At 45.1% G+C, this 52,592-nt stretch carries 42 protein-coding genes and 1 other RNA gene (1 of these 43 only partly in view); 28 read left to right on the plus strand and 15 right to left on the minus strand.

What is annotated here, in order from left to right; genetic code table 11:
- From ACYVGR_RS09815 to ACYVGR_RS09840, 6 genes are all read left to right on the plus strand, one after another.
- Positions 1–679, plus strand: partial view of a Gfo/Idh/MocA family protein gene (locus ACYVGR_RS09815; RefSeq protein ID WP_460955986.1) — the 3' portion only. 395 nt of this gene lie to the left of the window's left edge; only the last 679 of its 1,074 coding nucleotides appear in the window; its start codon lies beyond the left edge, outside the window; the stop codon is at positions 677–679.
- A 44-nt stretch (positions 680–723) separates the two neighbouring features.
- On the plus strand, positions 724–1,260 hold the full coding sequence (locus tag ACYVGR_RS09820) for a phage tail protein (RefSeq protein ID WP_460955987.1): 537 nt from the start codon (positions 724–726) through the stop codon (positions 1,258–1,260).
- Between the two features lie 13 nt (positions 1,261–1,273).
- A complete protein-coding gene (locus tag ACYVGR_RS09825) occupies positions 1,274–1,804 on the plus strand; it encodes a phage tail protein (RefSeq protein WP_460955989.1) in 531 nt (176 codons plus the stop codon).
- A gap of 28 nt (positions 1,805–1,832) precedes the next feature.
- Positions 1,833–2,366 carry a phage tail protein gene (locus ACYVGR_RS09830; RefSeq protein ID WP_460955991.1) on the plus strand — a complete coding sequence of 178 codons (534 nt, stop codon included), beginning with the start codon at positions 1,833–1,835 and terminating at the stop codon, positions 2,364–2,366.
- A 6-nt stretch (positions 2,367–2,372) separates the two neighbouring features.
- Positions 2,373–3,509 carry an ABC transporter substrate-binding protein gene (locus ACYVGR_RS09835; RefSeq protein WP_460955993.1) on the plus strand — a complete coding sequence of 379 codons (1,137 nt, stop codon included), beginning with the start codon at positions 2,373–2,375 and terminating at the stop codon, positions 3,507–3,509.
- A 90-nt stretch (positions 3,510–3,599) separates the two neighbouring features.
- Complete coding sequence (locus ACYVGR_RS09840) at positions 3,600–6,581, plus strand: beta strand repeat-containing protein (protein WP_460955995.1); 2,982 nt, start codon at positions 3,600–3,602, stop codon at positions 6,579–6,581.
- A 54-nt stretch (positions 6,582–6,635) separates the two neighbouring features.
- On the opposite strand, the gene ACYVGR_RS09845 is transcribed toward ACYVGR_RS09840, so the two are convergent.
- From ACYVGR_RS09845 to ACYVGR_RS09870, 6 genes are all read right to left on the minus strand, one after another.
- Positions 6,636–7,439: a helix-turn-helix domain-containing protein gene (locus ACYVGR_RS09845; RefSeq protein WP_460955997.1), complete on the minus strand. Its 804-nt coding sequence runs from the start codon at positions 7,437–7,439 to the stop codon at positions 6,636–6,638.
- Positions 7,436–8,092, minus strand: a complete 657-nt coding sequence (locus ACYVGR_RS09850) for an NAD-dependent epimerase/dehydratase family protein (protein ID WP_460955999.1) — start codon at positions 8,090–8,092, stop codon at positions 7,436–7,438. The genes ACYVGR_RS09845 and ACYVGR_RS09850 overlap by 4 nt, the downstream gene beginning before the upstream one ends.
- A gap of 2 nt (positions 8,093–8,094) precedes the next feature.
- Entirely contained in the window at positions 8,095–9,129 is a 1,035-nt protein-coding gene (locus tag ACYVGR_RS09855) for an SDR family oxidoreductase (protein WP_460956001.1), read from the minus strand.
- Positions 9,130–9,262: 133 nt separating this feature from the next.
- A complete protein-coding gene (locus tag ACYVGR_RS09860; protein WP_460956003.1) occupies positions 9,263–10,867 on the minus strand; it encodes a glycoside hydrolase family 28 protein in 1,605 nt (534 codons plus the stop codon).
- A gap of 189 nt (positions 10,868–11,056) precedes the next feature.
- On the minus strand, positions 11,057–12,634 hold the full coding sequence (locus ACYVGR_RS09865) for a hypothetical protein (protein ID WP_460956005.1): 1,578 nt from the start codon (positions 12,632–12,634) through the stop codon (positions 11,057–11,059).
- Positions 12,635–12,832: 198 nt separating this feature from the next.
- Positions 12,833–14,173: a hypothetical protein gene (locus tag ACYVGR_RS09870; RefSeq protein WP_460956007.1), complete on the minus strand. Its 1,341-nt coding sequence runs from the start codon at positions 14,171–14,173 to the stop codon at positions 12,833–12,835.
- Between the two features lie 374 nt (positions 14,174–14,547).
- On the opposite strand from ACYVGR_RS09870, the gene proS reads away from it, so the two are divergent.
- From proS to ACYVGR_RS09890, 4 genes are all read left to right on the plus strand, one after another.
- Positions 14,548–16,020, plus strand: a complete 1,473-nt coding sequence (gene proS / locus ACYVGR_RS09875; RefSeq protein ID WP_460956009.1) for a proline--tRNA ligase — start codon at positions 14,548–14,550, stop codon at positions 16,018–16,020.
- A gap of 257 nt (positions 16,021–16,277) precedes the next feature.
- Positions 16,278–17,237 (plus strand): sugar phosphate isomerase/epimerase family protein, encoded by a 960-nt coding sequence (locus ACYVGR_RS09880; protein ID WP_460956011.1) that lies wholly within the window; start codon positions 16,278–16,280, stop codon positions 17,235–17,237.
- 10 nt (positions 17,238–17,247) lie between these two features.
- Positions 17,248–20,112 carry a PQQ-dependent sugar dehydrogenase gene (locus ACYVGR_RS09885; protein ID WP_460956013.1) on the plus strand — a complete coding sequence of 955 codons (2,865 nt, stop codon included), beginning with the start codon at positions 17,248–17,250 and terminating at the stop codon, positions 20,110–20,112.
- Positions 20,113–20,288: 176 nt separating this feature from the next.
- Positions 20,289–20,741 (plus strand): FKBP-type peptidyl-prolyl cis-trans isomerase, encoded by a 453-nt coding sequence (locus ACYVGR_RS09890; RefSeq protein ID WP_182463062.1) that lies wholly within the window; start codon positions 20,289–20,291, stop codon positions 20,739–20,741.
- Positions 20,742–20,792: 51 nt separating this feature from the next.
- Here ACYVGR_RS09890 and ACYVGR_RS09895 read toward each other — a convergent pair whose 3' ends face one another.
- Complete coding sequence (locus ACYVGR_RS09895) at positions 20,793–21,146, minus strand: hypothetical protein (protein WP_460956016.1); 354 nt, start codon at positions 21,144–21,146, stop codon at positions 20,793–20,795.
- A 1,045-nt stretch (positions 21,147–22,191) separates the two neighbouring features.
- Entirely contained in the window at positions 22,192–22,797 is a 606-nt protein-coding gene (locus ACYVGR_RS09900; protein WP_460956018.1) for a T9SS C-terminal target domain-containing protein, read from the minus strand.
- Positions 22,798–23,236: 439 nt separating this feature from the next.
- On the opposite strand from ACYVGR_RS09900, the gene ACYVGR_RS09905 reads away from it, so the two are divergent.
- From ACYVGR_RS09905 to ACYVGR_RS09915, 3 genes are all read left to right on the plus strand, one after another.
- The gene (locus ACYVGR_RS09905) at positions 23,237–24,499 is read left to right on the plus strand and encodes a lactate 2-monooxygenase (RefSeq protein ID WP_460956020.1); all 1,263 of its coding nucleotides are present in this window, start codon (positions 23,237–23,239) and stop codon (positions 24,497–24,499) included.
- 267 nt (positions 24,500–24,766) lie between these two features.
- Complete coding sequence (locus tag ACYVGR_RS09910; RefSeq protein WP_460956022.1) at positions 24,767–25,576, plus strand: glucose 1-dehydrogenase; 810 nt, start codon at positions 24,767–24,769, stop codon at positions 25,574–25,576.
- 116 nt (positions 25,577–25,692) lie between these two features.
- Positions 25,693–28,341, plus strand: coding sequence for an MGH1-like glycoside hydrolase domain-containing protein (locus ACYVGR_RS09915; protein ID WP_460956024.1), 2,649 nt, complete (start codon positions 25,693–25,695; stop codon positions 28,339–28,341).
- Between the two features lie 206 nt (positions 28,342–28,547).
- On the opposite strand, the gene ACYVGR_RS09920 is transcribed toward ACYVGR_RS09915, so the two are convergent.
- Positions 28,548–29,090, minus strand: a complete 543-nt coding sequence (locus tag ACYVGR_RS09920; protein ID WP_460956026.1) for a DUF6580 family putative transport protein — start codon at positions 29,088–29,090, stop codon at positions 28,548–28,550.
- A gap of 217 nt (positions 29,091–29,307) precedes the next feature.
- Between ACYVGR_RS09920 and ACYVGR_RS09925 the strand changes: the two genes are divergently transcribed.
- The 4 genes from ACYVGR_RS09925 to ACYVGR_RS09940 all read left to right on the plus strand — a co-directional run bounded on the left by ACYVGR_RS09925 (position 29,308) and on the right by ACYVGR_RS09940 (position 31,899).
- Positions 29,308–29,805: a DUF421 domain-containing protein gene (locus tag ACYVGR_RS09925; RefSeq protein WP_460956028.1), complete on the plus strand. Its 498-nt coding sequence runs from the start codon at positions 29,308–29,310 to the stop codon at positions 29,803–29,805.
- 115 nt (positions 29,806–29,920) lie between these two features.
- Positions 29,921–30,217, plus strand: coding sequence for an autorepressor SdpR family transcription factor (locus ACYVGR_RS09930; protein WP_460956030.1), 297 nt, complete (start codon positions 29,921–29,923; stop codon positions 30,215–30,217).
- Positions 30,218–30,228: 11 nt separating this feature from the next.
- Positions 30,229–30,891 (plus strand): SdpI family protein, encoded by a 663-nt coding sequence (locus tag ACYVGR_RS09935; RefSeq protein WP_460956032.1) that lies wholly within the window; start codon positions 30,229–30,231, stop codon positions 30,889–30,891.
- 39 nt (positions 30,892–30,930) lie between these two features.
- Complete coding sequence (locus ACYVGR_RS09940; RefSeq protein ID WP_460956034.1) at positions 30,931–31,899, plus strand: alpha/beta hydrolase family protein; 969 nt, start codon at positions 30,931–30,933, stop codon at positions 31,897–31,899.
- 16 nt (positions 31,900–31,915) lie between these two features.
- Here ACYVGR_RS09940 and ACYVGR_RS09945 read toward each other — a convergent pair whose 3' ends face one another.
- Positions 31,916–32,557 carry a hypothetical protein gene (locus ACYVGR_RS09945; protein WP_460956036.1) on the minus strand — a complete coding sequence of 214 codons (642 nt, stop codon included), beginning with the start codon at positions 32,555–32,557 and terminating at the stop codon, positions 31,916–31,918.
- Between the two features lie 223 nt (positions 32,558–32,780).
- Between ACYVGR_RS09945 and ssrA the strand changes: the two genes are divergently transcribed.
- The 3 genes from ssrA to ACYVGR_RS09960 all read left to right on the plus strand — a co-directional run bounded on the left by ssrA (position 32,781) and on the right by ACYVGR_RS09960 (position 36,517).
- Positions 32,781–33,153, plus strand: a transfer-messenger RNA (tmRNA) gene (gene ssrA, locus ACYVGR_RS09950).
- A 253-nt stretch (positions 33,154–33,406) separates the two neighbouring features.
- Entirely contained in the window at positions 33,407–34,279 is an 873-nt protein-coding gene (locus ACYVGR_RS09955) for a DUF4393 domain-containing protein (protein WP_460956038.1), read from the plus strand.
- Positions 34,280–34,432: 153 nt separating this feature from the next.
- Positions 34,433–36,517 carry a leucine-rich repeat domain-containing protein gene (locus tag ACYVGR_RS09960; protein WP_460956040.1) on the plus strand — a complete coding sequence of 695 codons (2,085 nt, stop codon included), beginning with the start codon at positions 34,433–34,435 and terminating at the stop codon, positions 36,515–36,517.
- 431 nt (positions 36,518–36,948) lie between these two features.
- On the opposite strand, the gene ACYVGR_RS09965 is transcribed toward ACYVGR_RS09960, so the two are convergent.
- A complete protein-coding gene (locus ACYVGR_RS09965; protein ID WP_460956042.1) occupies positions 36,949–38,142 on the minus strand; it encodes a DUF4249 domain-containing protein in 1,194 nt (397 codons plus the stop codon).
- Positions 38,143–38,418: 276 nt separating this feature from the next.
- Here ACYVGR_RS09965 and ACYVGR_RS09970 point away from each other — a divergent pair, with 276 nt between their 5' ends.
- The 3 genes from ACYVGR_RS09970 to ACYVGR_RS09980 are packed head-to-tail and all read left to right on the plus strand — an operon-like array spanning position 38,419 to position 42,379.
- Complete coding sequence (locus ACYVGR_RS09970; RefSeq protein ID WP_460956044.1) at positions 38,419–39,204, plus strand: 2Fe-2S iron-sulfur cluster-binding protein; 786 nt, start codon at positions 38,419–38,421, stop codon at positions 39,202–39,204.
- A gap of 20 nt (positions 39,205–39,224) precedes the next feature.
- A complete protein-coding gene (locus tag ACYVGR_RS09975) occupies positions 39,225–40,238 on the plus strand; it encodes an FAD binding domain-containing protein (protein ID WP_460956046.1) in 1,014 nt (337 codons plus the stop codon).
- A 14-nt stretch (positions 40,239–40,252) separates the two neighbouring features.
- Positions 40,253–42,379: a xanthine dehydrogenase family protein molybdopterin-binding subunit gene (locus ACYVGR_RS09980; RefSeq protein ID WP_460956048.1), complete on the plus strand. Its 2,127-nt coding sequence runs from the start codon at positions 40,253–40,255 to the stop codon at positions 42,377–42,379.
- Positions 42,380–42,453: 74 nt separating this feature from the next.
- Here ACYVGR_RS09980 and ACYVGR_RS09985 read toward each other — a convergent pair whose 3' ends face one another.
- Entirely contained in the window at positions 42,454–42,615 is a 162-nt protein-coding gene (locus tag ACYVGR_RS09985; protein WP_460956050.1) for a hypothetical protein, read from the minus strand.
- 521 nt (positions 42,616–43,136) lie between these two features.
- Between ACYVGR_RS09985 and ACYVGR_RS09990 the strand changes: the two genes are divergently transcribed.
- From ACYVGR_RS09990 to ACYVGR_RS10010, 5 genes are all read left to right on the plus strand, one after another.
- Complete coding sequence (locus ACYVGR_RS09990) at positions 43,137–43,619, plus strand: hypothetical protein (protein ID WP_460956052.1); 483 nt, start codon at positions 43,137–43,139, stop codon at positions 43,617–43,619.
- A 230-nt stretch (positions 43,620–43,849) separates the two neighbouring features.
- Complete coding sequence (locus ACYVGR_RS09995) at positions 43,850–44,476, plus strand: AlbA family DNA-binding domain-containing protein (RefSeq protein WP_460956054.1); 627 nt, start codon at positions 43,850–43,852, stop codon at positions 44,474–44,476.
- Positions 44,477–44,500: 24 nt separating this feature from the next.
- Entirely contained in the window at positions 44,501–45,412 is a 912-nt protein-coding gene (hemF, locus tag ACYVGR_RS10000) for an oxygen-dependent coproporphyrinogen oxidase (protein ID WP_460956092.1), read from the plus strand.
- A gap of 196 nt (positions 45,413–45,608) precedes the next feature.
- Entirely contained in the window at positions 45,609–45,893 is a 285-nt protein-coding gene (locus ACYVGR_RS10005) for an osmoprotectant transporter permease (protein ID WP_460956056.1), read from the plus strand.
- A gap of 1,362 nt (positions 45,894–47,255) precedes the next feature.
- Positions 47,256–47,732 carry an FKBP-type peptidyl-prolyl cis-trans isomerase gene (locus ACYVGR_RS10010; protein ID WP_460956058.1) on the plus strand — a complete coding sequence of 159 codons (477 nt, stop codon included), beginning with the start codon at positions 47,256–47,258 and terminating at the stop codon, positions 47,730–47,732.
- Positions 47,733–48,156: 424 nt separating this feature from the next.
- Here the strand turns inward: ACYVGR_RS10010 and ACYVGR_RS10015 are convergent, their stop codons facing one another.
- The 3 genes from ACYVGR_RS10015 to ACYVGR_RS10025 all read right to left on the minus strand — a co-directional run bounded on the left by ACYVGR_RS10015 (position 48,157) and on the right by ACYVGR_RS10025 (position 51,823).
- Positions 48,157–48,408: a hypothetical protein gene (locus ACYVGR_RS10015; protein WP_460956060.1), complete on the minus strand. Its 252-nt coding sequence runs from the start codon at positions 48,406–48,408 to the stop codon at positions 48,157–48,159.
- Between the two features lie 576 nt (positions 48,409–48,984).
- Positions 48,985–49,386 (minus strand): LytR/AlgR family response regulator transcription factor, encoded by a 402-nt coding sequence (locus tag ACYVGR_RS10020; protein ID WP_460956061.1) that lies wholly within the window; start codon positions 49,384–49,386, stop codon positions 48,985–48,987.
- A gap of 2,260 nt (positions 49,387–51,646) precedes the next feature.
- Positions 51,647–51,823 (minus strand): hypothetical protein, encoded by a 177-nt coding sequence (locus ACYVGR_RS10025; RefSeq protein ID WP_460956063.1) that lies wholly within the window; start codon positions 51,821–51,823, stop codon positions 51,647–51,649.
- Positions 51,824–52,592: the final 769 nt, after the last annotated feature.

Raw genomic sequence — 52,592 nt, forward strand, 5'->3', positions numbered from 1 at the left:
GGGCTATTCCCATCGGTCACTTCCCTCGTTTCAACAGGCAGCCGCAGCGGTTCAGGAAGGTATCATCGGTACCGTTACTAGCACTAGTGCGTGGCGTTGTACGAATGGAGAGCCAGATCACGCTTATGCTCCTATCGAACTCGACTGCTGCCGATGGTTTATGGGAGTTGATTACCCAACCCATGTAAAAGCATTCGGGAATATAGCGGAAGGGATAGCACCTGCTCTGGCTGCTCGATTCGCATTTGGTGACAAAATCAGTACATGGCAATCCTTACCGACTACGAACACTACGACCGAACAGAAGTGGGGTTTTACAATCTATGGCGATAAAGGCGTGCTGTCATTCAATAGTAAGGAACCGTCCAGCTTTCGGGTACATGACCTTAGTGGGAAACGAATACCTGCGGCCTGGGCAAGCGGAGCCATAACAGATTCTCAGGCTGCTGCTACTTACCATATTACCAATTTCATTGAAGCTATACGGGGTACAACCCTGATCAATGCGGATGCCGAATCGATGCATAAATCTCAGCTACTCCTGCAACTCGCAGCTATTGCCTATCGAGTTAACGAGCCCTTGTTGACCGACTCAGGCAATGGGCGAATTTTGGGAAACTCGGTAGCCATGAACTATTGGGACAAGTCGACTCGCCTTGATAGCGAGCGACTTGGGTAACGGTCAATTACAATTTATTCCTCATGTGTTAACCTTGTCCGCTTATGAATGAATACATAGCGCTTATCAAAATCTTTGCTGGCAACTTTGCCCCCAGAGGAACGATCTTTTGTCGGGGGCAACTGTTACCTATTGCCGAATACACAGCTGTCTTTTCCATCGTTGGCACTACGTTTGGGGGCGACGGCATAACTACCTTTGGTGTTCCTAATTTGCAGGGCAGATCGCCCATCCATATCGGACAAGCTCCGGGTGGGTCAAATTTCATTATTGGAGAGATGAGCGGCCAGGAAAATGTAACGCTAACGGCCAATAATTTACCAACACATACCCATTCGCTTACTTTAACAGGAGCTAGTAGTGGTGCAGGTACATCAGGAAACCCTGAAGGCAAGTATCCGGCTCAAACGGGTACTGAAAATGACTACAGTCCTACGGGAAATGGCAGTATGGCGCCCTATCAGGGGAGTATTACACTTGCTTCAACAGGGGGGAATCAGTCATCGATCTCCCTTATTCAGCCCTATTTAGCCGTTAACTACATTTTCGTTTTAGAAGGCATTTTTCCATCTCGGAATTAAACTAAATTATACCATGACTGAATATCTGGCAATAATCCAGCTTTTTGGTGGGAATTTCGCCCCAAGGAATTTTCTGATGTGCAATGGGCAACTATTAAATATTTCGACAAACACAGCCCTGTTCGCCTTACTTGGAACTACGTACGGGGGCAATGGGACAACCACCTTTGCGTTGCCCGATTTACGAGGTAAAGTATGTATCGGCACCGGACAGGGGCCAGGGCTTGCCAATTATGTGCAGGGGCAGCAAAACGTTGCACAAACGCAAACATTGATAAGCAGTAACCTTCCTAGTCACACGCACGTAGTGACTGGGACGCTAAATCCAGGCTCTTCATCCGACACGGGCGATTCAGCCAATCCTATAGGGAATGTGTCTTCGAGTACAGGTAGTCGAAAAAATTACGGTACTACGAACGATTCACCTCGATTTACAGGAGTCACCGGTACCGCAGGAAACAGTCAACCGTTCAGTGTTATGCAACCTTACCAGGCGGTCAATTTTATTATTTGTGTATCTGGTCTATTTCCTTCCCGCAATTAAACCTTAATCTGAATAACCTTTTAGTCGTATGGAAGAATACATAGCTGTCATCAAGATTTTTGCCGGCAACTTCGCCATGAGGGGGACTGCTTTTTGTCAGGGGCAAATTTTGAGTATTGCCTCAAATACGGCCTTATTCTCTTTAATCGGGACTTACTATGGAGGCAATGGGCAGACCACCTTTGCTTTGCCCGACCTGCGTGGTCGTATTCCTGTTGGGGTTGGAAATGGGCCTGGTTTATCGACCTATGAGATTGGGCAAACTGATGGCTCTATAACGCGTACCCTCACCATCAATCAAATGCCTGCTCATACTCACGCACTCGGTAATATTAATCCAGGGGCATCGTCGGCAGCTGGAACCGTCAATACAGCGCCTAATAACGTGTATGCGAATTCGGGTACAAAACGTAATTATAACTCCGTCGACGATAGCCTGATGGGCCCACTTACAGTAACCGTAGGTCAAGCAGGTGGTGGTCTGCCGTTTAGTGTTGAGCAATCGTACTTGTCGATGAATTATATCATTTTTTTGCAGGGAGTTTACCCGGCTCGTAACTAGAAGCTGATGAGTAAATTTGGATTTCTGGTGCCACGCTCAACGTTATATCCTGGGTTGAGTTTTGATTTGCTGGAGGGTATCAAGACGGGGATGGCTCATCGGGGGCTGACAGACGTTTCGTTTACTGTGGAGAACATCGGTTTTGGTACTGAGCCGACAGAGGTACACGAAAAGGCCGAGAAGTTATTATTGCAGGGCGTCGATGTTGTTATTGCCTTTATGGAGCGACGGTTGGGCGATGAAGTAGCACCTCTATTTGTGGCTGCAAACCGATTGCTTTTTGTGCTCGATGTATTGGGCGATGTTGATCCGTTCACAAACCGTTCGACAACCGGTCAACCCGTATTTTATCATTCACTACAAACCAGTTTGGGGTGTTGGTTGACGGCTCGGGCAGCGGCTGATGAACAAAAGGGGAGTGCCATTATGGCAACCTCGTTCTATGATGCGGGGTATCCGGCGTGCCAGGTAGCGGCCCAGCAGGGACTGCATGCGGAGGGCGGACAAACGGCTCAGTATTTTATTAGTTCGCACCGCCCGGAGCTATTCAGTCTGGACAACATACAAACTACGCTGAATAATGCAACTGTCAATGCAATAACTGCGCTTTTTTGTGGCGATCTGGGTGCCCTGTTTCTAAAACATTACCAATCAATACAAAATCAGGTACCCGTATATGCGTCTCCATTTTTGCTGGAAGAACAATGGCTATCGACCGTGGAGGGGACTGTTAACGGAATCACGGGGTTCGTGGCCTGGTCGGAGCATCTGGATTTGCCAGCTAACCGTGCGTTTATAGAGGCTATTCGTCGGGTTGGTCGTCAACCAACCATTTTTTCGATGCTGGCCTGGGAGGGTGGCCTGATTCTGGCCGATTGGCTGGCAACCAGTTCGCCAACGGATTTTTCGCGTTTAACCACGATTCGACTGGACGGGCCTCGTGGGCCAATTGCTTTTGATGCAGCTACTCACTTTTCGTTTGGCCCATTTTACCGGACCACCATTGTGACCGATGAAACGGGTAAATGCCGACTGGGTGAATTAGCACAAGTTGATGACCTTGAGACTGAACGCCAGCGTTGGCTATCGACAATACCCCAGGGTGAAACGACAGGCTGGAGAAATCAGTACTTATGCATTTAATGAATTTACATACCCTAAAAAGGACACAGTTTGCCGACGTGGGCCTTCCTGACTAATTGGCTATCCAAACCCATTAAACGTCCCTCTTGTATGAAAAACAATTACTTTTTTCTACTTCGCTTTCTTTTTGTGGTAGCACTGACCGCCAGCTCAGCGAAGCCCTTGTTCGCTCAAACAACCCTGGCCGCTGGCGATATTGCCTTTGTGCGCTACATAAGCGCCGATGATGGTTCTGGCGGTACTCAAAATGATGAATTCACCTTCGTCCTGCTAAAAGATATTGCCAGTGGTACGGTCATTAATTTTACCGATTATGGCTGGACATCAGCGGGTAAGTTTCAGGAAACATTTGGGTCGGCAACATGTGGCGCTGGTAATCATGGTTCCAGAGTTGATGGTATTGTAAGCTGGTCAGCTACAGCGGCTTACACGGCTGGGCGACAGATAACTGTTAAATGTAAATACAATCCCTCGGCTAATGTTGGTACCGCCACTGGGGTGCAAACCTCTGCTGGACAAACCTATTATATGTCGTTACCGACTGGTGGTGATCAAATTTTCGCTTACCAGGGTACATTCGCTTCACCTGCATTGATTGCTGGTATCAGTATCAACAAAAACTGGGATGCATCGCTGCAACCTTGTGATTACACGGCCACTCAATCTGTTTTGCCAGCTGCGTTGAGTAATAGTAATGTTGCTATTTATAATGCAGGGGATGATGCTTTCTCGGCTTATTATAATTGCTCAACGTCATCGACTGGGGCAGCTTCGTTACGCACAGCAATTAATACAGCATCGAACTGGATCACAAATAATAACGACAACTCCGACTCATCCATCCCGATTCCTCCTGCGTTCCTATCTACTCAATGCACGCTCAGCGTTGTTACAACCCAAATTACAGGGCAGCCTGCCAGTAAAACAGCCTGTGCTGGTTCGGGTACTACGTTTACGGTTGCAGCAAGCAATGATGCAACAGGTTACCAGTGGCAACTATTCAGTGGTGGCAATTGGGGAAATTTAAGTAATACGGCACCTTATTCAGGCGTAACATCGGCTACTTTGGTTATATCGAATGTAGCTGGCCTGAATGGAAATCAGTACCGTGCTATTGTAACCGGAGCTACATCGGCAACATCTGCCAGTGCTACGCTTACGGTTGGGAGTTCTCCGCAAAATATAAGTTTAACACCAAGCGGCACGCTGAGCTGTAATACCACAACAGTTACCCTCACCGCAACCAGTACGGGTGGAACGAGTTACGTTTTCAGTGGCGTGGGCATAACAGGCCAGAACAGTAATACGGCTACCGTTAACCAGACAGGATCATTCACCGTCGTAGTAACGAGTGCGGATGGTTGTTCGGCGAGTGCTACAACTACAGTTACTGGCAGTACAGCACCTCCTCAGAATGTAAACCTGACCGCTAGTGGTCCGTTAAGCTGTACGACCACGACCGTTACACTAACGGGTAGTAGTACCGGCGGGACCAATTATGTATTTAGTGGGCCGGGTGTAACAGCACAGGGTAGCACGACGGCCACGGTCAATCAGGCAGGTACGTATACGGTTGTTGTAACGGGGGCCAACGGATGTTCAGCCTCGGCAACCACAACTGTCACGAGCAATACGGCTACAGTTGTGGTCAGTAATCCTGCCACCAATGTGGCTACAGTAGGTACAGCGTTCAGTCAAACAGTGACGGCTTCTAGTGGAACAGGGCCGTATAGCTTCAGTATTAATAGCGGTAGCTTACCCGATGGTTTGAGTCTGGCTACCAATGGTACCATTTCAGGGTCGCCCACAGCGACAGGGAGCTTTACCATAACGGTACGGGCAACCGATGCTAACGGTTGTTCAGGGGTTGGTGGGTCGTATGTGATAACCGTAACCAACGCCGTTCCAACCGTAACAGGTTTAACGGCCAACCCTGACCCATCTTGTGTAGGCAATCGGCTAACCTTTACGGCAACAGTAGGCAACGTAACAGGCAGTTATAACTTCACACTTACGAATGGTTCTATCAACATACCTGGTACCAGCAGTAGCTCGGCATTTTCACAGACATTGATTTCAACAATGTCGGGCTTTCAAACCTTCACCCTAACGGTAAGTAGTAATGGTCAATCCGCTTCGGATACGTATGAAATGGTTATCACTGCGCCACCTGCGTTCACGCTGACAGCTAGCAATGGTGGAACACTTACTTGCGGACAAACAAGCTTGACGCTAAGTGTTGGGGAGACTGATTTTGCTGTCTTTAGTGGCCCTGGTATTGTGAGTCAAGATGGTGGAATGGGCATTGCTGTGGTGAATGCCGCCGGTGTTTATTCGGTAACGGTTACGGATAGCGAAGTAGGTTGTTCCAGTGTTGCAAGTACAACCGTGAGTAGCAATACGGCAACTCCATCGCTCAGCATTAACCCGAGTTCGTACACGCTAAGTCAAGCGAACCCAACGGTTAGTCTAACTGCTGTAGGGACAGGGACGTATAAATGGTCTACTGGGGCTACTTCGCAAGTGATCTCGGTTACGTCCAGCGGAACGTATTCGGTTACACTCACCAGCCCTGGTAGTTGTACGGCTACGGCCAGCGTTCCGGTAGCGGGAGCTGATTTGACCGTAACGTTGGATTTGCCAGAAGCTAACTTTACCAGTTCGGGTACGGCTTCTGTAGGTAATTTCGTTGTGAACGTGTACGAAGTGGGTGGCTTGCCTACCTCATCAGGGAATGTTCGGATTACCGTGACGGTACCTGTGGGCTATACACTTTCTTTTGCCCCCGGCCAGACAAGTATTAATGTAACGGGGGGCACAACCACAACGGTGAACAACTCGCAATGGACAGTATCGAATACGCTGGCGGGGCGTCAGATGACTTTGACGATGAATTCGGGGGCCTTTATTAGTGCAGGAGGTACCTCCCGCTTAGGGTTTAGTATCACTCGGACAACCGCCAGCTCCGGCAGTACCTCCAACATCACTGTAAACGTAGCGGATGACCTAACGATGAGTTATGACGCGAATTTGGCCAACAATGGCTACGCCCGGATAATTAGTGGGTTATAGAGGTTTCACTGAATCCTCCACAATAGCAAAAGGCGACCAAGTGGTCGCCTTTTGCTATTGTGGAGGATTGCCAGATTCAGAAAGTTCTGTTGCTGTTGCGCCAAACTCCTTTTTAAAGGCAAATGAAAAATGCGATAAATCTTCGAATCCTAGATCCTGATAAATATCTGTGGATTTTTGCCCTTTTTCTTCAATCAGGAAACGGGCTTCCTGTAACCGTCGTTTCACCAGCCAGCGATTGGGTGTTTCATCAAAAATGGTTTTGAAGTCTCTTTTGAAGGCCGACAAACTTCGCCCGGTAAGGAAGGCAAAGCGCTTCACGTTTACGTTGAACTTATAATTCTTTTGCATAAACGCTTCCAGATCTACTCGGCCGGGAACGCCATAATCAAATAACACGTCTGATAATTCGGGCTGTAATGCCAGGAGGATCAGCAATAATTCCTCTCGTTTTAAGTCAGAAAAAGTAGTGCTGATAATGCCGGAACCATTATAGTAAGGTTCCAGCGAAAGCAGAAAGCTGTTGATTAATTTATCTTTTTTGATCCGAATGAACGCATCTTTTGACGGGTGCTTTTTTAACGTTATGGTATGTTTTTGCTGGAAATTTTTCAAAAATGGTTCATCAAAAAAGATAATTACTTTTTCGAACTCGTTGTTCGTTTTTATTTTGTTGTAGCGTGCCAGTCTGTTTTTACGAACCAGGCAGCTTTCGCCGGGGCTGAGTATATAGTGTTTGTTACCGTCATAACCGTTCATGGTTCCTTTTGCCAAAAACAAAAAGAAATGTTCGGTAATGAATTGCTCCGGCGAAATAGCCGGGCCTACGAAACACGATTTTATTTCCGTTATCTTCATTGCTTCGCCTGCAATTTTATATCCTGTACTTCCAAAATAGATTTGCTATATCCTTTGGCTACGCAGTTAATCATGGCCAACCCAACTTCCCGCATGGTGCAGGTCCAGTTAGGAAGAATGGATAGCCACAACGGATAAAAAGCTTCGAAAACACGGTAAATCAGTCGCACATTCTGTTGTCCTTTTACCGGTTTCATAAATCCAGGCCGAAAAGCATATACAGCTTTAAAAGGTAATTTCAGTAACGCATTTTCGGTTCGCCCTTTTACTCTTGCCCACATAACTTTACCCTGTTCAGTACTGTCGGTACGATTTCCTGAGACATAGATGAAGGTCATTGCTGGGTTAATTTCTGAGAGCGTTTTGGCAAATGGAACGACAAAATCATACGTCTTTTTGGTAAACGATGCTTCATTTTCGCCGATAGAACTGGCACCAGCGCAAAAGAAGCAGGCGTCATATTTTTTCAGTTGCGTACTGTACTTGTTGATGTCTGAAAAATCGTTTACAATCAACTCGCTTAGCTTTTCGTGTTTGCGGGCCAGTGACCGTCTATTAATGATAAGTACCTCTGTTACTACAGGGTTTTCCAGGCAAACCAGCAAAACACCTTCGCCTACTAATCCTGTTGCACCGGTGATGATCAGTTTCATGGCTATTTAGTTTTTACAATACCTAAGTTGATCAAACTAGTGGCAGTCGCTAAAATTGCCTCTTCGGTAGAACGTGGTTTCCAGCCTAGTTTTGAGATGGCTTTTTCACTACTTGCTCTTTTTACCATGCCTAAATACGGCTCAACCGCTTTGAGTTTCGGATTGAATAGGGCCAGTAATTTAATGAGCCAATTCGGTAATTCTCTGGTTGGGACAGTCGTGGCTTTTTCGCCCAGATTTTTCCGGAGCACTTGGGCTATATCCAATAGCGAAAAACCGTCTCCGGCAACGGCAATAAAGCGTTGTCCGTTTGCCTGAGGCATTGTCATCGCTTTCAAATGCAAGTCGGCAACGTCACGAACATCCACGTACCCCGAAATTAGTTTAGGGCAGGCTTTCATACCACCATTCAGCATCAGTTTAATATTTTGAATGGAGTGTGAAAAGTCGTCCGATAAAACGGGACCTAGCACACCTGTAGGATTTACTACGGCAAGTTCCATCCCGGCACCTTCCGTTTCTATAAAATTCCAGGCTGCTTTTTCCGAAATGGTTTTCGATTTTTGATAAGGAGCCACGGTTTCGTTCAGCACTGTCCAGTCTTCTTCCGTGTACGGAGTAGTTTTTACGGTACCCATACCCACTGCACCAAACGCCGACGTAAGTACCACTCGTTTTACGCCTGCTTTCCTGGCTGCCCGAAGCACAAACAGTACCCCGTTTTGGGCCGGGATAACGAAATCATCTTCTGTTTTTGCGTCCGTATGAGGTGTGGGCGACGCTACGTGAATAACATACTGGCAACCTTCCGTTGCGTTTTCCCAACTCGCTTCATTTTCTAAATCAGCTTCTGCAAAAGATAACCCCTCAACTGAACGCAAGCCGCCTTCTTTCAGCATTTGTTTTACCAGCTCAGATTTGTTGAGTGAGCGAAGGCTAGCTTTTACTTTATACCCACTCTTGAGTAACGCAATGATGCAATAAGATGCAATAAATCCTGAACCTCCAGTTACTAATACGGTTTGTTGAGTTTCCATGTCATGATTGAACGTTTGATACTGCAAAGTTCAGCCATGTTATGAAATTGTGATTTGTTGAAAAGTCCAAACTAGTTTGCTGGAAAGTCCAGATTTTTCTAAAGAAGTTCTATCAGATGGTGGGTTATCACAGCTACTGGCCGATATTGCCAACCCAAACGGCGTATTTCTTAGTCAATTTAGTTGGTTTCTGAAAGCCTCGGAGATCATTTCCTATTAATACAAGGTCGGTCTGTGGGATTGTTTCCAGTTGCAGAAACATAGAACCTGTCGACTGGAGCCTGGGCTGACAATTCGCAATGCGTACTTTCTTGCTGGCTGTTACGCGGATATAAGCTTCACTTTGGGCCGAATGCATCGCTGTAACGCCATCCACTATTGCCTGATCCACATCGTTAAGCACAATGGCTGGCCGATCATCCGATTTTTGATAGGACAAGTGTAGGTTACGCAGCGAAAAGTTGCGGACATGGCGTACCTGAAAACCATAGGCATTGTTTACGCCAAATTGCTCCGCATCTGGATATTTCTTCTCATTCTCCGGCAGAGCTCGCTGAGCATCCGCCAAGGTGCCACCTCCAGCAAACGAAATGGAAATATTCGACAAATGCACATTATCGAGTTCATGATTAGGTAAACCAGCCACTAAACACCCCAGCTTAGATGCTCCAGTAGCCACGATATTCGATAACTGCACATTCCGGAATGTACCTATCGGAACCTCACCCTGATCTTTCTTATACGGCCTTGCCCGGTTGCCAAGTCGCAGAAAAATGGGTACCTGAGGCCCATCGATTCGGATATTGTCGATGACGATGCCATCCAGTTGACCGCCATCTACACTGGCCAGTGTTATACCACTATTGCCCTGAGGATTACCGTAAATAGCCTTGTCTGAAATGGCAGAAGGCCGGACTACACAATTGGTAATGGCAATATTCCGAAACCCACCCGACGACTCGGTGCCGCATTTAATGGCATTGCAGTGGCTACTGAGCATACAATTGCTGATCACGACATTCTCGACGGGCTTTTCATTCATGCTCTTCAAGGTAATGCCATCGTCGTCGCTATCGCCAAGGCAATTCACAATCCGTACGTTTTTACAACCGTCGATGTCCATCATATCATTGTTTTTATTGCTATGATTAAACACCTCAATGCCATCGATTAGCAGATCTTCGCAGTTTAAGTAATGTTGCATCCAAAACCCTGAATTTCGCAGATGCAGGCCGCTGATCGTTAACCCTTTTACGTTAACAAACCAAAGTAGAAATGGTCGGCAGTTGTAATTTTTTGGGAAGAACGGCGAGCTATCAGTAAATGCGCTTCCTTGCCCATCAATCGTACCTTGCCCTTTCAGGGTAATATTTTTTTGACCTTCGGCATAAAAAAGTGCAAAGTGAATATGCTCACTGCCGTAGTAGGAAATGGTTGGTGTAATGACCGGATACTGGCGTATATCGGGAGCGCCAACTAGGGTGGTACTGGCAGGAATCTCCAGCGTTACGTTGTCTTTCAGAAAAATGGTTGCCGTAACGTACTTTCCTGTCGGAAAGAAAACCGTTCCCCCTCCCTGAGCAGCGCATTCGTCAACAGTTTTCTGAATGGCTTCGGTATCCAGCGTATGGCCATCCCCTTTAGCTCCCCGGCTTTTAACCGTAAAAACGTCGGACTGCTGGGCGAATGAAGGCGTGCTCAGCCAGATTAAAGCACTGAAAAATAATTGTTTATACATACACAACATGCTACAATGATAAGCGCAGCCATCCTGGTAGTCTTGTCGTTGTCTACAGCCCGGCCACTGAGTATACATACTGGTTTGTGGCTCAATCGTACCTGTTTTAGACTGAGAATTTTCGTGAGGTGTGAAACCGAAAAAGGCGACCAGATGGCCGCCTTTTTCGGTAGTATAATGGGCTGATGTTTAGAAAAATACACCCAGCGATAGCATAAGGTTTGTGTTGCGATTGCTGGTAGCAACCGTCGGTGTATCAGCACTGCTGGGTAACTCAAAAGGAGAGTAACCCGATTTGTATGTTAGGTAAGAGCCTGATACGTCAGCAAAAAAACGATCATTTCGGACGCCTAATCCGGCAGTAAGGAGCAGTTTAGAACGGTCAGCTTTGGCTACTCGATCCAGGTCGATTTTATAAGCGCTCGGCAAATAGGCTACTCCGCCCCGTAAACGAAGAAGACCCGCCCGAATTTCGGCACCCGCCCGAATGTTGATCACATTTTGATAGGTATCCTGAACAAAGCGCTTTACATCGTTTTTAAAGTCGGTGTTGTCCTGCGCGTTCGTGAAAGATGAGGTACGTACCCGCATTCCCTGGTAATTCACATACTCTGCTGTTGCGGTCAGGAAGCCAATTTTCCCATTACCGATAAAGTAGGTAGCACCACCTGATGCCCGCAATGGGGTTTGTAGCGAATACGTAAAATCATTCGACGGATCAACCACATCGACATAGTTGGTCTTCAGTTGCAGATTAGGGTCTTTGGCGACTGCTGTCAGAGTTTGGCTAAATGTTTCGTTGGCGCTACTGAAAGTAGGGGTAACGATTGTTGCACCTACCTGAAGTTGCGGAACTAGTTTATAGATAAGACCAAACGTAGCGTTGATCCCGTTGCCTCGTACACTTAAGCCATTCGTCTGGCCGTAGTTCGCAAAGGTTTTCCCATTTACAGGCGTTTCCAGAAAAACGACCTGCGAATCATACTTCAGGTGGGTTAAGGCAATGGAGCCACCAATGTACAGCTTGTCGTCCAGGTTTCCCGAATAGGCGAATGTCCATTGGGAGTGAGCGCCCGAGCGAGTAATGGTTGAGCGTTGATCTTTCTGCGTAGTGGCATCATACCGTGTATAAGGCGGGCCTGAATAACTTGGATTTGTGGTTGTGGTCGGGTTGATCAGGAACAAACCGTAGGCCGCAGCCTCTTTAAAATCGGCCTGACGGTCATTCGGATAAAACCCGTTGATTAATTCCGTTTCACTGTACTGCGCTGCATTGGCCGAATTAACATAGGTCTGCGCAATAGACGAGTTTGGGTTGTTATTTAAACCACGGGCATCAACGTAGTCAAAGAAGTTCGCTGACTGCGAGTAGCCTACACCAAACGAACTTCGGCGCCAGCGGCTACTGCCGTTGTTGTTTTTTCCGGGCAAAATAAGGCTCAATTGCCCAATGCTGACTTTGCCGCTGCTGCCGGTTGTCTGTTGACCTAAAAACGTGCTCTGATTGTTAGCCGATGTAAACATCGGACTAATGCTAAGTTCCGAACGGTTATAGAAGGCTAAACCGGCCGGGTTGCCCCCTAAGTTGCTGGCATCACCCCCCAACGCTGTGTGGTTACCACCAATGCCCCGGAAACGAGCGGTGCCATTTTGATTAAAATCGGAGTAGCGAAAAGCATCATCGGCATAATCAAAAGCAGCTCCCTGGCTAAAGGCCAGATGAGATGCGACCATGAAAGCTACTGTAAAAAAGGAATGTTTATTCATATTCATAAAGCTTTATAAAGCGAATAGGTGGAGTGCAAATGGCTTCAAATCTACGCTACGAACTAGTTCTTAGAACAGATTACTCTGTAAACGTTTAATTACCCCATTACAAATATGTGAGCTCCACAACACATACAAAACGAAAATCCCCGCCGATTGTCTAATCAGCGGGGATTTTTATTTATAATTTAATTCCTGTTAGCGTGGGCCACGTCCGCCACCGCCTGAGTGACCACCGCCACCACCCGAGAATCCACCACCTCCCGAAGGAGCGCTGAAGCTTGGTGCGCTATAACTACGGCTGGGCTGGCTGTAGTTTGGCTGGCTGTAACTCTGCTGAGGTTGACTATAGCTACCCCGGCCGTTTTGGCTCTGATAAGACGAAGATGGCTGTTGGTAGCTTGGCTGATAACTGCTTCGGCCGCTACCGCTGCTATAGGTAGAACCACTGGTCGAAGGGGTGTAGCTACCCCGATTGCTCTCACGTGGCCGAGCGTAGTATTCGCTGTTGCCATTGCTGGAGCCGCTGTTATAAGAAGGAGCTACTGTGTTGGTGCTAGTCCGTCCGTTACTGCTCGAACTGTTGTCGTAGTAGTAACTTCCACGATTGCTACCACCGCTAGGACGAGCATAGTATCCATCACTTCTCGACGTTGCGCCAGAGTTAGCGCTCGTGCGGCCCCCTGCTGGATTATATGTCCGAGCCGAGTTATCAAAAGGAGCTGAATAACGCCCTGCCGAACGATCGGCTGTTCGGGCATAGGTCCGGGTGCGGTATGGGTCAGCACCAACTACGTAAGCATTGTTAACGTAGGGGCCACCATAATATCCTCCGCCGTAGTACGATGAATAGAATGGACTGTAATAACCACCATACGCATAGGAGCTATAGAACGGATCATAGAATGAACCGTAGCCGAATGGTGAATAGAATGGGCTGTAAGCAAAAGCACTGCCATAGAAAGGAGAGTAGAACGGCGAATAGAATGGACTGCCGAAGCCAAATCCAAAGCTGTTGTAGCCGTAACCACCAAAACCCATCCCCATGCCCAATCCTAAACCAAGACCGCTGTAGAAGCCTGTATTGTTGTAGCCCCAACGGTTCCAGCTGTAAGCCGATGTTGTAGCGGCATTGTAGCCATTTACAAAACCTGAATTATAAGCGTTTGAACTATTGTCGTTCCAGCCTGGATCGGGCGAGAGACCCCGATTTAGTTTACGGGCACTTAATTCGGTGTAATACTCATCGGTGTTGTTCGTGCCCGTTGCACCATACTGCTGATCGTCGACGTAATCAGGATTGGCATTGCGGAGGGAACGTTGCTGCTGGCGGTCGTAGCGTTGGAGTGAACGACTCGACTGCTGGCCACTGTAACCATCCGACTGTCGATTGCTGGCATATACAGGTGCATTACCAGAAACACCATACAGATCATCCGCTTCGCTGGTGTTCTGCGCAGTCTGGCGGCTGGAGGTACAACTCCAGATACTAAACAGAGCAGCCAACGTCAGATAAGAATATAGTCGTTGCGTTTTCATTTGGCAAGGGAATTAAAGTAACAAAAACTCATAAAAACTGCCATTTTAATCTATAACACTAGAATGACAGGTTTGATTACAAAAATAGAGTAAAAACCTATCTTTGCAAGTTATCTTTTAGTTAGATTCCATTTTGTACATAAAGGTTTAATCCGTCTTAAAAAAAAGTTAAGAATAGTTAAATAGGGTCAAAGGTTGTCAGGAATTGTCAAAGGTTGTCAGGTGTAGTCAAGTATGGCCAGGAGTAGTCAGGAGTGCTGAGCATTTATTGACAAAGCCTGACCACTCTTAACATTCCCTGACTACTCCTAACAAAGCCTGACTACTCCTGACAATCTCTGACCACACCTTAACCATTCCTGACGAGTCAACACATGGCAAAAGCAATTCCGTCCCGTAGTGAAAATTATTCCGAGTGGTATAACGAGTTAATCAAAAAGGCTGATCTGGCCGAAAATTCAGCTGTTCGGGGTTGTATGGTTATTAAACCCTATGGGTTTTCGATCTGGGAAAAAATGCAGCGAGCTTTAGATGACATGTTCAAAGAAACAGGTCATACAAATGCATATTTCCCACTATTTATCCCTAAATCATTTCTGAGTAAAGAGGCTTCACACGTAGAAGGCTTTGCGAAAGAGTGCGCCGTTGTGACGCACTATCGGCTTAAAAATGCGGACGATGGTTCGGGGGTGATTGTTGACCCAGAAGCTAAGCTGGAAGAAGAACTAATCGTGCGACCTACATCGGAGACGGTGATCTGGAGTACCTACAAAAACTGGATTCAGTCGTATCGGGATCTGCCCTTGCTAATTAATCAGTGGGCTAACGTAGTACGTTGGGAGATGCGGACGCGGATTTTCCTGCGCACAACCGAATTTCTCTGGCAGGAAGGACACACTGCCCATGCTACCTCCGAGGAGGCACAGGCCGAAACTCAGCAGATGCTGGATGTGTACGCACAGTTTGCCGAAGAGTGGATGGCCGTACCGGTAATTAAAGGAGCTAAAACAGCTAACGAGCGTTTTGCTGGTGCCGAGGATACACTCTGTATTGAGGCTATGATGCAGGACGGAAAGGCCTTACAAGCGGGCACGTCGCACTTTTTGGGACAGAATTTTGCAAAAGCATTTGATGTACAGTTCCTGAATAAACAGAACCAGCTGGACTACGTTTGGGGTACATCCTGGGGTGTGTCAACCCGCTTAATGGGCGCGCTGATTATGGCTCATTCCGACGATGATGGTTTGGTATTGCCACCAAAACTGGCACCTATTCAGGTCGTCATCGTGCCAATTTATCGTACTGAAGAACAACTGGAATTGATTACCGCTAAAATCAAACCACTGATTCTGGAACTGAAAAAGGCGGGCGTTTCGGTGAAATACGATGATTCGGATGCTAATAAACCAGGCTGGAAGTTTGCTGAATACGAATTGCGTGGAGTTCCCGTTCGGTTAGCAATGGGTGGTCGTGATCTGGAAAATGGCACGGTCGAAATAGCCCGCCGGGATCTGAAAACGAAAGAAACGGTACCATTCGACGGACTGACCGAGCGGATTAAAGCGTTACTTGACGATATTCAGGAGACGATTTACGCGAAAGCCAAGACCTTCCGTCAAGATAATACCTTCCGGGTCGATACATTCGAGCAGTTTCAGGAGCAGATTGAGAAAGGTGGCTTTTTGATGGCTCACTGGGATGGAACTTCCGAAACCGAAGAAGCCATTAAAGAGGCTACCAAAGCAACCATTCGTTGTATTCCATTTGATCAGGAAGCCGAAGAAGGAGTTTGTGTTTATTCGGGTAAGCCCTCCAAAGGACGCGTTGTGTTTGCCAGAGCATATTAAGCCTGGTTAGTGTCAGGATATAGTCAAAGGTGGTCAGAAATTGTCAGGTGTAGTCAAAAGCGACTTCACTAAACGGGCAATTTCTGACCACCTTTAACTATTTCCGGGCTATACCTGACAGTAACCTGTTCATCGGCTGAAACGGGTGATCTGCCGATATTTTCCGGGCTTCGGTCTATTGCGTTTTTGGTAGTGAACGAATTACAGTTGTTTTGATACAAAAACTGTAGTCTTAGTAAACTCCAAAACTTTTACCTATGCGTACCAGACGTTCGTTTCTTCGCGATGCCGGAGCTTTAACCCTGGGTGGCCTTGTATTGCCCGAATTGACTAAGGCCGATTCCTTGTTTTCTTCTGTAGCTTCTCGCCCCATTGGGCTTCAGTTATTTACACTGTTTCGCCCCATGAGCGACGATCCGAAAGGAACGCTCGAAAAAGTAGCGGCTGTGGGTTATAAGGAAATTGAATCCGCATTTAGCTTACGGGAAGGGTATTACGGCTATAAAGCGAAAGAATTTAAAGCATTGGTCGAAGGGCTGGGCATGACCTGGCGGGCTCACCATGCTATGGGCGCACCGTTTAAACCACGGCCAACACCCCCCGCCAGCACAACGGGAGCTGCCGGTGGGGCTGCTCCACGGCCAGCTATGGATTTTTCTAAGATACCTCCCATGCTCAGCCTGCGTGATAATTACCAACAACTTGTTGATCAGGCGGCTGAAGGTGGATTAAGTTATCTGGTTTGTGCGAGTACACCCGTCGCCACGCTCGATGAGATTCAAAAGTCAATCGAGGTGTTTCAGAAAACGGGTGAAGCGTGTAAAAAAGCAGGTATTGGGTTTGCCTACCATAACCACGCGACTGAATTTGACTCAGTTGAAGGCGGAAAAACGCCCTATGACTTGATTCTGTCACAAACGGACAAAGAACTGGTGAAGATGGAATTAGACCTGGCCTGGGCAGTCAAAGCGGGTAAAGATCCTGTTAAATTATTCAAGGAACATCCTGGCCGTTTCCCCTTATGGCATACCAAAGATATTAAGGCTGACCTGAAAACAATTACGGAAGTGGGCAATGGAGTTGTCGATTTTAAGAGCGCGTTTGCTGCGGCTAAAACGGCTGGTCTAAAGTATTTCTTTGTTGAGCAAGATATGGCGGCTGAGCCAATCGAGAGCATCACGACCAGCTATACCTATCTGAAAAATCTACAAGCCTGATCGCAAGCCAATGAAAAATCTACAGTTTAACGCTAAGAAATGGCGTCCGCGTTTGGTTGGCCCTTTAGCTATTTCGTTACAAGCGGTACTTGTTTTGGGGTTAGCATCCTTTGTTGTACAGGACGATTCGCCCTCTCAAAAGCCTGACGATAGTCGCTTTACGCCCGTACTTGTGGCCGATGACCTGGATGAACCGATGACGTTCGAGGTGTTGAAAGATGGCACCGCTTACATTATCGAGCGAAAAGGTGGCTTGAAAAAATATGATCCGATCACAAAAACCGTCGATTTGATTGCCACGATACCCGTTAATACGAAATACACTTCGGCAGAAGGTAAGGTATCGGAAGCCGAAGAGGGATTGATGGGTTTGAGTCTTGATCCCAATTTCTCGACCAATCATTGGCTATATCTATACTACGCGCATCCAACGGAGAAAAAGCACCTGCTGACTCGCTGGGAGGTGAAGGATGATAAATTGGTGAATAACTCCGAAAAAATTCTGATCGAAGTACCTACGCAACGGGAGGTATGCTGTCATACCGGTGGAGGGATGACCTGGGATCGGGCCGGAAATCTTTACTTAACCGTGGGAAACAATACGGGCAATCAGCAGGCGGCTCAAACCGACGAACGCCTTGGACGCAGCAGTTGGGATGATCAGGGCCATGCCGGCAACACGAATGACCTGCGGGGCAAAATTCTCCGTATTCATCCCGAAGCCGATGGTACATACACCATTCCGGCGGGTAATCTTTTTCCAAAAGGGACAGCTAAAACTCGCCCCGAAATTTATTCGATGGGGCACCGGAATCCCTGGCGGATTTCAATCGATAGCAAGACCGGCTATGTGTATTGGGGCGAAGTGGGTCCTGATGCTACCGCCGATTCTGAAATTGGCCCCCGTGGCTATGATGAACTGAATCAGGCCCGAAAACCGGGTAATTTTGGCTGGCCGTGGTTTGTTGGTAATCGGCAGGCATTTCCGGTTTATGACTATGCTGAGAAAAAGCCGCTGGAGAAAAAAGACCCCGATCATGTTGTTAATAATTCGCCCAATAATACAGGGTTGAAAGAGTTGCCTCCCGTTGCCCCGTCGTTTATCTACTACCCGTACGGTGTCTCGGAGGAGTTTCCGCTGGTCGGAACAGGCTCACGCTCGGCCACGGGTGGACCGGTTTATCATCAGGCTGATTTTAAAGGAGCCAAACGCCCCTGGCCTGCTTATTACGAGAACAAGTGGATTATCACCGACTTCTCCCGTGGCTGGATCATGGCAGTAACGATGGATGCTGAAGGTAATTACAAATCGATGGAGCGGGTAGTGCCCAATTACCATCCTGTTGAGCCGATCGATATGAAGTTTGGCCCCGATGGCGATTTGTACACGCTTGAATATGGTAGTAACTGGTTTCGCAAAAGTGATAATGCGCGGCTGGTTCGAATCGAGTACAATGGCGGAAACCGGAAACCCGTCGTCGAAGCATCAGCTAGTAAGAAAGGAGGGGCTATTCCGTTAAATCTAACACTGTTAACCAACGGTACGAAAGACTTTGATGGGGATAAGCTAAGCTATCAATGGAAAGTGACAGGGCCTGGCATGACGCCTAAGATTTTCAAGGTAGCTGAGCCAACCGTTACGTTCGATAAAGCGGGTGTTTATACCGCCATGCTGACCGTAACTGATTCAAAAGGAGCGGCTAACAGTAAATCAGTGAAGATCATTGCTGGCAATGAGCCGCCTGCTGTAGCCGTTAACCTGGCTAGCAATAAGACATTTTTCTTTCCGGGTCAACCCATTCGGTATGCGGTTAGTGTAGACGATAAAGAAGATGGAAACTTAACCACCGGAAAAATTACGCCCGACAAAGTAGCTATGAGTATTGACTACACATCAGAAGGGTTTGATTATGCCGAAGTCATGCAAAGTCAACGGAGTGTCGATGCTTCTACACAGTATGCCGTTGCGCAAACGCTGATTAGTCAAAGCGATTGCAAAGTATGCCATCAGATCAATACTAAATCGGTTGGGCCTATGTTTACCGCAATTGCAACGAAGTACAAAGGCAACGCTGGTGCAACCGATCAGCTGGTGAAGAAAATTCGGAGTGGCGGGGTAGGCGTGTGGGGCGATGTCGCGATGCCCGGTCACCCAGCCATGTCGGTGGCGGATGCAGAAGTCATTGTAAAATACATTCTGAACATAAACGATAAAACGTTCAGCTCGCTGCCGATGCAGGGAAACTACAGTGTCAAAATACCCGAAGGAGATAATGGGCAGGGCTCAGTGCTGGTGCGGGCAGCGTATACGGACCGGGGTGGCAAAGCCGTTCCCATGCAAACCTCGGAGCGGATGATTGTATTGCATAGTCCGAAAATGAATGCATCGGACGCCCCGATCGTTCACGGTGCCGATTTAAAAGCAAAGGGAATGGGCAAGGGTATGAACGTGATTCCCTACACTAATAGCTACATTGGCTACTATCGTATCGATCTGACGGGAATAAAACAGTTAGATTTTGAGGCTTCTGCTCAACGACGCGAAGGCAGTTCGGGGGGCGCTATTGAAGTGCATCTGAACTCGCCAACAGGGCCGCTGATTGGGGAAGCCAACGTTGAACTGGCTCCCGAAGTCGATATGGCAAAACTAATGGCCCAGATGGAGTCGGGAGCGGCAACGAAACCTGGAAGCACAACGGGAGCGGCTCCGGCAGCTAATCCTTTTCGGCGTCCAGTTCCTTCAGTTAAAATGGCGTTGAAAGACACCGAAGGAATTCACGATATTTATTTCGTCTTCAAAAACGATAAAGCCAAATCAATTCAACCACTTATGACGCTGGCCGGTATCAAGTTTATGGAAGCTGTGGGGAAATAGTTTGAAGTTTGTAGTTCGTGGTTTGAAGTCAATTCGGCAGACTAACTTCAAACCACGAACTACAAACTTCAAACTTTTAGTCCCAAGTACGAGTTGGTAAAAATTGATGAGAAAGTAAACTCTTGTCGGAAGTTCCGGTATTTTTGCCGCAGTGTTTACAACAAACCATTTGTATTATGGCACAAGCAAAATCTGGTGACACCGTTCAGGTGCATTACACAGGCACTTTAACTGATGGAACTATATTTGATTCATCGGCAGGGCGCACACCGCTGGAATTTACAGTTGGTAGCGGTCAGGTGATCAAAGGATTCGATGAAGGTGTAGCAGGCATGAACCCAGGCGAAAAGAAAACCATCAACATTCCTGTCGAGGATGCTTATGGAGCCGCTAATGAAGAAATGATTTTTACCCTGAATCGTTCTGATATTCCGGATGATATTCCACTCGAAGTAGGCATGACCCTCAATATGCACGAAGATGGTAATCCCCGGCCCATCCCGGTTATTGTTCGTGATTTGACAGAAACGAATGTTACGCTCGACGCAAACCATCCGTTGGCAGGGCAGGAGTTGACATTTGAGGTGGAACTGGTTGGTGTAAAATCGCCTTCAGGATTGATTCTGTAGGAATTTACTAAGTTGATTTGTGGAGTAATTGGACCGTTCAGGATGGTCCAATTACTCCACTTTGTTTTCAAGCATAAGCAAATCGCCCAGTTCACGTAGGGCCGTTTGTATCCCCCGCAAATTTGCTCGGGCAACATAGGCCGCCAGCGCAACCGTAATGGCTCCCACATTAAGCGCAAGAGTAAGGTTCCGAATACGCCTTAGACTGGCTTGTGCATCGGCAGTAGCCTGTTGAACATTGGTCGCCATAACCGATGCATTGACAAAAGCAGGGCGAGATGCCTGCGTTTCAAGATCCTGTGCCCGATTTAGTAAGCTGTTCTGGTAAGCATTCAGATCCAGATGTTGTTCATGCGAAAGCTCGGGCCAATGTATTACCTGATACTCGTTCAGAGCCTGGGCCATAGTACAGTAGCCTCGTATTATACCAATACGTTGATCAGGGGTAAAATCTTCCATAGACTGAATAATGCAGCATATATCCTCCATCAGGGAAATGGTTGGACTTTAATAGTAAAATAAGTCACTATCGATTAATTACCGGGCTAAGTTTTGAACGAACGGTCAAAATAATCACGGTTTATTGGCAACTATTTCGTTCACTAACCACGAGTTACTACCTAACTCGTGTCTGTCCTTGACCGGCAATCAACTGAAATAAAGAGCGTTAATTGGCTGTATAGGGAGACAATGTGACTTTTTAGGGTTCGAATTGTCTGAGCGTTAGAAGTTTCTACTCTACTTTATGAAACGTAAAACAATGCTTCCAATTCCTGGCCCCTGGACAGTCATTCTTTTGATTGCTGCAGCACTGGTTTGCTTGGTAATCAGGGCACTTTTAACGTAATGGTCGTTAGTAGCGTGTAGTTGATTTCTATTATTTAGTAGCGTATAGGTAATTTTAATGCTACACATTCCATCAAATGTTAATTTGTAGCATGAAAAACAAGTTGTTAAGATTCCTATCTCTTATTTTTCTGCTTTTTGCCATTTTGCTTCTCGGCCTTTCTGGCTATGCGCTTTATGGGAGCAACCTATTACTTGCTTCTCTTTGCTTTGTTTCGTCAATCAGTTGTACACTCGTCGGAACGGTGTTGTCAATGAAATCGGCTTAAGTTTGATTTTTGTGAAATATAATTATTTTTACTTTTTATTGAGATGTAATTTTTCCGAGAATTAGTTGCCGGATTGCTGAAATTAATACAAGTTAACGAACAAGAATGTGCTTGCTTTTTCTTGATAAAGTTATATTTAATAAAAGTTATTTGAATTCGGTCAATACATCGTTATTGACACAGTCTAACCTTATATTGTAATAAAAAAAGCCCTGTACTTTTCACAAAGTACAGGGCGGAATCAGTGGTTTGGCCAGGCTTGTCCGAAAAGACTGACCATACGTGTTGAGAAGGTGTACTAAACTAGTTTGACAGGATTCGCTGTCTATTTCAGCTTAGTGCTGAATATCGACACGAGTTGTGAACTGCTTCTGATTTGGGCCAACTACAAATGTATAGGCACCAGCAGGTAAGCTCGACAAATCGAAACGGCGAGTTGAACCTTTGAACGAATCAACTTGAACCAGAACGTTCTGTGGGTCGTAGATAGCCACCATAGATTCGTCTACGTTTTTAGAAGGCAACACCACTTCGAATTTGTTTTTTTCGTAGGCAGTTAGCGTTGGCTCAGCCACTTGTTGTAAATTACGCTCGTCGATGCTAACAACGTTTGCCTTGATCGTCACCCCTTGCGACATCCACCAGGCGTTGTTACCAGCCGTCAGAAAATACTGACCATCGGGTAAACTGTTCAGGTTGAACGAGGTTGCCTTCTGGTTGTTTTTGGTGACGATTCCCCGATAGAGAACGTTGCCATCAGCATCAATAAGTGCCAATTCAACCGCTGCTCCCGGCTTTGTATAAACACGTAATTTCTTTTGTTCGGACTTCTCAACTTTCACACCACCCATTCCTGAACCATTGTCTGCATTGGCAACTCCTGTGCCAGCCAGACTCCATACTGACAAAAGTACAGCGATTGATAAACGGATCTTTTTCATTGGTTTGAAATTTTGTTTTAACTGATACAAAGGTGTGGGGTAAACACGATTTAATGCAATAGTATAATTCGTTTAAAGCCATATTTGGGTGAATATTCATTTAAAAATACAATTTGATATAAGTTTAGTGGGTCTATTATTGAAAAAGTACAACAAGTCCCTATAAATAACGCATGAATTGTATTTTTCTAATAATTTTAAATTATAGGACTATCTTGATTTGCAGGAATAGATTTTATTGTTATAATACAACTTGTTGATTTTTGACAAAAATTAATGTGTTATAGAACCGCACGTTTTCTGATTAAAAGCACTTGAAATCGGATAATAAAAATGAAAATTGGATGATTCTCATCGGAACACTAGCTGGATTGTCTATTTTCTAGCGCAATTAATCATTGAAATAGTGATATTTAGATGTTGATTAATTGACGAATAGATGCGGGCTTTAGAGTGGCAACGGAAGATTTATCTAAATGGATTTGCGGGGCGGGTTTCTAGAATTCCGGCCAGTATGCTTCAGTTGGAGCAGGCAGCTATCCAGAAAATGACACCGGCAGCAAGTGCCTATATTGTAGGTGGGGCTGGGAATGAACAAACCGTTCGGGCGAATCGGCAGGGGTTTGAACGGTGGCAACTAGTCCCGAAAATGCTTCGTAATGTTGAAAATCCCGATCTGAGTATTGAGCTATTCGGACAGAAACTACCCTCACCGATTTTATTAGCTCCCATTGGGGTTTTGGAAATGGCCCACCCGGAGGCCGATCTGGCGGTGGCCAGGGCTGCCTCGGCAACAGGCATACCCTATATCTTTTCCAATCAGGCGTCAGTGTCGATGGAAGCCTGTTCGGCTATAATGGGTAATTCGACGCGGTTGTTTCAGCTCTATTGGAGCCGTTCCCGCGAGTTGGTCAGTAGTTTTGTTCAGCGGGCTGAAGCCTGTAAGTGCAGTGCTATTGTGCTGACGCTCGATACCACCATGCTCGGTTGGCGGACCCAGGATTTGTCGTTGGGACACTTACCTTTTTTGCACGGAAAGGGCCTCGCACAGTACACTTCTGATCCCGTTTTTCAGCAGCTTCTGGATGAGTTCATCCGACAACCGCCCAAGGCTCGCCCAACGATTACAACGACAACTATTCGCCATATACTAGGTGCCATTCGGCGTTATCCAATTGGTTCATTTCTGGATAAACTACGCTCTGGACGGGCGATGGGGGCGGTTTCGTTGTTTTCGGGTATTTATAGCAATCCAACCATTACCTGGGATGACCTCGCCTTTCTGCGGGGACAGACCAAGTTGCCGATTCTCCTCAAGGGAATTTTACACCCCGACGATGCGCGCCGAGCCGTTGATTACGGTATGGATGGCGTTATTGTCTCGAACCACGGCGGGCGGCAGGTTGATGGGTCTATTAGCACAATTGAAGCGTTGCCTGCTGTTGTTTCTGTTATTAATGGACAGATTCCGGTACTGTTGGATAGCGGTATCCGAGGGGGAGCCGATGTAATAAAGGCATTGGCACTAGGCGCAAAAGCCGTATGTCTGGGACGCCCTTACGTATATGGACTTGCCCTGGATGGACAGGCTGGGGTAGAGACGGTTATTCGGAATCTGCTCGCCGATCTTGAACTAACGCTGGGTTTAATCGGGTGTAAAACCATGTCAGAGCTTAATGCCGATAACCTCGCTTTAGCCTGAAGCCGTGCCAGCGTAACGGCGCACCGTGGTTCTATTGAAGGTTATGACTAACCGTGGCACGGCTCCAGGCGACTTTTATTCGCCTGTATTAAATTCATTTAATATGCCCGGTTAGACAGGCTCATTTCGGGTAATAATCCATAAATCGTTTGTAGTTTGCCGCTGATAAGTCTTGTTCGTGCGGATTAAAGGTTACTAAACAGGAATAACTTTTAAACCAAATGTATCGGCTGCGACTTACACTTAACAAATACAGCTTTACAAGATATGGATCAAGTATTGAAGGGACAAATTGCCATTATAACCGGCGCAAGCAGCGGTATTGGAGCCGGTGTGGCCAAGTCGCTGGCGGCTGCTGGGGCCACCGTTGTTGTAAACTATCCTGTTGACGCCACGAAGCCGGCCGCTGATGCCGTATTAAAAGAAATTACAGATGCGGGTGGTAACGGCATCGTAGCTCAATGTGATGTTAGTAAAGAAGATCAGGTCATCAAGCTATTTGCAGATGTGGTGGCTCAATTCGGCACTGTCGATATTCTGATTAATAATGCGGGTTTGCAGCGCGATTCTAAGTTCGACGAAATGACCCTCGATCAATGGAATACAGTCATTAGCGTCAATCTAACAGGGCAGTTTTTATGTGCTCGTGAGGCAATCCGGGAGTTTTTACGCCGTGGCCCTCGTCCCGAAGTGTCCGCAGCCACCGGAAAAATTATCTGTATGAGTTCTGTTCACGAACTCATTCCCTGGGGTGGCCATGTCAACTACGCCACCTCAAAAGGTGGGATTAAAATGCTGATGCAATCATTGGCGCAGGAATACGGTGATCGTAAAATTAGGGTCAATAGCATTTGCCCAGGGGCAATTCAGACTCCTATTAATAAAGCTGCCTGGGAAACCCCACAGGCGCTGAACAGCCTGATGACGCTGATTCCCTATAACCGGATTGGTCAGCCTCAGGACATTGGTAATTTGGCCGTATTCCTTGCATCCGATCAATCAGATTACATCACCGGAGCCAGCATTTTCATCGACGGCGGCATGACCGTTTTTGAAGGCTTTTCTACCGGAGGATAATTTGCTATGTAGGATGTATGATGTAAGAGATAGGATGTGAAGTATGCGATAATTACCCTTATATTATATTTCCTACATCATACACCCTATATCATATATCATACATTTTTTAGAAAGTGACAATTGAACAACAACGTTTAGACGATACAATTTGGCGATTGTGGGGACCATATGTTTCCGACCGCCAGTGGGGAACCGTACGCGAGGATTACAGCTCTAATGGCGATGCCTGGAGGTATACAACGCACGATATTGCCCGTAGCTATACGTACCGGTGGGGCGAAGAGGGCATTGCGGGCATCTCCGATGATCGGCAACAGCTTTGCCTTGCCCTGGCGCTCTGGAATGGAAAAGATCCAATTCTGAAAGAGCGCTATTTTGGCCTAACGAATAATGAAGGTAATCACGGCGAAGACGTTAAAGAGCTCTATTATTACCTCGATAATGTTCCAACGCATTCGTATCAGCGAATGCTCTACAAATACCCGCAGGCCGCCTATCCGTATCAATGGCTTTTAGACGAAAACCGTAAACGTACCCGTCTGGACCCCGAATTTGAACTGCTCGATACGGGAATATTTGATGAAGATCGCTACTTCGACGTGTTTGTGGAGTATGCCAAAGCTGGCCCGAAAGATATACTGATGACGGTGACGGCGCATAATCGTGGCCCCGAAGCGGCTGAACTCCATTTGCTACCTACGCTTTGGTTTCGCAATACCTGGATATTTGGCGATGACTCAGATGGAGTACCCAATTATCGACCGTCGCTAGTATTGCAACCTAATGGAACGGTGTCGGTCGAAGATTCTGATCTGGGTCATTACGTACTCCATGCCGAAGGACAGCCTGACTGGTTATTTTGTGAGAATGAAACTAATCTGGCCCGCCTTTACGATACCCATTCTGGATCAATTTACCCGAAGGACGGCATCAACGATCACGTGGTGCAGGGCGCAAATACCGTCAACCCAGATCATACAGGCACCAAAGCGGCCGCCCATTATCAGTTTACGATTGAAGCGGGTGGCTCCGCTCAAATTCGGCTTCGGCTTGAAGCACCAGGAACGGCAGTGGCTGATCTAATCGCGCCTTTCACCGAATTTGATCAGATCGTTGCGCAGCGTAAGGAAGAAGCCGATGAGTTTTACGCACATGTTCAGCCTGCCGAAGCAACGCCTGATGAAAAATTAGTACAGCGTCAGGCATTTGCCGGGATGCTGTGGAGCAAACAATACTATTACTACGATGTATCACGCTGGCTGGCTGGCGATCCGAATAACCCACCGCCACCGCCCGAACGAGCCTTAGGGCGCAATCATACGTGGCTCCAGCTCATTAATGCGGCTGTTATTTCAATGCCCGACAAATGGGAGTACCCCTGGTATGCGGCCTGGGACTGGGCGTTTCACTGTGTAAACCTGGCCATGATTGATCCGGGTTTTGCCAAGCAACAGCTTATGATGTTAACCAACGAATGGTTCATGCATCCGAATGGCCAGTTGCCTGCTTATGAATGGAATTTCTCAGATGTGAATCCACCCGTGCAGGCATGGGCAGCCTGGCGCATTTACCATTTAGAGCTTGAGCGAAAACCACCCGGCGAAGAAGATCGAACATTTTTGCGGGGTATTTTTCATAAACTGATGCTCAACTTTACCTGGTGGGTAAACCGGAAAGATGAAGCGGGTAATAATATTTTTGAAGGCGGCTTCCTGGGCTTAGATAACATTGGCGTTTTTGATCGAAATACCGTTTTCCCGGATGGCAGTCATCTGGAGCAGGCCGATGGTACTAGTTGGATGGCCATGTATTCCCTCAACATGATGCGCATTGCGCTCGAATTGGCTAAGCATGACCTGGTATACGATGAAATGGCGACGAAATTCTTCGACCATTTTCTGTACATCGCAGGCGCTATTACCAATATTGGAGACACGCACGTAGGCTTATGGGACGAAAACGAAGGGTTTTTCTACGACCAGCTTCGAATGAATGACGGCAGTGTGCAACGGATGCGTGTTCGAACGTTGGTGGGCCTTATTCCCATGTTTGCCGTTGAAGTATTGGAAGATGAATTGATGAAAGCAAACCCGGCCTTTCTGAAACGAATGGTTTGGTTCCAGAGTCACCGGCCGGATCTATACAATCAAGTATCACGCTATACAGAAAAAGGGGTTGATGAAAAGCGGCTGCTCAGTCTACTTCGGGGTTTTCGGTTGAAGGCCATCTTGTCGAAGATGCTCGACGAGAATGAGTTTCTAAGTCCACATGGCATTCGGGCGGTATCAAAGGTTTACCGGGATCATCCTTACGAGTTCACGCTGGACAACACTACTTTTCGATTAACCTATACCCCCGCTGAAAGCGATAGCGGTATGTTTGGCGGGAACAGCAACTGGCGCGGACCTGTCTGGATGCCGACTAACTACCTGATTGTAGAGAGTTTGTATCGGTTCTATGGCTATTTCGGAGATAGTTTTACGGTTGAGTATCCGATTGGGTCAGGTCAACAGGTTACCCTTAAAGACGTAGCGACTGGATTAACCAATCGACTCATCAGTCTGTTTACCAAAGATGAAGCTGGTAAGCGCCCCGCCTTTGGACAGCATTCGAAATATCAGGACCCCCATTTTCGAGATTACGTACTGTTTTACGAGTATTTTGATGGCGACAATGGGCGAGGTGTGGGCGCCAGTCATCAAACAGGATGGACAGGTTTGGTTGCCGAGTTAATCAGTCGAAAATATGCGAATCTAAAGTGATACTAATGCTTTGGCAAACTAGATTCTAGGGGATTCTATAGATTCTTTGGATTCTATTGTGCTGATAATCAAAGACGATAGAATCCAAAGAATCTGTAGAGACTAAATTGGACGAGTACTAGGCTTAGGGGTAAACATAAAACGAGAGCAGCTCAATCAGAACTGCTCTCGTTTTGTTCTTATGGTATGATTGAAAATCTGCCCAATTAGGCGCGTGCTGGGCGAAGCACCATGAAGCGTTGTTTAAGCAGGTAATAACCGCCAAACAAGAGGCCACTAAAAAATAGATCACCCATAACGCCATTTAAGAAAAAAGAAGTGCCGTTATAAAAAGCTAGACCAGCCGCATAGCATGTCATCAGGCCAGCCGCTGTTTGTGGGTAATAGGAGCTACCGTACCAAACGGCGAAGTTGGTAACCAGAAAAAATAAAATCGACGATGTGAGCGAGGCAATAGCAATCCGACCAGCCGTTGGACGCTGTAAAGCCCACAAACCCAGCAACCAGGTCAAACCAAAGCTGATATATACAGCGCCCATGCCGCTATGAAAACCAATCAGCGCATCGCTCAAGAGCATGGCCGCAAATGGAGCTACTAAACCGATCCACTTACGTTCAAAAGTAGCTGCACCAAATAAAGCCAGAGCCGCTACAGGCGTGAAATTCGGCCAGTGGGGTACCAGGCGGAACAAAGCTGTAGCAAGCACTAAGGTCGAAAGGGTAAGTAAGCGAATTTGGAGTGGCTTCATGGTAAAATCAGCGGTTAATAGATTGACTCGTGTATAACAGTGCCCTAGGCAGAATCGGTTCAACTAAGGCGATAACCTGGGAAATGTACGTATGTATGGCAAAGGTAACTCCATAAATAGATACAGCCAAGCCCATTTGTATCGGAACAAAGATGAAACCCACCAAACTACTAATGCTGAAATGAGTTCATAGGAGCGTATTAGCCATCTCTACCTTATGTTTAGTTTACTCCTTGCCACGATTGATTGGGATAAAATGTTTACGCCTTCGATGTCTCTTTGGGAAATAGGGGTTCGGGGTACGATTACGTATTGGTTCTGCTTTGCCTACATTCGGTTTTTTAGGCGCGGAGCCGGTCAGCTGGGTATCAGCGATTTATTGCTGATTACGCTTATTTCAGATGCATCGCAGAATTCAATGGCGGGAGAGTACACCTCTGTTACAGAAGGTTTTGTTTTGGTGGGCATTCTGGTTTTCTGGGATTATGCCATTAACTGGCTTGGGTATCGGTCGGTTTTCTTTAGTAAGATAGGGGAGCCCGAACCTGTTCTGCTCATTAAAAATGGAGTCATGCAGCGCCAGAATATGAAAAAAGAGTTGATTACCCCTACCGAACTAACCGGCATGTTACGCGAACAGGGAGTCGATGATATGGCCAACGTAAAAGCATGTTATATTGAAGGGAGTGGAAATATCAGCGTTATTTCCAAATAGATTCCATTCATCCTGAATATCGACCATTCATCCCTAAAAATAGATTTTTCTTAATAATTAGATAGTTGTCTAAATAATTAATTAGATATTTGTCTAACAGTTTAATCATATAGCGATGAATAACCTTTTTAAGGCCTTAAACGATCCCACCCGTCGGCAGATACTGGACCTGCTGCGGGAGGGAGATCTGAACGCTGGCGACATTGCCGAGCGATTCGATATGACGAAGCCCAGTATTTCGCACCACCTCGATTTGTTACGTCAGGCTGGGTTAGTCGAAGCCACCAAGCAAGGGCAGTTTGTCAATTACTCGCTGAATACGACCGTTCTTGACGAGCTGCTGGCCTGGCTGATGAGCTTTCAAAGCTCAGAAAAAGCAACAACTGAGAAAATTCCTGAACAGAATAACTAAACCGATTAAGCATGAAACCCAATTCAACACCGACTGAACTGTTGATGATTGCCATTATGTTGGCACCATTGGCGTATATGGGCATTATCTGGAATGAATTGCCCGCCGAAATAAGCATTCATTATGATTTGAAAGGAAATCCGAATGACTGGCAACGGAAAGAAACCGCTGCTTTATTGCTAGGATGTATCTCGTTATTTCTTTACCTGACGCTTCGATTTTTGCCTGCTCTCGATCCTAAAGGCCAATTGCAGAGCGCGAACTATCAAAAATTACGCTTTGCCGTTACGCTCCTGTTTGCCGCTATTATGGGCTGGTTATTTTACATAGCTGGCCACCCAACAGAAGGTAAGGCGACAACGGAAGTTATTCTGGCATTGGTTGGATTGCTGATTGCAGGTATGGGAAATTACATGACTACCATAAAACCCAACTGGTTTGTGGGCATTCGCACTCCCTGGACACTAGAAAGTGATACTGTCTGGCGTAAAACACACCGACTGGGTGGCTGGCTAATGGTAGGAGGTGGCCTGTTAAGTGTCGTATTGGCATTGGGGTTGCCCTTACCTTATAAAGTAGGGGTCGTGATGAGCGTTTTTTTCTTGATTACCCTGATTCCGGTTGTCTATTCTTACATACTGCACAAACAGGAAAAAGAGCATCAACTCAACTGATTCTATCATACCCATTGGTTCAATTAAATTCTCTCACTTATGAATCGTCTGTTTTTAGCTACGCTATTTCTGATAGCTAGTTGCCGCATTGCCCTGGCTCAAACCGAAGAGCCAATTCACTACAAAATAACGGAGCCCGCTGGTGCCGATCTCACGCTCGATGGGACATTGACAGTGCCTGACAAGGCAGACAAAGGTGTACCCGTGGTGCTATTGATTGCGGGTTCTGGACCGACAGATCGTGATTGCAACAGTACCTATGGGTTTAAATCGAATGCCTTTAAAATGCTGGCCGACAGTTTGGTTCGGCAGGGGATTGCCGTAGCTCGCTATGATAAGCGCTACTCGGGTACTAATTTGAAAGCTGCCGTTGCTGCGGTTGGCAGCGACAAACATCGGTTTGATTATTACGTAAGTGATGCCGTTGGATTTATTCAGCAGTTACAGGCCGACAAGCGGTTTTCGAAAGTGATTGTAGCTGGGCACTCTGAAGGGTCACTGGTAGGTATGCTGGCGGCAAGGCAGACAAAAGCGGATAAATATATTTCCATTGCAGGCGCGGGACAGAATATTGCCGATGTCATGAAGGTACAGTTTCAAACGGCGCTTCCCGATACGCTCCGTTCATTGGCAACGGTCATACTGGACTCACTGAAGGAAGGGTACACCGTTAAACGGGTAAATCCTTTTTTAGCGACTATGTTCAACGCTAAAATGCAACCCGGTCTGATTTCCTGGATGAAGTATGACCCGGCTGTCGAGATCAAAAAGTACGTTGGACCAGTCTTGATAATTAATGGGAAGCACGATATTCAGGTTGCTACTAGTGAGGCCGAACGATTAAAAGCGGCTCGCCCTGATGCCACTCTGGTGCTCATTGATCGAATGAACCACCTGCTGAAGAATGCCCCTCTGGATCGGGCCGCGAATTTAGAAACGTATAATCAACCCCATTTACCACTAACGCCTGGTTTAGTCGAAACTATTGCGCGATTTGTGAAAAAGTAGGAGTAAGGTACAACGCTTAATTGGCCGAGTAATGTTGCAAATACGCGATCAGGCGTTCAAAATGCACTTGTTCGTACGGATTTTGGGTCAGCCGGAGCAGTAATTGCCGATAGGTGTCTACTAAGTCGTCGAAGTATGGATTATGATTTAATCGGGCGGCAATCAGGCCTTTATAGCAACGATGCGTCTGATTATACACATACGTACAGGGCTGATTGGGCTGTTCGTTCAACAACTGATCAATTGTAGACAGAATAGAGGCCGAATCCAGAAAATTAAAGCCGTATTTATTGAAGAACAATTCAATTTTTCCGCAAACATTGGTAAGCGCTTCTCCCGAGTGAATCCTGTACCGAGGAAACTGAGCGCCACTAAAGCGATTAATCGACAATAGAAATGTATTGGCATCGAGCCGACAATCGGGCTGATTATTCAGGAATTGTTGCGCAATTTGTTCAACCTGCTCATTCCGGCAACCAAAATTTACGTCCAGCATAGTATCATCGACATAAAACACCGATGATAAAATGATATTTTGAAATCCGCCGGTACTGATTCGTCGAAACTGTTTTTTTTCAGGCAACAGCGCAAACTCATGCTCCGCAAAAAACGGAGTCAGGTGCTGATAGAGGTTCGTTTCGAAAGGAGTAATGGTCATCTTAGGAGGGGAATCAAGGTAAAGATTAGGCTATATCTATATAACTACTAGAATTGGACTAAGTTGATAAATTTTCCTGAAATAATGTAATTTAAATGACCTTATGGCCCCAAACGTAGTAAATGCACGGATTGGCGAACTAAACGAGCCGATAGTAAGTTAACCAGAACACATATCGAAAGAAAAGCTGGTTATAGAGTCTTTTTTGAGATATGGTCAATATGGGGGCGACTGGAATTGACAGCTTGCTGAGGTCGCGTGTAAGCATGCCGGGAGTTGACGGTATTTCCCGCCCAAACAAATCGTCAAAACAATAACTGGCGAATATAACTACGCCATGGCTGCTTAATCCGGAGGATTAAACAATAGCCATTGTCTCCCCGGCCTACGTGCTGCTGGCTGGATCAGGAGGCATCGACTCGCAGCGCTGGTCTGGATAATGGTGTTGACAACAGACGAGACAAAAGCACCTACGGATGAAGCTTGGTCTGGTACACACCGGGCCGATTCCCGACAATCCCAAGTGTACATAAGCATGTAGAAAGCGCGTTGGTTTCCTTGACTGGACGAGGGTTCAAATCCCTCCGTCTCCACAAAAAGGACAAAAAGCCCGAAATCATCTTGATTTTGGGCTTTTTGTATTAATACTATTGGGTATCTAATTTTTAGGGCAATAATAATTAATTTGCGAAGCGCTTATCTTCTGCTATTTCTAATTTAGATGACTCTACCTTCGCTGTTTTTTGTTGAAGAAGTTGCTGTAAATCTGGCAGTAACTGATTGAAATTAAAGCTCATGGTCTAGACAAATTAACTATCCACAATATTATACCTAAAACAATCTGCTTAAATGGATACCCCTGAAAACCTTGGTGGTGCACTGGCAAAAAAAATTACGGAAAGTGAGAGTTTACTGCTTGAAATTTACAAAGACCTCGCGCAACCCGGCGTAAAAAAGGTGGGGATGGCCTTGGAAACGGTTTTTGACTTCGCATCGCTTCCCCTTATGCCGTTTAAGTATGGTACTATGGCAGTCCGGCTTAATATGGAGAATAAATTCGAACGGTATCGGAAAAAGCTAGAAGCCGTCCCAGTAGAAAAAATCGCCGTAGTTCCACCCGAAATCGGGGTGCCAATAATGGAAAGTCTTACGCATACTACGAATGAGAACCTGTCTGAGCTGTTTTTAAATCTACTCGCCAAAGCATCTCATGTAGATACCGCAGGCGAAGCGCATCCTGCTTTTATTTCGATAATAAAGGAGTTGGCTGTCGATGAGGCTAAGATTTTGCAGTTGCTAAATAACAATAATGTGTTGCCATACTGCAACCTTGAGGTTTCAATTAATGATGCAGGAAATACTGCAGACCTTTCACGATACCTTACTTTGACTAATGCTATTAAACTCGATTTTCCAACAAATACAGAGGCTTATTACTCTCATTTGATAGCGAAAGGAATCATTCAGGATTTTGAACAAAGATTGATAAATCAGCAGCCCGTTTACGAGGCTATTAAGCAGGAGTACCAAGAATTATATGAAGTCTGGGAAAAAGGAATTAAGAATAATCCTTCAGCTGAAGGCTGGAAATTAAGCTGGACTACAGCTCATTTTAAAGTAACTGATTTTGGTAGGGTATTTATGAAAGCCTGTTTACCACCACCAATTGAAGTGAAAGTTACAAGATGGACGGAAGGGGAAATGCCTGAGGAGTTGAGCTAGAATAGTAGACATAGCCGTTAAGTAATCAGATACTTAGTAGTCAGTAGGCTCTTGGGCATTAGGTAGATTGTTATCGGTGGTGTTGATATTCAGTCTGTTAGGGAAATTTGAGATATTGTTCAATTGATAGAAATTAAACACCCCTAAATTATTATGAATGATTCAGCATGGGTTCGAATCGAAGCAACCATTGCAAACAAATCGGCTTTTCTTGATTTAGATGGAATAGGATTATTAGCATTGGAACTACCTGTTGATAAACTTAAAAGTATTGAGATTTTAAATTTAAGAAATAATGCGCTCACAACTTTACCTGAAAACATTCATAAATTATCTAATCTTAAACAGATATTGCTAGATGGTAACGAGATTAGTGAATTACCCAACTCATTTTGTAGATTACCGTCTATAACCAATATTTCTTTAAGAGGAAATGATCTAGTTTATTTGCCTGAAAATATTGGGAAACTAAAAAAATTAAATCAATTTATTTTAAGTGAAAATCAGTTAAGTACTTTACCGGATAGTATCTGTGAGCTTATTTATTTAACATCTATTGATTTAAGTGATAACAGGTTAATAGGGCTTCCAGATGATTTTGGCAATATAAAATATTTAAATAATCTTAATCTTAATCGTAATCAGCTAGTTGAACTTCCAGAATCAATAGGAGATTTTGAATTTTTATTGAATTTAAATCTGAGTGAAAATAATATCTATAAGTTACCTGGCACGTTTACCAATCTTAAACGAATTAATGATTTAGACTTGTCAGGAAATCGACTTAAATACTTGCCTGAGGATATAGGCAATATGTTGTCTATCAGGGATTTGCAGTTAAATTTTAATGAAATTATAAGTTTGCCAGAAAGTATTTCAGAAATGAAAAATCTGTCAAATCTAGGAATAAGTAACAATAGGATTGAATATTTGCCAAATGGAATTGGTTCAATGAGGTCATTATCTAGAGTTAATTTAAGTTTTAACAAATTAAAGAAATTACCTAATGATTTTTGGCTTTCTAGAAGGTGGTTTTTTTTAAATGTGAGTCATAATAAATTAGAAAATTTGCCCGATTCAATTGGTAAGTACAGTTCTTTTCGTGAATTGGATTTAAGTTACAATAAGCTTACTGGCTTACCTTCAAGTTTTGTCAATCTAAAAAAGCTTGTTAGTTTAAACATAAGGAATAACAAACTTGAAGAATTTCCAGATGTGCTTAGTGACTTGAATAGCGATAGGCTTATGCTCGACTACCGAGAAAATCCTTTCTTAGAACGGGCACTAATGCGCTCGCAGAAATTTACAAAAATTTGGAAAGGCACACCCAATCACTTACGGGAACTATTAAAGATCTACCTAAGTGGATTTAACGTATTCTTTGCTCAGAGAACCCATCAACAAATTGAATTTAATGTAAATAATGAGCCAGATGGTTTAGCATTTGAAGTTGTTCCCAACGAAGATACAGACCCTAATCAGGTTGAATCCCTTCTGAATGAGTACTTTGATATTTTAAAAACCAAACTCAAGGAAGGTACAAGGACGGGATTTGTTTATCCCATGTCATCGGATGATCCGGCCAATCTTTTTGCTCAGCTACAGGCAAGTGCTTTTGCGGTGAATGCAACTACCATCAAGCATTCTGTTAAAGGGCACGTTTCCGATCAGGATGTCATTATTGGTGTAAGTAAGAGCGTTGATGATATGCAAGTGGAATTCCATACAGCTATTGCAATCAACAATAAGTTGAATCGTGAACTACAGGAATATAAAATAGCTCATTCTCATCTTATAGGTAAATCGGTAGCACAACAGGAGGAAATTGAAGCCCGCCGTTTAGAGTCCCAATCCAGGGCCAGTTTGCCTACTACTATTAACATTCAACAGCAAGTATTAATTAAACAAGAAATCGGAAATGATTTTGCCAAATTAAGGGAGCTTCTTTTCCCACTTCTTAGTGAATATCAACGCCAAGAAGGGGCATCTTTACAAAGCGAACTTGATAAAGCAAGTGAGAAACCAACCTTAGTCCCTGAAGAAAAAAAATCTCTGGGTAAGAAGATCAAACGGTGGGTTGAAGGAGCGAAGGAAGCTGTCAAAGTAGGCAAGGAAGCAGGCGAGGTAGGAGGAGAGGTAATCAAATACTGGGACAAGCTAAAAGATTTTGCTGAAAGTGTTCTTAATGATCCAGACTTAGTAGAAACCATTCAGCAGGCAGTAGACGGGTTGGCATAAAAATCCAGTGGCAAAAAAAGGCAATTATTAACCAAGGGTAGAAAATAAAAAGTGCGCTTTCAAGCTAATCAGGCTATATTTATACCAGCTATTCAAATCCATCCAATAGAAATGAATGCGCTTCACTGTGACCGTTGTGGTTTTGATATTGTTATACCAGAGCTGAGTACTGATCAGAAAGCTAATTTGTCACTTCTGTACAGAGAAGGAAAAAGTTTGGCTGTAGTGGAGCAACTACGAAAAATCAGCAAGTTGAGCCTTTCTCAAGCCAAAGCTGTACTACTTCATATAACACCCACACCGGGTCATTGCCATCGATGCAATTTTAGTGCCTTACTGGAAGGGAGCAGCTTATGCCCAAACTGTAAATCCGTAAATCTGAACTGGTAAGATTGATATAGCCTTTACGTATATAAGTAAGTCGAATAACCTTACTCTAACCAGCCAACCGGTTTGTTAGGTGTACGGCCATCACTTGGCACACAGGTCGCCGTCGGGTAATCCTTGGAGCCATACCCCCCCTTGTTAAAAGGTTGTGAGGGCGGGCGGTTATTCAAGGCGATAAATAGGCCCGGTGGGATACCTGTCGCGTCACGTCGGTCAATCCAGTCCAGCGAGGTGGCCACTGCCGAGGCCGTAAAATAGCCAATCACGCTTTCATGTTCATTGGCCAGATTGCGCACGTTACCCACTAACGCGGTGGGAGGAGTAGCGGCCACACCCCCGTTGTTTTGGGTTTGCTCCTCCACCGTTCGGTAGTACTGGTAGGCTCCCCTCGTGAGCGAGGATTGGCGAAGCTGCACCAAACAGGCGTTCTGCTGATAAAACGGAATCTGGGCCACTGAGCGGCCCAAAATCAGTCCGCCATTGCTGTATACATCGTCGAACACGTTGGTGGTGTAATTGTGCAAAATCTCCCAGCATTGGGTGCGACACTGGTAATCGGAAACATAGTACCCATTATCAAATTTCTGACCATAACAGTCTTCGACCAGAAATGGCGGGGTTGTCAGTGAGTAGATCGCATACTCATTATTCACACACGTTCGGCACCAGTCCTGTTTCTCCCACAACAGCCAGTCCCAGCGGTAATAGTTGTGTTGATCGGCGGGGTCCTGAAAATCAATGGTTATTTCATGTGCTCCCCGGTATTGATTAATGGAGCCATCGCCAAGGATAGCGGGTAAACTCGTGGGATTGAATTTGGTATGGACGCGGTCAATAGGAGGGACCGTGGCCATCACTTCGGTTGTGGACTGATAGTGTGTACCATCCTTGAGGGTAAAGCGCAGTTGGTACGCGTGACCCGGTTGGGCCCGAAAGCCCGCTGGAGAGCGGTAGGCCCCAGCTGTGTCGGTTTCAGCGAAAACGAGTACCTGAGCAGAATCAACCAGAACCTCCACCCGGGCACCCGTGATGGGCAAACTGCCAAAGCGGCCAGTTAGCGAGTCGGACTTAGAGCGATTAATGTGAATCTTTTGATCCTCATTGAGATTGGTCAGCGTAGCGTCAACCACAATCACATTGACCCGCTGGCTCATGGGAGTCTCCAGCATATCTACGCAGGCGGTCGGCAAGATGAGCATCGTCAGAACAACGAGCAGAAAAAGACTAGTAGCGCGCATAAACAGGTTGGAGTGGAGTAGGTAATAGGTAAAATACAGTGAGTTGTGTGTTCTACTTTACGACTTCCAGGCCTCAATTAGTACAAGCAACCTGGCTGGTCAGCAGCACGTCCAAAGCGCCCGTCAACTAACTGTATTCAATCTGTTTGGTGAGTAGGCGTTTCCAATCCTAACAATCAGTTCTACTACGTGGTTAACCCTCTGTTCGTCGTGATGATACATACATAATACGGCTGGCAAGGGATTGCGAACAATCAATTAATGATGAAGTAAGGTATGATGGACGAAAACGAATCATCGGAATTGACGGAGGACGAAAAGCGGTTGTTTGCTGATCTGATGCCCGAAGACCTCAGCGAAATTCTCGATACGGGTGTCAACCGGCGGCATTTCCTCAAATTAATGACACTGGCGGGTGGCGGCATTCTGGCAGCCCAATCGGCAGTGGCCGAACAATTAATGACCCGGCCCTTTACCGAAGCTGCTCCAGCGGACTATGCATTGGAGAGTCTTGAAAATGGGATGAACGTTTCGTTCAAGGTCAATGGTACGGCCCGGAAACTAACGGTCGATTCCCGGATGACATTACTCGATACCCTGCGGGAACGACTTGATCTGACGGGCTCCAAAAAAGGGTGTGATCATGGTCAGTGTGGCGCCTGCACGGTCATCGTAAATGGTCACCGGGTGTTGTCGTGCCTGACGTTAGCTGCGAGTTGCGAAGGAAAAACGGTGCAGACGATTGAAGGACTGGCGCAGGGTAATTCGCTCCACCCCGTGCAGGAGGCTTTTCTGAAACACGACGGATTCCAGTGCGGCTTCTGTACACCCGGCCAGATTTGCTCGGCGGTGGCGATGCTCGATGAAGCGAAAAAAGGTCATCTGAGCTACGTTAGCGAGACTATACGTCAGCCTGCGGGGCCAGCAAAGCTTTCCAATGAAGAGATTCGGGAACGCATGTCCGGAAATATTTGCCGGTGTGGCGCCTACCCCAATATTGTTGCTGCCATTCAGGAGGTTCATAGTGGCAAGCCTGTCGAACAGGTTTTTCGTTCGGTTTAATTCGTTAGCAACTGTATCTTATGAGACCGTTTACCTACAGCCGAGCTACCGACCCTTCGTCGGCGATCAAAATGCTGGCCCAGAACCCAACCGCCAAATTTCTTGCGGGCGGTACCAATCTACTCGACCTGATGAAGGAGGACGTTGAACGACCGGGCGCCCTCATCGACATTTCCGAGCTAGGTTTAACTGATATTAAGCCACTAACCACCGGAACGAACCAGGGCGGTATTTCACTAGGTGGCCTAAGCAAAAACACCGATACGGCAAACCACCCGCTGGTCCGGCAGAACTACCCCTTGCTCACGCAGGCCATCCTGGCGGGTGCATCGGGACAACTGCGGAACATGGCGACCAATGGTGGGAATCTGCTGCAACGAACCCGCTGTCCGTACTTCTACGATGTGGCTATGCCCTGCAATAAACGTGAACCGGGAACCGGTTGTGGTGCCCGCGAAGGCATAAACCGGATGCACGCCATCTTTGGCTGGTCGGAGCAATGCGTAGCCGTCTATCCATCCGATATGGCCGTTGCCCTGTCAGCATTGGATGCAGTGGTTAAGGTTCGTAATGCCAATGGGCAGGAACGGTCGATTCCGCTAGGCGATTTTCACCGGCTCCCAGGCGATAAACCAGAGCAGGACACCAACTTACCGCCTGGCGAACTGATTACGGCCATCGAACTGCCGAAGAACCGATTTGCCGAAAAGTCGTACTACCTCAAAGTCCGCGACCGAGCTTCGTATGCCTTTGCGCTCGTATCGGTCGCAGCTGCTTTGGAGATGAATGGAGCGAGCAACCGAATTAAAGCCGTCCGTATTGCGATGGGGGGCGTTGCCCACAAACCCTGGCGAGCGTTGAAAGCCGAGCAGCTACTGGTTGGCAAAGAAGCCACCGAAGCCAATTTCAAGCTGGCTGCTACCGCCGAAATGGCTGATGCCAAACCGCTGGCACACAATGCATTTAAAGTTGAATTGGGTAATCGAAGCATCGTTCTGGCCTTGCAGATGGCCATGAACGGCGGTAAAGCGTAAGCGCAACACATCCCATGAAGGAAACAACGAAAACAATTGGCACACCCATCAGTCGGATTGACGGAATTGCCAAGGTAACGGGCAAGGCCGCTTATTCGATGGATCATCCGGTCAAGAACCCAGCCTATGCGATTCTGTTTAAAAGCACCATTGCCGCCGGGACGATTCAGAACATCGACACCAAAGCCGCAGAGAAAGCCCCTGGCGTGCTGGCCGTAATTACCCATCAGAATGCGCCAAAACTGAACGTTAAAGGTGGTTTGCGCGGAGGAGCACTCCTCCAAAGTCCCGAGATCGAATTTTTTGGTCAGAACATCGGCATCGTGGTGGCTGAAACCTTCGAACAGGCCCGCTATGCATCGCGGCTGATCCATGTCACGTACGATAAAAAAGAGCCTAAGGTCGATTTCGATAAACTGGCTAGTCAGGCCCGCATGCCAAAGGATAAAGAGAAAGCGGACGCCAAACGGGGAGATGCCAAAGCCGCACTCAGTCAGGCGACGATTAAAGTGGAGGAAGTGTACGAAACACCCATTGAACACCACCATCCGCTGGAACCTCATGCTGCTATTGCCGAATGGAATGGCGACAAAGTGACGCTGTATAGTAGTGCTCAAATCGTGAATGGAGCGCAAAGTGCAGCAGCCGCTACGTTGAATCTGAAGCCCGAACAGGTGCGTATCGTATCGCCGTATATTGGGGGAGGGTTTGGTTCGAAAGGCGGGCAATGGGCCAATCTGGCGCTGACGGCTGTAGCAGCCAAACAGGTGAATCGACCCGTCAAGCTAGCCCTGACCCGCCAGCAGATGGTTAATTCGGTGGGTTTACGGCAACACAATCAGCAGAAAGTAAGCCTGGCCGCTACAGCTGATGGAAAACTGACAGCACTGGCTCATGAGATTACGACCCACTGTGCCATCAACGACGAGTTTGTTGAGCCTTGTGGCGACTGCTCAAAAATCATGTACGACACGCCTAACTCACTCATTACATATCGGGTGGTGCCCATGAACCTGATTCTGCCGACCTATGCGCGCGGTCCCGGCAAATCGACGGGCAGCTTTGCGCTCGAATCGGCGATGGACGAGTTGGCGTACAAGCTGAAAATGGACCCGATTGCGTTTCGGATCAAAAACGAACCCGAACGCGACCCCTCGAATGGCAAGCCCTGGTCGTCGCGCGCAACGGTGCAGTGCCTGCAGGAAGGTGCCAAAGCCTTTGGGTGGGAAAAGCGAAACCTTGAACCACGTCAGAACCAGCAGGGTAATTACTGGATTGGGTATGGGGTTGCGGCCGGAACGTATCCCGCTCACCAGCGCCCGACCTCAGCTTCGGTGAAGCTGAAACGCACAGGCGATGAGGTGGTTGCTACTGTTGAACTGGCCGCTGCGGACCTGGGTACTGGAACCTACACCATCCTGACGCAAACGGCTGCCGACGCGCTGGGATTACCTATTCAGCAGGTCAAGGTGAAAATTGGTGACTCAGATCTTCCCCCGGCCGCTGGTTCGGTGGGTTCAGTGGGAGCTGCCAGTTATGCCAATGCCGTGAACGATGCCTGCCGGAAGATTACGGATGAATTAGTGACGAAATCGGGCAAACAATTTTTTGCCCCGCCAACGGCTGCGCAATTAATGCGTTCCGAAAAGCTAACCGACTATCAGGCCCGAGTAGACGCCAAGGCACCTGAAAGTGCTGAGGATTATTCGGCTCATAGCTTCAATGCCAATTTTGCCGAAGTAGCCGTAAATAAATCGACAGGCATGATTCGGGTTAATCGTTTTCTGGCAGTGACCGGAGCAGGGCAGATTCTGAACCCCAAAACCGCCCGCTCGCAGATCATTGGTGGTAACGTCTGGGGCATCGGCATGGCCTTGACCGAAGAGTCAGTTGTGGACCCACGCTGGGGTAATTTCGTTACCCGCTCTTTCGCTGATTATCACGTTCCGGCTAACCTGGACATCGGCCATCTGGACGCTATTTTCATTCGTGAGAATGATACTCATGTTAATACGCTGGGAGTAAAAGGAATTGGCGAAGTGGGTATTGTGGGCGTAGCAGCCGCCGTGGCCAACGCTATCTTCAATGCGACAGGCAAACGGGTACGAGAGCTGCCGATTACGCCAGATAAGGTGCTGTAAGCGATTGAACTTTATTTCGCGTTGTACGCATTTTTAGCCCTGGATTAGCAATCCTAGGGCTATTTTTTTGCCAGTTAAATCTCGTTTCCAACTGTAGCGAGCTTCGCTTGGGCAAAGTAGGCTATTATTTTATAGACGATTTTCTCAAGCCAAAAATCAGGAATTTCAACTGCTTTCTGTTTGGCAATGATGGTAAAAGTGCTACCAGTAAAGCCCGCCGAGTTAGTATAAAACATACGTTGGAAAAAATAATCAATTCAAGAACTTACTAAGTCGATGCGAGAATTAATAAGGTCTGATAGGTAATTTTCTCTGCGGATTCATGCCTGTTTTAAAAATAGCTCAGCTGCGTTTTTCTAGTCTTCATCGTGGTGAAAGATCCGCCTTTAGCTGTCCTATTTACAGGTTTGTTTTATAAAATGGAGAAAATTGGGCACTAAAAATGGCTGGTCAGTCTAAGAATGTATCGAAAAAAGTCTGCTTAAAATGGAAATATAATTTGACGATCAATTGTGAATTGGGGTGGAATCCACAAAATTATTTTCTTAATTTATCGCGATGGTTAACAAAATTAATGAGTAGGTATTCACTATTTGTTAATCACGTAATTTATTCAGGCACATACAACTTGCAGAGAATCCTGAAAAAGGTTTATAAATTGAAAATAATAAGTATTGTCAATAAACTTGGCTTTTTCGTAATAAGACTTACTATATTTGCGCTTGAGGAACTCCGTTAACGATAACTAAATTGTCGAATGAAAGCAAAACAAATTCGCTTCTTTTCTCTTGACGAGAACAGCGAAGCTAAAAAACAAAAAAAGAAAAGTACAGCTAAAGCCGCGCCCGTTACAGGCTATATTTCATCTGCTGGCAAAGTCGTATTCCCCGACAAATCGATTGCTCAATTAGGTCTTGATCCATCAAATAACCTATTTCAGGTAGGAACCCAGGAAGGCAAACGTAAAATAAAGTCGCTCTACTTAATTCCTAGCACAAGCGAAAATCAAGAGGCATTTGAATTAGAAAAAGCGGCTAAAAGCCACAGCATTTCGTTGCCATTCATCCTGCAGAAAGGAGGCATTGACTTTGCGAATGTAAAATATACGTTCACTGTCAAGCCTTTCGACTACGATAATGATGTTGTTGGTTATGAATTGAAGTTAACAAACGATATCCCAAAACCTGAATATACAGGAAAACCACGGGGCCGTAAACGTTTGACTCCTGCCGCTGAATAAGATTTTTGTAAACATAAATTGGGAAACCAATTAGCAATACAGACGAAAAAAGCGGACACATCGTCCGCTTTTTTCGTCTTAGCCATTTATCAAATTAGGGATTAAAAACAATCTCTTAGAGCTAGAATCCATATCATTTTCGCCGGTTAGAATCCAATTATAGCAGCGCTTAATTTTATTTTAATCTGCTCAAAAAACAAACAACAGACTATGAACAAAGTTTCCTGATTATGACCCGCGATCAACTCGATAACCTTATTTTACAGGGAGAACATACCCGTTTAGAATTCAAACGTCAATTGTCATCACCGGATCGAATTGCCCGCACACTAGCTGCTTTTGCGAACACATCAGGGGGAATTTTATTAATTGGAGTGGCTGATAATGGCAAAATTGTGGGCGTCACATCTGAGTTTCGGGAGATTGAAAAGATTGAATATGCAACCAATAAACTCATTGAGCCTGAGCTAAGTATTAGCTACGAAACAATAGCGCCTGATGGTCGACTGGTTTTAGTTATCAGTGTTACCGAGAGTGATGAAAAACCTCATTACGTACTGGATGACTCCGGAAAACGCACCATTTATGTACGGGCGAAAGATAAATCCGTTCCCACGAGTAAATTGATTATTACGCCAGATATGGCTAATCGTGAACTGCTCAAATCGCCAATGGCCAGGACGCTGATCCAATATCTACGGAAAAATGACCACATCACAGCCGATAAATTCGCTAAGCTCATTAATATCTCCGATTACCGGGCTGGTAAATTGTTGCGCCAACTTGCTGAGCGTGGCTTGCTGATTTTGATCGATAAACCCAGGCCGGTTCGTTATGCACTTAAACTGGCAGAGTAATCAAATCGTATCTTTGCCCTTATGATGACCTCGGAGCAAGAAATTACAAAAGAGATAATTACTGATTTTTTTAAGAGTTTACAGGATCGCATCTGTCAATCGCTTGAAGAAGCCGATGGGGCAGGGCGATTTCGTGAAGATAATTGGGAGCGCCCTGGTGGTGGTGGAGGACGTTCTCGGACAATAACGGGAGGCAATGTTATTGAAAAAGGGGGCGTTGGATTTTCAGCTGTTTATGGTGAAGCGACAGAAGCTACTTTACGCACGCTGCAACTCACGGAGCCCGCTGATTTTTATGCTACTGGCGTTTCCATCGTATTGCATCCGCGTAGCCCCATGGTTCCTATTATTCACATGAATGTTCGGTATTTTGAGATGAGTACCGGTCACTGCTGGTTTGGTGGTGGTATCGACCTTACACCCCATTATGTAGTCGAAGAAGATGCTCGCTGGTTTCATCAACAGCTTAAAAACGTCTGTAACGATCATGACGCAGGTTATTACGATAAATTTAAAGCCTGGGCTGATGATTATTTTTACATTCCTCATCGTCAGGAAACGAGAGGAATTGGCGGCATTTTCTTTGATTATCTCAAACCGACAGATGCTACGCACAAAACTGACTTGTTCTCCTTTGTACAGGGTGTAGGTAATTCTTTTGCGCCTATATACACCCATTTTATGAAACAGAATCGCGATTTGCCATTTGATGAGCACGAAAAAAACTGGCAGTTATTACGTCGGGGCCGATACGTTGAATTTAATCTGGTATGGGATCGGGGCACTAAGTTTGGCCTCGAAACAAATGGCCGTACGGAGTCAATTTTAATGAGCATGCCCCCGCAAGCCAATTGGATTTACGATTTCAAACCAGAGGCAGGTAGCAAAGAAGAGCAGACAGTACAATTTCTTAAAAAAGGGATTAGTTGGCTTTAAACTGGTATAGGATTTTCACTTTTTATCGACCTTTACCAGCGGTGAGATAGAGCCAGGTAACTGAGTCTGTTGGCTGTTTGCTCTGTCCCTGCTAACGCTTTATGATCTACTGTTCGAGAATCCAGGTGATGGTTTCCCGAACAGTATCTAGTTGTTCTGAAAATAGTGCTTTATTGACTCAAAACAACTTAAGTGTATGAATCTCTTCTGGATTTTATGGGCGATTGATGCGTTGATTGCTCTGGTATTTTTCTACTTCTTTTTTGTTGGTATCGCCGACGGTAGTGTATCGTCGTTCAATGGAGCTTTGTGGTTTTTTATACTGGCTGCGTTAGGGGCGGTTCTGGGAGGTAGTTATTGGTTATATACGCATCAGCATATAACAGGAGCTAAAATTTTGCTGGCTGTATTGGCTGTACCTGGCTTATTATGTGGTCTTTTCTTTTTGATACTTATCCTGACTAATCCTCGCTGGAACTAGAAAATCTTGTACGTGCGATTAGTAAACTGTTGCAGGCAGTAACAGATAATACACCCTGTTGCGGATTTTGGTGAATTTTTTCGGACAAATAGCCTCAGCCAAGAGAATGGTTAATCCATTTACGTATACCTATATGGCGGATGGCTTGCCGCGAGAATAGACTGATATAGCTATAAAAGCTTAAGGAAGAGATCAATTGCTCAAGTAAAAGGCAAATCAATAGGTAGCCTGATCAGATAAGCGTTAGTAAGAGCAAACGCTGACAAATAACAGAAGTCAAGTCTCGGTGAGGGATAGCCTAAAGTATAAAGTGCATAATCCCAGCCCAGCAGGCCATAGAAAAAGCCAGCATACCTAACCAAATAGCAGCACTAATAATGTTAGAATAAGTAATGCGTATACGAACAGTCATGATAAAGTAAGATCGATATCATGAGATAGAAGCAATTCTAATGCCAACAACCTTGGTTTAGCTAATAATACCTAGTTATATACGCCAGAAGACACCTTGGTAGGGAGTTAATTTATTGATAATCAATGTATAAGTTGCTTGTCCTCACTTTCAGGAAAAGTGAAAAATAAAGAAATCATGATTAAAAACAGCTTCAATGGCCTGCTAAACGCGCGAAGATCTTTTATTTTCAGTCGAAGGATAGGCTCAGTATCGGGCGTGGCGAATAAGATGTCTACTGAATGGATATAAAAGACGTATGTTAGAAAACAGGCTTATTGGTTGAATTAAGCACGGATGTGTAAGAGCAGAGGGGTATGTACGATCTATATAGTTAATGGCAGGCTGGATGATCAAACAACCTGTACGGACCAATTTTTTTCGATCTTTCCTGACGTGACGTTTATAGCTACTCAAGGTGAGTACTCGAAAAAGCCAGCCGCCAAATCCATTCCATAATGAACCAGAACAACTAACCGGTACTGAGTAACAATAACGGCTTACAGACACGTGTGGGTACATTTTTTTTATAATCATGGCAGTAATAGCACCAGAGAATTAGTGTATTTACGCCAAAGATTATCCGTTTGGATTGACCGAAGAATAAATAGGGAAGAACTTAGAAAAGAAGCCGGATAATAACACTCCAGAACAGGAGCGAAATGCCCAGCATACTTAACCAGATGAACACCTTGGGCAGGTTAAGCGATGTAATGCAAAATCGAAAAGCCATAGCAGTATATGTCCAATTCTATAACAAACGAAAAATACGATGAGTTGGCTTTAGAATTAATCGAATGGTATTCTGTGGGACAATATAAAGCCATTTTGTAAAAAAAGTTAGCTTAAAAGAACGTTAAACGATTAATTCTGGGACCATTAAAAATAAATTGCCGATTGGGCGTCTCTTGATGAAAAAAATTAAAATTGCGTTGCTTGTTTTGTCTGTACTGGGTAGTAACTGCCAATCAGCTGATAAGCAACCTTGTACTCAAACAGCTGTTGACACAAAAGCACCTCTGGAAGAGTCTACAGCTTTAAAGCAATATATTGAGGGGAATAAAATTTCGGCCAAAGCCGATACCCGTGGATTTTATTATAGTATCCAGAAGTCAGGCTCGGGGAGTAAACCAACCATTTGCGATAATGTGACGGTTAATTATACAGGTACGTTAACCAATGGGAAAGTATTTGATAGTGGAGAGGGAATAAGCTTTGGACTAAACCAGCTTATCCTTGGTTGGCAGGAAGGTATCCCTTTGGTGGCACCTGGGGGCAGCATTACGCTCTATTTACCCCCAAGTCTGGCCTATGGTTCTCAGGAACAGAATGATATTCCTGCTAATTCCATACTGATCTTTAAAATTGATCTGATTGGAATCAATTAACAAATGCTTTGACAATTTAGATTCTAGAGATTCTTTCGATTCTAATTGATCGTTTAGATATTGATTAGCAATAGAATCCGATAGAATCAATATAATCTACTTTGGTAAAGCACTAGTGTGCTTCTCCTGTTGCTATTGTGTTGATAACCAGTGGATAATATTCAGTCAGAATCAATATAATCTAAAGAAACTAATTTTCATCCATAGGAACATAGCGTGCTTACAGCAATAACACTAAAAGGCCGTAGGCATAAAGCAGGCAAAGAGTGACAGCGAACAGCCAGGTTAAGAAGTTTACTAAATCGAAAGGGGTTGAACGTTGCAGGCGATTCATGGTTCGTTAGGAAGGTAGAAGTTACATATAGTTCTGTAAAAACAGAAATAGGTCTATATCTACTTATCTTAATCCAACCCTAAACGTGGCTTATATAAATTGTTCTGCCTGGAACTGGTTGAAGTACTCACCTATGGATATGAAATGTACCCCCGGTTGAATAATCTGGCAAACTGATTGAGATTGCTTGGGCCGTCGGTGTAGAGGTGGAGTCAGCGCAAACGAACAGGTGCGGTAATGCCAGCCGCCAAATCCAGACCAGAGCGAGCCAGTTGCACTAACGGGTAGGGTATAACAGTTACGACCAGGGCCGAATTTGAAAATTTTAGGATAGAATCTCATGGAATGTAAGCTTATAGGTGGAAGAGGAGGGAAACTACACCCACTAAACAGATAAGGCTAATTCCTAAAACAACCGACCAGGTAATCGTCTTAACAAGATCAAGAGAACCTAAACAAAAGCGACTCGTAACCATACAGTAATGATTGGTGAACAGTGAAAATTCAATTATGGGTATGGATTAGATTCGCTTTACTTACGATAAATCGCAGCAGTCAGATTTTAAGACAAAAAAAAAATTGTAAAGTCACATTTTGGTAAGAATATCTTGTGTCTTGCCTAAGAAGAGTAGAATAGGCTAGGAGAAGCGGTAAGGAATAACTTTGTTGTAGCACCAAGAGAGGGATGCTAGGTGCTAAGCGATAAATTGCCAATTGGGCTGGATGCCCACTAACGGGCTAGCCTTAAGGGTTTACTGGAGTGAGAACGGGAAATGCGTTACAAAGAGACACTATATTATGCCGACTTTATGTTCCTTGACAATCACTGCCAATTGGTCGAAATTATAGGCAGCAAGTAGTTGAGCAGCTACAATTGTAGCTGCGATGATGAAAAGTTACTGCCAACTCGCCTTTGGCCTAGGCCAGCTTAGCTTGGGGCGAAATATACGTACTCCAATCGGGTTGAATCTGGTAAGACCCCGCGTAAATGTTTTTAGGTAGGTCGATACCTAATTGATCGATAACCGAACTGATTCGCCTTCTGCTAATAGGTAAGCGGGCTCCGTTACGTATAATCAAATGAGCAACAATAGAAGAAACCACAATACAGCTATGAATATGCAACGGATTAATCAGATGGGCCTTATGAATACGAATGAAATGGGGCCACCGATCGTTGTACCATTTTAAAGTTCTGCTTGATAAAATAGCTTTACCATTGATCAAGTGAACATAGCAGTAGTTAACATCCCCAGTTAAATAAAGAACTTGAGTTGGGTCGAACTTATGCTGAAGTTGAGCAGCAGCTAATCGCTTCATAACATAAATGGCTTAAGTGGATGGTAAACTTTTTACAAAGAGATTAATACGGAGTGGATAAAAATGAACTAGAACTCAAGTACTCAAATAAAATTCAAACTATTAATTTATAGGTATTAAATTTTTGTAATTCAGCGTGTTATAACTTGTTAGCTCACTAGGGATGGCTAAATAAATGTCAAATTAGATACAATTAATAAGAAATGTAATTCATGTTTAAGTTACCGTTTACTTAAAACATTCAATATTAAGTATCGTGTTGCGAATATAATAAACATTAGGAAATAGAAAAGAAAGTAGTTAGGGAAATTGAAGTAATTTATGGGACACCTAACGTTACTTAGCTAGTCTGGTGACTTTCTGCTAAGCGTATCAATTCCTGTAGGTAAGTGTAAGGCCGCGGAGAGAGTTGAGTAAATTCCGGGCAATATAATTATAGCCCTATCTTATAAAGTAGGAGAGGCCCAAAACTCAGCAGGATAACCAGGGCTAGACTAGATGATTGCTGAAAAAGTAATCATGAAATTGCCCATAACAAAAGTGCTCCAGCACTAAGAATGAGCAGTAGAATAAGCAATACACCAATAAACTGCACAAAGTCAAATTTGGGAAACTTCATTCGGTAATGGATTCTGTGAATAATCTCCTTACCAACAGTAGCATGATTAACCCAGCTATGACTAACACCAGCACCCAAGTGACTGCATTGAGCCACGAATTTTTATTGTCAGACATATCCAAAGTCGTAAAGTTGGCAGGATAACGAATATCCTATTATACGTAACAACTCGCCCTTTGGTTGCCTGAATAGAAAAAAAATAGGATGCAGATAATATTTAGTTGTAGAAAGATTAGGCAGATTTAAAGGATACAACAATCCCTACGATTGTAGAGATTAGGGAAGAGAGAAACGCAAGCACGGCCCAAAGGGTATTATGTTGATATAGGAAAAAAACACTACCCATAAACGAGAACAGACCGGTTAGTAATAATAAAAAAGATAGAGATCGAGCCATCACTTTTTTCATGAATATATATGGATAAGGCTGTATAAAGTAGCCAGGATAGGTTTAACAGTACTAAGTGAAAATAACTAAACAAACGTTTCGTTGATGTATACGATATGGGGCTGAATCGCAAAAGGGGGAAAATAATTGATAAATGCTCAATGGTAAAAATACGTAACTTACTTTAAGCAGATAATGATCGTAGCGATTCAAACAAACTTATATGATAATAACGCTTTCGGCAGGATGTACACTGGTAAGCCTTACTAGGAATTAGCTTCATTAGCTTAGGCCGAGCTACCCGATCAGGGTGCTCATCTCCACAAATGGGGCAAGTTTTAGAAAAACGAAATGTTTTATAAACGTAAATCAGGAACAGGATAGAGGCAATACTAGCGACGGCGATGAAAGTTATGTATTTGAGTTGCATGTTAATAGGGAGTTACTTGGCGAATTAGCTTATTAACTACAATATTATCAAGCATACTATTTGTATAACTATGAAGACTGAAACTGAATCCTTTCAAAATTCTATCTTTTGCCAAATTTTAACGTATTTGATAATATCCGACAACCGATTTGTTTTATTAGTTTACGGTAGAAATAAACATGTTATCATTGATCTGCCAGCAACTGCTGACAAACTAAGCCCTCTATGATCTACGTCAACTTATCAATAACGGTCTGCCCTATATGTCAGAACCAGAGAGTAGAGATCAGGAGGCTAGTTGGTGAAAAAATCATTAAAAAGCCCTAATAGACAATTGTCTGTTAGGGCTTTTTAATGATTATAGGTCAGTAATTCTTTAGAAAATAAGCCTCAAAAGTTCTTCAGCTACCAGCCAGAAAAGCGAGGTGGCAATGAAAAGTACAAGTGTCCAGGGACCAGGAATAGGTAGTGATCTGCGATTCATTACGGTAGGTATTTATGCTTAGATGCAGAGATGCTAAAAAAGTCACAATACCTATCTAGTTGGTGGCAAGAATTGTAATATTTATCACAACTTTAAAATAACGCCCACAAAATATAAGTGGCTAGTAAAGCGCTGATGATAAATACGCTTAGCCAAGTAATCGCATTAACTGCCTTAAACAAAGAAGGACGTGGCATACGAAAAATATATAGATAAGAGCCCGTAAAAACACCTATAAGTTTGCAACCATAACGGTTGTACTGCGACACTTATATTGCTTTTAAGACAATAAATAACTGAAATAGTTATAATTTTTGCAAGCGTATAACCAGAAAGTTATCAGGCCGATTTTGTTGAGAGGAAAATAGCAAGCCCTGTGCAGCTAATGGCAGAACCAAAGGAGAGTAAGGCAGTAGATAGTTTGCTCTGATAAAGAGCGAAGCCTGCCAGAAACAAAAGGACTATGGCAGCTAGCAAAAAAAGTAGACTTAATAAGCGTAAGAAGCTTTTTTGCATGGTGTAAACAGCAATTAACTTTATGTTCTGGAACTAGCGATTAACGGTTGAGTTTAGACTAGCCCATCTGAATTTATTAATTGGTGTAATAAATCCAGCGCCACATAACGGGTAAATTATTTTTTTTGACAACGTATTTTCTGAAAATCCCGATCAGTGATCACTGATCGGGACACCCAGTTTGTTTACTAATTAGGCGCGAAAAGGATGTTGGTGGCTTTGCCATCCTAGTTGATAAAATCGTTTTCCGCAGGCTGAGCACTGGTAAGCCTTACATGGAATTAATTTCATCACCTTAGAACGGGCTTTTCGGTCTGGATGTGGATTTCCGCAAAGCGGGCAGTCCGGTTTCAGACGGAAAGTTCGAAATAGATAAAGAAGGAAGAGGCCGAAAGCGAGACTGCCTCCGCCAAGGAAAATAAGTTTGAGTGTCATGAGTTAGAGGGAGTTTGCTGTTTGGAATGACAGAGTTAAAAAAAGTCACGTAAAAACAGAACCGTAGAATCACAATCTCAAACACTAATTTATTAATCGGCTAATCGGTGTAATTGTCTGATTTTAAAGCCTCAAGGTCACTACCAGAATCGGCCAGCTAAAGGGCTGGTCCTCTACGTTATCTACCGATTATATACCCATCAGGCTGGACCTGAAGCTCATAAGACTACTACATTGATGGTTCTTTTTTCTACTGACCCACTCCACAAATTTTGGATCAAGGTCAAAAGTTGTGGAGCATCTTGAATTAAGCATATAACTGGGTGAGCCGATA

It is taken from the genome of Spirosoma litoris, from assembly GCF_054776755.1.

Coding starts and splice junctions, on each gene's coding strand:
- ACYVGR_RS09920 (WP_460956026.1), bottom strand. CDS start 29,090: ATGAAGCCACTCCAAATTCGCTTACTTACCCTTTCGACCTTAGTGCTT.
- ACYVGR_RS09975 (WP_460956046.1), top strand. CDS start 39,225: ATGAGACCGTTTACCTACAGCCGAGCTACCGACCCTTCGTCGGCGATC.
- ACYVGR_RS09895 (WP_460956016.1), bottom strand. CDS start 21,146: ATGGCCCAGGCTCTGAACGAGTATCAGGTAATACATTGGCCCGAGCTT.
- ACYVGR_RS09960 (WP_460956040.1), top strand. CDS start 34,433: ATGAATGATTCAGCATGGGTTCGAATCGAAGCAACCATTGCAAACAAA.
- ACYVGR_RS09990 (WP_460956052.1), top strand. CDS start 43,137: ATGAAAGCAAAACAAATTCGCTTCTTTTCTCTTGACGAGAACAGCGAA.
- ACYVGR_RS09865 (WP_460956005.1), bottom strand. CDS start 12,634: ATGAATAAACATTCCTTTTTTACAGTAGCTTTCATGGTCGCATCTCAT.
- ACYVGR_RS09970 (WP_460956044.1), top strand. CDS start 38,419: ATGATGGACGAAAACGAATCATCGGAATTGACGGAGGACGAAAAGCGG.
- ACYVGR_RS09885 (WP_460956013.1), top strand. CDS start 17,248: ATGAAAAATCTACAGTTTAACGCTAAGAAATGGCGTCCGCGTTTGGTT.
- ACYVGR_RS09910 (WP_460956022.1), top strand. CDS start 24,767: ATGGATCAAGTATTGAAGGGACAAATTGCCATTATAACCGGCGCAAGC.
- ACYVGR_RS10015 (WP_460956060.1), bottom strand. CDS start 48,408: ATGAGATTCTATCCTAAAATTTTCAAATTCGGCCCTGGTCGTAACTGT.
- ACYVGR_RS09820 (WP_460955987.1), top strand. CDS start 724: ATGAATGAATACATAGCGCTTATCAAAATCTTTGCTGGCAACTTTGCC.
- ACYVGR_RS09860 (WP_460956003.1), bottom strand. CDS start 10,867: ATGTATAAACAATTATTTTTCAGTGCTTTAATCTGGCTGAGCACGCCT.
- ACYVGR_RS09955 (WP_460956038.1), top strand. CDS start 33,407: ATGGATACCCCTGAAAACCTTGGTGGTGCACTGGCAAAAAAAATTACG.
- ACYVGR_RS09855 (WP_460956001.1), bottom strand. CDS start 9,129: ATGGAAACTCAACAAACCGTATTAGTAACTGGAGGTTCAGGATTTATT.
- ACYVGR_RS10025 (WP_460956063.1), bottom strand. CDS start 51,823: ATGCAAAAAAGCTTCTTACGCTTATTAAGTCTACTTTTTTTGCTAGCT.
- ACYVGR_RS10010 (WP_460956058.1), top strand. CDS start 47,256: ATGAAAAAAATTAAAATTGCGTTGCTTGTTTTGTCTGTACTGGGTAGT.
- ACYVGR_RS09870 (WP_460956007.1), bottom strand. CDS start 14,173: ATGAAAACGCAACGACTATATTCTTATCTGACGTTGGCTGCTCTGTTT.
- ACYVGR_RS09830 (WP_460955991.1), top strand. CDS start 1,833: ATGGAAGAATACATAGCTGTCATCAAGATTTTTGCCGGCAACTTCGCC.
- ACYVGR_RS09995 (WP_460956054.1), top strand. CDS start 43,850: ATGACCCGCGATCAACTCGATAACCTTATTTTACAGGGAGAACATACC.
- ACYVGR_RS09940 (WP_460956034.1), top strand. CDS start 30,931: ATGAATCGTCTGTTTTTAGCTACGCTATTTCTGATAGCTAGTTGCCGC.
- ACYVGR_RS09945 (WP_460956036.1), bottom strand. CDS start 32,557: ATGACCATTACTCCTTTCGAAACGAACCTCTATCAGCACCTGACTCCG.
- hemF (WP_460956092.1), top strand. CDS start 44,501: ATGACCTCGGAGCAAGAAATTACAAAAGAGATAATTACTGATTTTTTT.
- ACYVGR_RS09935 (WP_460956032.1), top strand. CDS start 30,229: ATGAAACCCAATTCAACACCGACTGAACTGTTGATGATTGCCATTATG.
- ACYVGR_RS09845 (WP_460955997.1), bottom strand. CDS start 7,439: ATGAAGATAACGGAAATAAAATCGTGTTTCGTAGGCCCGGCTATTTCG.
- ACYVGR_RS09905 (WP_460956020.1), top strand. CDS start 23,237: ATGCGGGCTTTAGAGTGGCAACGGAAGATTTATCTAAATGGATTTGCG.
- ACYVGR_RS09980 (WP_460956048.1), top strand. CDS start 40,253: ATGAAGGAAACAACGAAAACAATTGGCACACCCATCAGTCGGATTGAC.
- ACYVGR_RS09925 (WP_460956028.1), top strand. CDS start 29,308: ATGTTTAGTTTACTCCTTGCCACGATTGATTGGGATAAAATGTTTACG.
- ACYVGR_RS09825 (WP_460955989.1), top strand. CDS start 1,274: ATGACTGAATATCTGGCAATAATCCAGCTTTTTGGTGGGAATTTCGCC.
- ACYVGR_RS09835 (WP_460955993.1), top strand. CDS start 2,373: ATGAGTAAATTTGGATTTCTGGTGCCACGCTCAACGTTATATCCTGGG.
- ACYVGR_RS09900 (WP_460956018.1), bottom strand. CDS start 22,797: ATGAAAAAGATCCGTTTATCAATCGCTGTACTTTTGTCAGTATGGAGT.
- ACYVGR_RS09930 (WP_460956030.1), top strand. CDS start 29,921: ATGAATAACCTTTTTAAGGCCTTAAACGATCCCACCCGTCGGCAGATA.
- ACYVGR_RS09890 (WP_182463062.1), top strand. CDS start 20,289: ATGGCACAAGCAAAATCTGGTGACACCGTTCAGGTGCATTACACAGGC.
- ACYVGR_RS09850 (WP_460955999.1), bottom strand. CDS start 8,092: ATGAAACTGATCATCACCGGTGCAACAGGATTAGTAGGCGAAGGTGTT.
- ACYVGR_RS10020 (WP_460956061.1), bottom strand. CDS start 49,386: ATGAAGCGATTAGCTGCTGCTCAACTTCAGCATAAGTTCGACCCAACT.
- ACYVGR_RS09985 (WP_460956050.1), bottom strand. CDS start 42,615: ATGTTTTATACTAACTCGGCGGGCTTTACTGGTAGCACTTTTACCATC.
- ACYVGR_RS09880 (WP_460956011.1), top strand. CDS start 16,278: ATGCGTACCAGACGTTCGTTTCTTCGCGATGCCGGAGCTTTAACCCTG.
- ACYVGR_RS09965 (WP_460956042.1), bottom strand. CDS start 38,142: ATGCGCGCTACTAGTCTTTTTCTGCTCGTTGTTCTGACGATGCTCATC.
- ACYVGR_RS10005 (WP_460956056.1), top strand. CDS start 45,609: ATGAATCTCTTCTGGATTTTATGGGCGATTGATGCGTTGATTGCTCTG.
- proS (WP_460956009.1), top strand. CDS start 14,548: ATGGCAAAAGCAATTCCGTCCCGTAGTGAAAATTATTCCGAGTGGTAT.
- ACYVGR_RS09840 (WP_460955995.1), top strand. CDS start 3,600: ATGAAAAACAATTACTTTTTTCTACTTCGCTTTCTTTTTGTGGTAGCA.